Genomic DNA, 57,178 nt, shown 5'->3' with positions numbered 1-57,178 from the left:
TGGCCGGGTCGGCCAAAGCGGGGTTAAGCAAGATCGGTTTTGTCAGCGATCCGACCAAAATGCCTTAGGTCGGTCATGCCATTGATGTCCGGCATTTCCATGTTTCAATACGGAGGCGGATTTTGGTCTTGCCCGATGCCGTCTATTAGCGGATAGCGAAATGTTGGGCAACGAAAAGCTATTGTCCGACCACTGCTGACCTACAAACTGCAATTCGTGCCGGTTATCCGTTACGGGGGCGTCCGTCCAGCCTCAGCGAGAAATCTAAATACGGCAGATGGCCAGCGTTGTTTGCAGTTCCCACTGTTTTTCAGGATTGCAGCCGTTCAATGCCAATATCAAAGAGATACACACAAGCCTCAGGCTTCGTGTTGCTAATAATCGCTTATGCATTTGAGACAGCCTGATAAGGCGTTAGATGCCGGGATAGCTAGGACTTAACGCGGCCGCTATCGAAATCCTCAATGGCTTGCCGAATCTCTTCCAGGGTATTCATCACAAACGGCCCGTAACCGGCTATCGGTTCGTCAATCGGCTCCCCGTTCATGACCAGCATCGTGGTATCTTTAAGTGCCGTCAGGGCAATTGTTTTGCCTTCCCGCTCAAAAAAAGCCAGCTCGGCATTGTTCATTGTTGCGGAATTATTGATTTTGACACTGCCTTTCAACGTAAACAGCATCGTTGTGTAATTTTCGGGGAAATCGAGTTCAACAGTTTGGCCGTCCGTCAGGCGCAGATCCCATAAATTAATCGGAGTGTAGGTAGTTGCCGGACCTTTCGTGCCTCGATAATCGCCGGCAATGATGCGCATGATGCTGCCTTGCTGATCCAGCTTCACTACCGGGATTTGGCTATCGGTTATGGGTTGATAGTGCGGCTCGATCATTTTATATTTTGCCGGTAAGTTGACCCAAAGCTGGATCGCTTCAAAGCTCCCTCCTCGTTGGGTAAAAGCGTCAGAGTGCATCTCTTCATGTAAAAGACCTTTGGCCGCAGTCATCCATTGCACATCGCCGGGGCCGATCCGTCCGCCATTCCCTGCGGTATCACGGTGTTCGACTTCACCTCGATAAAGAATGGTAACGGTTTCAAATCCCCGATGCGGATGGAAGCCAACGCCTTTTGGTTTCGATGAGGCCGGGAACTCGGTGGGGCCTGCATAATCCAGCATCAGAAACGGGCTCACCTCCGCGTCCGGTGTATTGTAGGAAAACAGCGTGCGGACCGGAAAACCGTCTCCTACCCAGTGAGACTGATCGGTGCGAGTGATTCGATGTAACTGTTTCATCGCTTTATTCCTTAAGACGGGTTTAAACGGTACGCCCCACCCACTAACCGGCTTTAAACTTGGCCGCTTCTTCGGAGCCCTCGGTTGCGTTGCCTGCGCTGTAAGAATGAGCGCCGACTCCGGCCAATTGACCGGCATCGACGATCAGGTATTCGTTGCGGATCGGTCGGCCTTCGAACCAGCATTCCAATACTTCCCTGACACCGGCCGCATAGCGGGCTTGCGCGGACAGGCTGGTGCCGGAAATATGCGGCGTCATGCCGTGATGCGGCATCGTGCGCCACGGGTGGTCTTTCGGCGCCGGTTGCGGGAACCAGACATCGCCTGCATAACCCGATAATTGGCCGCTTTCCAATGCACGGGCGATAGCATCGCGGTCGCAGATTTTGCCGCGGGCGGTGTTGATGATGTAAGCGCCGCGCTTCATTTTGTCCAGCAAGGCATCGTCGAACATATGTTCGGTTTCCGGGTGCAACGGGCAATTGATCGTTACCACATCGCAAACCCGCACCATCGACTCAACATTGGGGTGCCAGATCAGGTTCAATTCCTGCTCGACCTCGGTCGGCAAACGGTGGCGGTCGGTGTAATGCAGTTTAACGTCGAACGGTTTTAAGCGCCGGAGTACCGCCAGGCCGATGCGACCGGCGGCAACGGTGCCGACCTCCATGCATTCCAGGTCGTAGGAACGCGCCACGCAGTCGGCAATATTCCAGCCGCCTTTGATAACCCATTGATAGGACGGAATGTAGTTGCGCACCAGGCTCAGTATCATCATCACCACATGTTCGGCGACGCTGATGCTGTTGCAGTAGGTGATTTCGGCGACGGTAATATTGTTCGCCATTGCCGCCTGTAAGTCGACATGGTCGGAGCCGATGCCTGCGGTCAGCGCCAGTTTTAATTTCGGCGCTTTGGCGATGCGTTCCGCGGTCAGGTAGGCGGGCCAGAACGGTTGGGAGATGACGATTTCGGCATCGGGCAGTTCCTGATCCAGGCGCGAGTTTTCGCCGTCTTTGTCTGAGGTCACCACCAGCGTATGGCCCAAGCCTTCCAGATAACTACGCAAACCCAGTTCGCCGGAAACACTGCCCAGCATTTGGCCGGGAATGAAGTCAATGGATTTGGGCGTCGGGGCGGTCTGGCCGTCGGGATAAGATTTGATTTTCGGGATCGAGTCGCGGGCATAGGATTGTGGATAGCCGTCGATCGGGTCGTCGTACAGTACGCAAACAATTTTTGCCATTTTTCTGCCTCAATGATGTTTTTTATCCTGAAAATCAACATTTGGAATGAAAAGCCATTGCAGCTTAGAAAAAACAACGCCTTTGTGCAATAGGCGGAAATACCTACGGTAACCATTAAATTTAAAAATCGTTAACTCGAATTGATATAGGCGGTGATACGAATATTGTTGATTTTATCCGGATGCTATAAATTTTCAGGTGTGGTCTAGGGCGAATATTGATGCACAACCACAGAGTGAGACATGCAACCTGGTTATACCGGTACTGAACAGTTGGCTTACCAACGTATGCTGCGCACTGACCATACAAGGTAAGCCTGATGTAAAGCTGCACTCAATCGCTTGCCGAAGACCACAAAAACGCGCTCGTCGGGAGATAAGCAAATGATTTCAGATCAAAGCCTTTCATCTGAGGCAATATCTAAAAATAATCGAACGATTACGCTGTTTCTGTGCGGCGATGTGATGACAGGCAGGGGCATCGACCAGGCACTGCCGTATCCCGGTAATCCGCAGATTCATGAGCCTTATATGATCTCAGCCAAGGACTATCTGACGCTTGCCGAAGAAGCCAACGGCCCTATTCCGAAACCGGTCGACTTTGGCTATATCTGGGGCGATGCGCTTGAAGAACTGCGGCTCGCTGCCCCCGATGTCCGTATTATTAATCTTGAGACGGCGGTGGCGACCAGCCCGGAATTCTGGGTAGGGAAGGGCGTTCATTACCGGATGCAGCCGCGGAACATTCCCTGCCTTTTGGCGGCGAAAATCGATTGCTGTGATCTGGCCAATAATCATGTTTTGGATTGGGGCTATACCGGCTTGATGATGACTTTGAGCACCTTGGCCGATGCGAACCTGAAAGCTGCCGGAGCGGGCCGGAATCTTTCCGAAGCCGAAGCGCCGGCGGTTATCGATGTGGCCGGGAAAGGGCGTGTGTTGGTGTTCGCTTTCGGCGACGAAAGCAGCGGCATTCCAGGTTTGTGGGGAGCCCGCAGAGACAGGGCTGGTGTGAATTTGTTGCCCGATTTATCGGATAACACGTTGCGCCGCATCGCCAAGCGGATCTTGGCTCTTAAGCAAAAAGGCGATTGTGTGGTGGCTTCGATTCACTGGGGCGGAAACTGGGGCTACGAAATCTTAAGAGAACAAAGACAATTTGCGCACCGGCTGATAGACCATGCCCGGGTGGATGTGGTGCATGGCCACTCGTCGCATCATCCCAAGGGAATCGAGCTGTATCGGGGCAAGCCGATATTGTACGGCTGCGGCGATTTTTTGAACGACTACGAAGGCATTGCAGGGTATGAGGAGTTTCGCGGTGACTTGGCTTTGATGTATTTCGTGACCCTGGACCTGGCGACAGGAAAGCTGCACAGCTTGATCATGACGCCGATGCAAATCAAACGCTTCCGCTTGAATTATGCTCAGCCTGATGACGTTCATTGGTTGCAGCAAATCCTGGACAGGGAAAGCAGGCCGTTGGGCGTCAAAATCGAACGGGTCGATGAGCGCCGGTTGGCCTTATCGGTTGGATGATGAAGTGATCTTTTTTATGTTGGGTTGGATACCGAACAGATGCAGGTTATTAATTCGGTTAGCTTTTATTCTAAAAAACTGATGTTACGAACCGTCGTGAAAAAGATAGACCTCAGTCAGGAAATATCCGTCGTAGGGCGTGCCGTACGTTAAGCTATGAGCGTGAACGGCAGAAAACTTGGGACGAGTATCTAAGCAACGGAGAAGTGTTGCTCATGCCGCTTAACGTCGATGAACAGATTAGTCCCAAGTTCGTATAAGAGGGCATAAGCTCCAGAACTTCTTTTGTCGTTATGCCGGGGACTGTTCCAACAATCCGTTTTCGTTCGGGAAACCGTAAGCGTTTTATCTGTATGTGTGATACCGGACAGATCAAGTATGCATCTCTGCTTATGATTAATCTTGGCTTTTTAAGCTGCATAGATTGCAACTCTGTAGCTTTTAATTAAAACAGCGCCAACCAAAAAGGTCGCGTTGTCTTAATTAAGTGCATCACTGCTTTTCAATAAAACCCTAACTCTTATCAGAGGAGGTTAGTAATGGCACTTAATATTTTTGAGCATCGGGGGCTCCCGCTCGATAAACAACTTTTAACCTGGCGGGATATGGTTCAAGTCCCGATAAGCAAACTGGATGATGATGCTTTCACTCGTGTGAGGGTTATTTTAATGAACGGAATCGAGCTTGAATCGATTCAGTTTTCCAGAGCCTGTACCCGGATGAATAAACATCTTCAGCTTCCTCTGGCCCAGCTTCGGCGAATCGACCCGCAGCAAGCCACGTTGATCAATGGGATGATCGGCGCCGATCACTCACCGCTTGAAACCACTATCGCTTATGAGCAGGTCGCGATTGAAGTCACCGCGGCTGTGGCACAAACCGAACCCGATCGCTATGTTGCGCAGATTTATCGTTTTGGCTTGCTGGAAGACTTTGATCATATGTATCGCTATTCGGCTTTGTTGGATCGCCTCGAAGGCAAGGATTCGAATAATATCCTGCAAAGTTATACCGACGTTCTTCCCGGTCGGCCAACCATTCATGAACATCGCGCTCCGGAGGATGATTTACGGGAATGCTATAACCGTAATACAGCTCTTACGCTGACAAAAATGCACGCATTAACGATCATGGCTGGAAAACAGCAAACCTGGAATTATTATATGAATATCGGACCGCTGTTTAGCGATCCGCTGGCTCGGCAATTATATGCAGAGATTGCTCATATCGAAGATCAGCATGTGACTCAATACCAATGCATTATGGACCCGGGCGAAACATGGCTTGAAAAATGTCTGCTGCACAAAGCCAACGAAGTTTATAACTACTATGGCTGTGTTCAGCAGGAGAAAAATCCTCGCGTTAAAGCTATCTGGGAGCGTTTCCTTGAATATGAACTGGGTCAATTCCGTTTTGTACGCGATCTTTTTGAATATAACGAAAACCGGGATGCTCAAAGCGTTGTTCCTGCGGTTCTGCCTGAGCCTATTGCTTTCGAGAGTCAAAGGGATTTCGTCCGCGACGTGTTGCGCAATGAAGTCAACTTGCGTTCCAAAGGCACTGCCTTTGTCGATATGTCTGAAGAAAGCACAGCTTCAAAAGTTTATCGGCAACGATTGAATGCCGACGGCGTCCCATCGGAAATCGTTGCGTTTAACTATATCTGGACGCCGGGAGGTGAAATCAATAGTCTCCATCGCCCGATGCCTGTCAGTCACCTTAAACACTGAGGAGTTCGTTATGAAAGACGCTGCTGAGTTTGGTTTAAATAAAACACCGACCCAACTTCATCCTGTAATGACCCAGTCGATGGTTGACGGTTATGAGGAATTTCCGCCCCACGCTGAAGATATCGCAATTGACGCATTTACTATGCGGAAAAAGTATATCCAAAATTCGGAGCAATTGGGGTCGGTTCCTCTTCCAAATACGCTTCGAGGCGCAGTGAGTTTAAGCGTACAAGCCATTCAAGGAAATAGCCCGTCTATTCTGATTGATAAACTCGGACAACGCTTGGCTTATGAGCGCAGTGGTGTCCGGCTTTACGATGCGCTGATCACAAAATGCAAATCCGTTGAGCCTGTTATAGACACCACGGTGCTTGAGCAGTTTCGCAATGATGAAGCCGGGCATTTTGCTTTAGTGCAGGATTGTATTCGTTCTATGGGCGGAGATCCGACTGCACAAACCCCTTGTGCCGATTCTTCGGGAATGATCGCGATGGGCTTGATACAGGTGATCAACGATCCGCGCAGCTCTATCCCGCAGTGTGTGGAAGCTATGTTGATTGCCGAGCTGACGGATTTAGCCGCTTGGGAGTTGCTCATTCGGATTGTCGACGAATCCGGGCTCAGCGATTATATGACAAGGTTCCAGCAAGCAAAACTGACTGAAGACAATCACATGCGTACGATCAAGAAGTGGCTTGAGCGGCTGACTTTAAATAATGCGCTTAATGTTATTTAAGTCTTTTTTGAAGCTGGAAAACATCCGTTTGCTGAAGCTGTTGCAGCTGTTTGTCAGAACATGGCTGAATCGTCCTCTACAGGAAATCGGTGCAGCTATATTTTAGAATTGTGCTTCTAGCAATTCTACTGCACGTGCTATTCCGTTATTGCTTTGCATCGCCAGGCTTGCTTGCCTGGCGCTGTTTTGAATTGTTTTTGAATCCAATACTGCCCGAATGCCCTTAGCCAAGCCGACGGCAGTTATCTTTTTTGCCGGTAAAGGCTTTCCTGCCAAACCCTGCGACTGCAATTGCCGGGCCCAGAATAATTGCTCGTCCATAAACGGCACTACCACGGATGGGCAGCCTGACAGTGTTGCTGCATGGGTAGTGCCTGCGCCGCCGTGATGAACAATCGCCGCACAGTGTTTGAACAGCGGTTGATGGGGATGTTTGCCGATGAAATAGACTGGGTCGCTTTGGCTATCGGCAGGATAGTGCTCTGAACTGGTCTGGATAATGGCACGGCAGCCCGCCAAGGTTACGGCTTCCAAAAACAGCTCCATGCTCCAGTCCGGCACCGCCTGCTGTAAACTGCCGAAAGTCATATATACCGGCGCATCGCCATGATCAAGGAACTCAGACAGCTTGAGCGGCATTGTCCAATGCCGGGTGTCTTCGGTTAAATTCAGGAAACCGCAGACTTGATGATTCGATTGCCAATGTTCAAATCGAGGACAAAACCACGGATCGACGGCTATCAGATTAAGTTGTTGCGAAGTGAGCAGTTCGGTCAACACATGAGCGGGCGGCGTTTGACCGGCTTCCAGCCATAGACGGGTCATCGGTTTTTTCAATGCCCAATTGAACACCGCGTCCAACAGCTTCCAGCTCAATGCATTGATATGACGACCCAAGTCAGGAAAGCTGAAAGGCGGAATCGCAGGATCGGGTATCGCTGCATGACACAGGGTCACGCTGAAAAATGGTTTTTGCTGCTGTAGCGCTGCCAATTTTAGAGGATAGAGAAAATGGTGGCCGATTACATAGTCGTTATCGGTGACTAAGTGTTGGGCAGCCTGATACACGGTTTGTTCGTAAGGAAAGAAGGCTTCATCAAGCAATGCCCATAACCATTGCAAAGGATTCATCCGAAACGAACGCTGGGCGAAACCCTGCATATCGAAATCAATATGTTCCGGCACTTGGCGATAGTTTATTTCCAATTGTTCGCAGATTTCGCGGTAACTGCGGTTGTCGATACTGCTGACCACCAGCGTCACAGAATGACCCGCTTTTTGCAGGCCATCGGCCAATGCCAGCATCGGGCGGATGTCGCCATTAGAACCCCAGGTTTGTATGCCTATTTTCATGCGTTTTATTATGTAAATTATTTTAGCGAAACAAATTGATAGTCATGCGGCGTTTGTAAGAGCTTGTTTTTATGTGTGATAACGGACAGACGCACCATGCCTGTCTGATTATGATGAATTATGCGGTTTCTTAAGCCGCATAGTCTACTTAACGGAAACCGTTAAGGCCTATTTATCTAATCAAACTCAAGAGGACTCGTTATGAAATATCCATTCACATCATCACGCTCAAGAGGAAATTTTATCAAACATTCGATGTCATTAATTTTGCTATTTGGGGTACTCGCATTAAGTCCATGGAAGGACGGGTTGGCACAAACTGGAAGCGAAGAAGGAAGCACCGATACTGCCGGTAATCTGGGGACTCAGCAGGGCGGTACCCGAAACGAAGAAAGAGGTACCGGTTCTTCCGGTATGACAGGCACTGACAGCGGTACCCGAAGCAGAGGCAATACCAGTTCTCCCAGTACCTCTGGTACTGGGAGCGATACCAGAAATCATGGCAACAACGGAGGAAGTTTGGGCAGTAAAGGCAGACATGGTACCGGCCCCGGCGTTACCGGTTCAGGTATCGAGGGTAGCGGCTCAGGTACTAGAGTTCCAGATACTGGAGGTTCGGGCGCCGGTGGTTCGGGTTCAGGCCGTTAATTCCGCGCTCCGGAGTAAGCCTGTATCCGGAGAGTGTGCCCTTAACGCCAGCTGCCTTCGATAGTAATTGAGTTATCTGTGAAGACTATTCCTTTCTATCGCAACCATCATGTTTCAAAGTTAAAAATTGATAAGTAAATAATACCCAGCGGAAAACCGAAAACAGCAGGAAGCTTTTTCTTGTACTGATTCGGTCATTCAAGAATTGATTTAAAAGCTCAAGAGGAGAAACGAATATGAAAATGCCGAAAATCGATAAAGTACTGGTAGGTGAAGCCCTGATAGGTGAGGGTAATGAGTTGGCTCATATTGATCTGGTTATGGGGCCGCGTGGCAGCGCCGCGGAAATCGCATTTTGTATCACGCTGACTAACCAAAAACGGGGCGATAATTCCTTATTGGCTCTGGTTGCTCCCAATCTTATGGCTAAGCCTAATACCGTTATGTTCAATAAAGTTGAAATCAAGAACGAGAAACAGGCAACCCAAATGTTCGGGCCGGCGGAACGCGGCGTGGCCAAAGCTGTGGTCGATAGCGTTAAAGAAGGAGTAATACCCGAGGGAGAAGCAGGTGATGTATTTATCTGTGTGGGTGTTTTTATTCACTGGGAGGCTGAGGACAACAATAAAATCCAGGACTGGAATTATGAAGCCACGAAGCTGGCGATTAAACGCGCTGTCGCAGGGGAACCGACGCCCGCCGAAGTGATTGCCCAGGAAGATGTGGAACATCATCCGCTCGCGGCGCACGACTAAAAAATTAATCAGGGCAAAAAGTAAAGGCTGGCGGTTGTGGACTCTACAAAGTAAAAGGGTTTACGTTTACGCGAAAACCCTTGTTATGTGCTGGAAATAAAATAGCTCCCGTGCCGCAGGGAGCTATATTTTGAGTGGCTTAAGCTTGAAAAGCCGGCGGATTATTTATCCACTTTAATCGCCAGAAACACCGGGCTGCCCTGACGCTGTATCAAAACGGCGACTGATTTACCGGCCGGGAGTTTTTTGAGTATGTTGTCAAAATCAGCCGCATCACGGATAACATCGTTTTGAATGCGTAAAATGACATCGCCGCGCTGAATTCCGGCATCTTTGGCAGTGCCTTTCGCAACATCCTGCACTAACACGCCGTTTTTGGCAATCTGCAAGGTTTCTCTTTGCTGATTGCTTAAGTCAATGACGCTAATGCCCAAGCGATTATGAGGAAGTTTGGGGGCCGCCGCTTTTGCGTCGGCTAATTTATCCACTTCCTCCGGCAAAAGCCCCACTTTAAAGTCAAGGGTTTTGGTATCGCCTTGTCTGATGATTTTTAATGTGGCTTTGTTATTGATGGGCGTCATTCCGACCATGGGCGGCAAATCGCCGGAGCTTTCAATTGGCTGTCCATTAAATTCGGTAATAATGTCGCCGATCTGCAATCCGGCTTTTTCTGCCGGGCTGTCGGGCAGTATTTTGGAAACTAGCGCTCCTTGCGGTTTTTTCATGCCGAATGATTCGGCCAGTTCCCGCGTTACATCCTGTATCTGGACGCCCAACCAGCCATGCGCGGCTTTGCCGGTGGTTTTTATCTGGTCGACGACATTCATCACGACATCCATCGGGATGGAGAAGGAAAGTCCCATAAAACCGCCGGTACGGCTGTAAATCTGGGAGTTTATGCCAACAACCTTGCCTTCCATATTAAACAACGGCCCGCCTGAATTGCCCGGGTTGATCGCTACGTCTGTTTGTATGAACGGTACATAATTTCCGCCCGGCAAGCTGCGGCCTTTGGCGCTGACGATGCCGGCCGTTACCGATTGCTCAAATCCAAAAGGTGAGCCTATCGCGAGTACCCACTCGCCTACCTGGAGTTTGTTAGGATCACCAATGGTCACTGCGGGCAAGTCCTTGGCATCGACTTTTAATAACGCAACATCGGTACGCGCATCGGAGCCAATCACTTTAGCCAACAGCTCCCGGCGGTCGGATAATTTGACTACGATTTCATCAGCGTCTTTTACCACATGACTATTGGTCAGGATGTAACCATCCGGGGAAATAATAAAACCCGAGCCTAAGGATGTGGTATCCCTTGGCACATAACCGCCGCCCTGTTCCTCTAGGAAGCGCTTAAAAAAATCTTCCATTTCGGGCGGCATTCCCTCCGGTAACTGCGGCTGTTCGGGGGTGTTCTCAGCTTCAGGTGGAGCCTTTTGAGTGGTGCTGATGTTGACCACCGCAACGCCGTTGGTTTTTACCATTTCAGTAAAATCGGGTAATTGCGCCAATACGTTTTGATTAAACAAAACGATCAGAAACAAACACCACTTAACTTTTTTGATCATACAAACCTCTATTTAATATCATTAAGGAAAAACTTATGTAAAAAAATAATAATCAAGATAACAGGCGTCGCTTTCAAGAAAAAGTTCAGTCCTGTTTTTAGGGCGGTAACACTTGCTGGTCTTGATAGTAACAGAGACAAAATATATCTGGATAGCGATATAAAAAAAATTGCTATCATACTAAAAAGCTATATTATCCATTAACGACAATTAAGCATAAATTAATGTTATAAACTTTCCCTCATTCGTTTTTCTCATTACCTTTACCTAATGCCTTATTCCCAAAATTACGATGTCCTTATTATTGGCAGTGGCGGTGCCGGCCTAAGTCTGGCGCTTAAGCTGGCTGATCATTCAATGCGCATTGCCGTGCTGTCTAAATTCGCTTTGACGGCGGGCAGCACCTATTATGCGCAAGGCGGCATATCCGCTGTTTTCGGGGTCGATGATTCTATCGAGTCGCATATTGAAGATACGCTGGACGCCGGTGCCGGACTTTGTAATCCCGAGATTGTCAGGCTGACTGTGACGCACGGTAAAAGCTCGATAGACTGGCTGAGGGAACAGGGTGTTGTTTTTACCGAGGAGCAGACCGAATCCGGGGAATTAAAACTGCATTTAAACAAGGAAGGCGGGCATTCCCACCGCCGTATCGTGCATACTGCCGATGCGACAGGTAAGGCGGTATCTTTATCGTTGATTGAACGCGCTCAGGAACATGCCAACATCGAGCTGTTCGAACATCATAATGTGGTGGAGTTAATTACCAGCAAGGACGCTGAAAAACGGATTGTCGGCGCCTATGTGCTGGATTCAAAAATGCAGAAGGTCAAGACCATGTCGGCTCGGGTCGTGGTTCTGGCAACCGGCGGCGCGAGTAAGGCTTATCTTTACAGCACCAATCCGCAAAGCTCAACCGGCGATGGTATCGCCTTGGCTTGGCGCGCAGGCTGCCGCATCAGCAATATGGAGTTCATGCAATTTCACCCGACTTGTCTTTATCATCCGCACGCACATTCTTTCCTGATTAGTGAAGCGGTCAGAGGCGAAGGCGGCAAGTTGATCCTGCCGGACGGTTCGCCTTTCATGCAGCATTTCGATCCGAGAGAGGAATTGGCGCCTCGGGATATTGTCGCCAGGGCCATCGATCATGAAATGAAAAAACGCGGTATAGACTGTGTTTATCTGGATATTAGCCATAAATCGGAGCAGTTCATCCGCGAACATTTTCCGACGATTTACCAGCAATGTCTTGAGTATGATATAGATATTACCAAGCAACCTATTCCTGTCGTTCCGGCCGCGCATTACACCTGCGGCGGCGTGTTAACCGACAGTTATGCGCGCACTGATATCGCCAATCTTTATGCGATAGGCGAGGCAGCCTGTACCGGACTGCACGGTGCCAATCGCATGGCCAGTAATTCGTTATTGGAATGTCTGGTATTCGCAGAACGGGCCAGCGAGGATATTTTGCAGAAACTTCCCGGTATTCTGCCGCTGCCGGAAATCCCTGAGTGGGATGAGTCAAAGGTCAGCGATTCCGATGAAGAGGTCGTGGTTTCTCATAACTGGGAGGAACTGCGCCGTTTTATGTGGGACTATGTCGGTATCGTAAGAACCGATAAACGTTTAAGCCGGGCAATGAGCCGGGTGGAATTACTCAAGAAGGAAATCGCCGAGTATTACAGTAATTTCCGTGTAACCAGTGATCTGCTGGAATTACGCAATCTGGTTATTGCCGCGGAGCTGATCATCCGTTGCGCACAGCAGCGTAAGGAAAGCCGCGGCTTACATTACACGCTCGACTACCCTGAAACCGATAACAGCAAACCTGCGCAAAATACGGTTTTGACGCCGTACCCGGCTGACCGCGGTTGATAGGCTAAGGGCGTAACAATGGTCTGATAGCCATTGCCGCTTGCTCGCAGTCTATAGCTGATTTCTCAACCCGTCGACGCAGAAAAAGCCCGCTGCTTAAACCATCAATATCACGAGAAACATACTCGTTAAGATCGGCGCAGGCTCGTTGCATATGTTGCTCGGCCTGCAGTAAGGTCTCAGGTTTTTTGATTTCATCATTTTCCAGCAACATCATCACTTCGCTGGTTATTTGATTCTGTAACCGGAAAATTTCCTCCACGTGATGCTCAAACTCTTCACGTGACTGGCCGTTTGCTCCATACCCACCCCAAAACGGAACAGCGCAGCCGGATATTAACGTAGCAATAGCAAGCACTGCTAAGCTTCGAAGACTCTTCACATTCATCATTTTATTTGTTAAATCACGTTTACAAGGGGCATTAATTAAACCCCAATATACTATAAACTCATCGGATTTGAGTATGAAAAGAACAATATTTACGCAACATTTTTTGATTTTACAGTAATAGAACGTCTTATTATCTCTCTTGTTTTTTTGTATTACTCTCCCATTCTGGGTGTATACTTCGTTACCCCTTAATCTATAAAAATACAACAAATAAGGTGTCAAACTGATGACTGAAAAGACAGTAAGCAAATACCTGCTTAACCTTGAGAAACACTTCGCCGCTGACAACCCGGTATTACTGAAAGCATCAAGAGTCTTTCAGGAGCTCGATCAGATTGAATTCGATTTGGGGCTCATCGACATGGATGAAACGACAGCCGGTAAAAGCTCATGGTGGCCCGTAATCAGCTTGATTGGCGGTAATTCAACGGCCAAATCCAGGTTCATTAACAATTATCTGGGTTCGGACAATTTGTTTTCGGGTATTCAAACATCCAGTCATAAATTTACTGTTTTGCTGCATAATAACCAGTCCAATCCGGCAACCTTACCCGGCACCGCACTGGACGTAGACCACCGGTTCCCGTTTTATCAAATCAGCCGTAAAATCGAGCAGCAGCAAGAAGGCGAAGGGGACCGCATTAATTCTTATCTGGAATTAAAAACACTCAATAGCGACCACCTAAAAAGCAAACTTTTCATTGATGCGCCGAACATCAGTGCGGCCCCATCCAATCCGGTTATGTCGTTGTTAGCAAAACATACCATTGAGAACTCAGACCTGGTTTTAGTTTTTACCGATATTTTTGATTCAACATCTCCGTTGGTTGATGAAGTCATAGAAAATATTACGCTCCATCAGGACTCCAATAAATTTGTGTATCTGATCGATAGACCGGCAACAATGCTGGGTTCGACTACAAACAGCGAGATTATCTCTTCATGGCAAAGAAAACTTGCCGGATTGGGGTTAAATACCGGTCAGTTTATTGTCCTGTCCAGCCAGGAAGGCAGCGCCACGCCTCAATCCTCGGCTGACTTTGACTTGATAGATCAGCGCATAGCCAATGTCGGTTATGACCGTACTTATCGTGTATTGAATTCGCTGGAAAAAAACGTTCGTGAAATTAATAACGTGGTCATGCCGGAGATTAAAAAAGCCATCGTGCAATGGAAAGATCGATCAGCTTTTTCCAGCCTGATTGTACTTGGATTTATTGCGACCCTTGCCATTTTTGCCGAAATACAAACCGGCATTCTGGAGCTGTTGATAGACCCGATCATCGGGCCGGCCGTAATCCTTACGCTGGTCGTCGTTATGATACCGCTGCATGTACTTTTTAGTAAGCTTCAGGCGAAATTAACAATAAGCCAGCTTAACGCCCGACAAAAAGAACTTCATTTAATGGAAAATTTAGCCGGTACTTTCGAAAAGAGCCTTACTTTCAGTCGAATGATGTTGCCGATTTCAGAACCTGCCGGCTGGAATAAAAAGACAAAAATCCGCTTGGCTCAGATATCCAATAAAGCCAAGGAACTGGTTCAGTTATTGAATGATAATTTCAGTACCTATGACGGGCAATCCGTAACCGGTCATTCAGCCTCACCCGATTTTAAATAATAATCACATGTCCCACAGTAATTGGCCGCTGCGGTTATAGATAGTTTGCGAAAAACTCTAGGTGACTATGGATGTTTTAAGACAATACTTGCCACTGTGCTGGTTAAAGAATAACCCGCTTGAGCTACCGAGATCAGTCGATTTTTTCAAACAAAATCTGCTGTTCTATTTCGTTGTTGAGTATTTCATGCAAGCCAACATGACCGACGACCCGATAGAGTCGTTTACCGAAGTCAGTATAGAGACATTATTAACGCTTATATTTATAGGCATCATGCTATTCGTTAACAGGACGTTATACGCTTATGTACAAGTAACGACAGCGATTATATTTTGTGCCAATATAGTGGCTGTGTTCGTCGTGCCGGTGTTGATTTGGCTAACCATCAGCGAAGAGCCGTTAAGTTATTATGTTCTGAGCCTGCTTTTGTTTTGGGATTATGCCTTGGTCACTTACATTATCAAGCAAGTTCTATCGATCAATCTTTTTGCCAGTCTTGTTTTGTCTTTGTTTTATTTTACAGCGACTTATTTTGGCGCTTTTGCGTTGGGACAATTGGTGTAAGCGGCAGTTTTTTCAAGCCGGTTCAAAAACAGTCTTATAAGATACATACATCAATGTTGAAACCAGCATATACAAAACAGGTGTTAACAAAGGTATTATTCCGGCACCGATAAATACGGCAGCAAATATAAAAGCCAGCAGCTTATACATTGCCGCCTGGTTTTTGACCGATGCCTCATTACCTCGTTGTCTTGCTTGACTCCATGAATAATCTCTAAAAAGCATTAACGGATAACTAAACCAGTTTGCAAAAGTAGTTAGCATCAGCAAGGTAAACAACAGGGTGATGATGGCCGGTAAATACAGCCAAGCGGCTATTTGGTGCATCGATTTATTGTTCAGGTGTTCTGTCGTCAATTCCCAATAAAAAAAGAAGTAGCCGATTTTATAGAGTTCACCCGAATAAATATTAGCGGCCACCCTAAATACAAACCAGCAAATCACCAGGCTGCCGGCCGCTAATACGGCTAACGGCAGGCTTTTAGTTATCGCTTGGTAAAAGTTCAATGAAGTGCCTGTTGAAGATTTAATGTCGATATATTTGGCAATACCTACACCAACAAATAAACCTGTTACAGCAAGAAAAATACCCAGCGCCAGGGACACCCGTTCGATTCCCAAAAGCAGGCCGATAAACAAGGTGTATCCTGTCCAAAGCAACGGCGCGCGACTGATCAGCACTAACGCCTGCTTAAGCCAATTGCTGAACGTCACGGGTGTCACAAAGAAATTCGCGAAATCCCGACAGCTTTGCGCAGTTCCTTCATAAACGGCACGCTGACTGCGCGTGCTTTTTGAGCGCCTTCCTGCAATTGTTCTTCGATATGTTCAGGCGCTTGCATCAATGCTTCATACCGTTCTCTTGCCGGAATGAGGTGTTCATTAATGTGCTCAAACAATACCTGTTTCATTTCGCCCCAAGCGATGCCTTCTGCGTAACGCTTGCGTATTCCAGCCACTTCGGCCTGAGTAGCAAAAGACTGATAAATGCTGAATAAAGTGCAACCTTCGGGATCTTTGGGTTCGCCCGGCTCCAATGAATTGGTTTTAATCTTGTTAATGAGCTTTCTTAATTTCTTCTCGGACTCGAATAATGGGATGGTGTTGTTATAACTTTTACTCATTTTGCGCCCGTCCAGACCGGCCAATGTTGAGGCATGTTCTTCAATAACCGCTTCCGGCAGCACAAAATGTTCGCCGTAAATGTGATTAAAGCGCCCGGCAATATCCCTGGCCATTTCAATGTGCTGAATCTGGTCCTTGCCTACAGGGACTTTATTGGCATTAAACATCAGCATATCGGCCGCCATTAATATCGGATAGCTGAACAAGCCCATGGTGATGCCTTTATCGGCATCGTTTTCGCCGCCTTGCTCATTTTCGGCAACCGCCGCCTTATAGGCATGCGCCCTGTTCATCAGGCCTTTTGCCGCGACGCAGGTCAACATCCAGGACAGTTCCAAAATTTCAGGCACATCCGACTGCCGATAGAAAACGGCATTTGACGTATCCAGTCCTAAAGCCAGCCATGTTGCGGCAACTTCAAGGCTGGATTGCCTGACCCTTTCCGGTTCCTGGCATTTAATCAACGCATGATAATCGGCCAGAAAATAAAAGGGGACAACATTCTCGTCCTTGCTCGCCGCAATGGCCGGTCTGATAGCGCCGACATAATTGCCCAAATGCGGAGTGCCGGTAGTTGTAATTCCGGTTAAAACGATTACTTTACTCATTTGATGATACTCAGAAGTGTGTTTATTTAAGATGTGAAAGTTGGGCGCCATATTACATAAATTCAGGTTAATATCCAGCGGAATAGCTCAATTGACTACCTTGCTGCAAATCACGCCCCATTATTATGCTTTTTATAGTAAACTTTGTAATTAAGGCTGTGCAGCCCGACCAGCGAATACAACGACTGTGAACTTGACCGGAGAAATAGCATGTTGGAATATGATGAAAAACGTAATTATATTCGAATGGAGATAGACTGTGATGTAACTTACAGACTTGCGGGTTCGGATGAATTACGTCATGGACGCTGTTCATCAATTAGCGGTGCGGGTGTTTCATTCATTGCCGACCGGTTTTTTGATCCGGGCAAGGCTATGGAAATAAACGTTATTCCCAAAAACACAGTCACCCCCTCAATGACCGCTTTTATCGAGGTTATCAGAAGTACCGAACTAGACGACGGTCACTACGAAGTTGCCGCCACGATAAAAAGCATAAAAGGGGACTGAAGCGTTCGCTGCTTATTTAAATTACCGGAACTGCTGAAATTTTATTATGTATACGATTACCAAAGAGGTGTATTTTTGTTACGGACACCGGTTAATGAATCACCCCGGCAAATGCCGCAATTTACACGGACATAGCGTTAAGGCCTCGATTTCTATAGAGCAGGATCAGCTTAACGACCAGGGCATGGTTTGCGATTTTTCCGATATTAGAGACAGCGTTGAAGCGTTTATAGACCAGCATCTTGATCATAATTTTTTGTTACATAAAGATGATCCGATCATACCTATGCTCACGGCAAATAATGAGCGTTTTCTTGCTCTTGACGAACACCCTACTGCAGAAGTCCTGAGTAAGATGATTTACCGGCATCTCAAACAAGCCGGCTTTAACGTCGCCCAAGTGGTGTTATGGGAAACCGCCAGCGCCCATGCTTGTTACCGGGAAAACTGACAACGGTCATGAATTTTGTAAATCCGGTCAACAAGTCCATCTGTCTTGAACAAGTCTGTGAATCGAATTATCAAAAATTGCTGAAATTAATTCCGGACTTAATGGCATTTAAAGAAACGGCCATTGGTCTTGCCCCCCATCACACTACATTGCATCTTGAAATCCTTGAGCGTACGCCGTACACCATGACTGTGGAACTTAGCCATTGCTTTAATAAAAATAAGGAAGAGTTCCTGGCGCCTGCCGTAAGGATAAGGATTTACCTGGATGCACAGTTGGCCGAGGTATTAAGCGATCATGCTCGTGCCGGTGTGGCGCAAGTTTTTAAAGACCCCGGATTAAGCCGTGAAATCATGAATTACAAATGGCGATTAAATTATTTTTTACAAAAATGGCTCGATCACTGTTTAAAGAAAGGTTATTTATTCAGCTCTATTGCTGAAGCGGTAGCTTAATCCGTTGTAATTTCTCCGCTGTTTTATTCATCATGAAGGATGCGTTTTATTAACACCCTATCCTTTTGCTAAGTCTTTTCGATGCGGAAAAAATCGTCCACACTCAGCCTGTTTAACTTATTGTTAGGGCTTTTCCGCTTAAGCCGCAAGCATCCTGTTTTGTTGCTGATGATGCTCGGCCTGGGTTTAGGCGACTACGGCTATGAAGTTAAAATTGCTCGTCCGGCACTGCTTTATCAAGGCGTGCCGCAAGCGCGTAATGCGAAGAACATCGATACCTGGTTTCGCGTATTACGCAACCATGGCTTTATTCTGGGTTATTCGGATTTGCGCGGTAATCCGTTATGGGTAGAGTACGCACTGCTTCCTAATGTAGAAAATACGCCGTCGATAAAACGCCCCAACCGCTTTGAAACCGATTGGCGCAGCATCAATCGCGTCAGTCACGAAAGTTACCAAAAAAGCGGATACGATCGCGGGCACATGGCGCCCAATTATGCAATGAGCCATCTTTACGGCAGGGATGGCCAGGCGGACAGTTTCTTAATGACCAATATCACGCCGCAAAAAGCCAACCTTAACCAAAAAATATGGCAGCGGTTGGAGGAGATGGAGATAAAGCATTTCGCCAAGCTATTCGGCAAAGTGTGGGTGATTACCGGGCCGGTTTTTAACGGCACGGTCGAACGCTTAAGCTCGGATTGGATGGTGGAAATACCGGATGCGTTTTACAAAATATACCTGTCGGAAGCTGCGCCAAACAAAGCGCCGGTTGCTCTGGCTTTTTTAATTCCGCAAACGGTGAACGGCAAAGAGCCGTTGGCGCAGTTCGTGACCAGTATCGACAGCATCGAAGCACAAACCGGTCTTGATTTTTTTGCCGAGCTGGATGATCGCGTCGAAGCGCATGTGGAAGCTGATATAGAGCCATTGCCTTGGGGGGTACATCGATGAATAACGGTTTTTGCTACCCTCGCATTAGATAATGTCTTCTGATTAACATTGACTTTTTAAATTGATGTTACGCAGGCGCATGATAAAAAAGCGTCGTCCACGAAAGGCACAAAAAACTCGAAAAGAAACGCTTCCAAGAACGCCCCGCCGGTTCAGAACTTTGCGGTTAGACCTCCCAGGTTTTTAAAACCTGGGAGGTCTGCCGGATTGGTTGGTTTTCCGCCTTTCGTGTCGCCTCGGCAATTGCTCCTGCATTACTCTACTACACGCCATCCATGGCGTTATACTTTTGGTTTTCGTGGTCAGTGCGTAACATCGATTAGTAAGTCAACGACATACCCACAAATACCGAACGCCCCATACCAGGAAGGTTACGATTGTTGGTATAGCCGGGATCCGGGAAAGTAATACTCATTGCATAATAATCGCCTGCATTGACTCCGGCTAATGGATGGTAATACTGCTTGTCCAGGATATTATCCAGGCCCACATCTATGCTTAAGTTTTTCCATTGATAGCCGGTTTTAGCGTTTAAAAGCACATACGAAGGCGTGCGCAATTCATTTCGCAGTTTTTGTACATCGGATTTGGCATCGACAAACTGCATTTCAAATGAATTTTTCCAGCCGTCCAGTTTATGATCCAAACTCAATTTGGCGTTGAAAGGCATCATGTGATATAGGTTGCCGCCATCCATGCGTTCACCTCGTACATAACCCATCGTAGTATGCGTTCCGAATTGCCCGAAGGTCGGATGTTTGAATAAATCGGCTCTAGCGCTCAAGTCCATACCCCAAAGACGGGCGTCATGATTGGCATAATTAAGAAACAAGAATCCGTTAGTTGGCTGAGCTCTAAAGCTTGATGGGGCGGCGGTACCACAGACAGGATTGGAACTGCCGCAGCGGTCGGCATCGATAAAATTCTCAACATAACTAAAGTACGGGGTCGCTTTGATTTCCCAATCGTTATTTTCAGCTTCATGAAATGCCGCGGTAAAGCTGATGTTGTGTGCGGTCTCTGGTTTCAAATTAGGATTGCCGACATAACCGTTGCCGTCGCCTAATGAACCTATCATGCTCATTTGCATTGAACCGGTACTCCATGGATACAACTCATAAATACTCGGTGCCCGATTTTTACGGGCGTAGCCGAATTCATATTGACTGATTTTATTAGGTGTAAATTGCATTAAAGCGGTTACATCGAAGGTATCGTAGTCGCGCGAACGATCTTGGCCATTGAATCGGGTGGCTTCCGCAAACTGGTTTGTCCAGGCATCGCGCACGTTTTGATTGAACCATAAGGCCCTGTCGGCAGCGGACACATTGGGATTGAAATATGGCTTCACTACGCCGGCCCCGGTCATGGTGCGATCGTAGCGCACGCCTAATGTCGATTTTAATTCAGGCGTCCAATCGGCATTCCATTCTGCAAAAGTCCCCAACCGATCTCTGGTGGCATTATTCAAATTAATGAATGCATAAGGCCACATTCCTCCATATTGGTTGACGCTGGTTTGCCCACCATTGACCGGATCCCACCACTCATCCAATTCATTGGCATGGAATTCGTTACCGATTCTGAACGTATCCCGTTTTCCATAAGGAATTTCCGCTTGAACCTTGTAACCCAGGTTGCGCCCTCTGACATCCATCGGCATTAGCGCATGGGAAGTGCCTGGCGGTTGCGGGAAAAGTTTGTCATAGCCGATGTCCATGTGGTGCTTAGTGTTTTCCAGATACAGCGTGCTTTCGAGATTACCCCAGTCGTAAGAGCCTTTGTAATGCACATTACCAAAAATACTGTCATTCAGGGTCATGTCCATGCGTTGGGTAGGAAAGCCTTGGAAAGGAATATGCTGTTGCCCGCCTTTGATTTCTAATAAATGGTTATCCAATTTAAATGACAATGCTAGCGCATGATTTTGGCTTTCATAAGCGGTCGATTCGACAACTCGACCATTGCCGCTACGGTAATTCCTGCTTCCACTGTGCGAACCGGTGTAATCCAGGCGCACATTTTGATTCGCTATGCCCGCGGCAATATTGCCGCCAAAGGCATCGCCATTGCTGCGATAAAACGTCGAGGCCTTGCCGTTAATCAAAATATCTTTGCCGGGTTCGGCGAATACCGGTTCCGGCGATTGCACGGAAATCGTGCCGCCAATGCTGTCGCCACCCATGCTGACGGGAGTCACGCCTTGCATGATGATAATTTTTCCGACATGGGTGCGATCAATGTACGACAACGCCGGATTCATGTGGTTAGCGCAAGCCGAGGTAATGGTCATGCCATTAATATCGATTTTTATCCTCTCATCGTTTAAACCATGAATAATCGGTAATGCCGACACACCGCCACCGGCTTGCAAGCTTAAGCCGGGAGCATCTTCCAGCAATTTAGCGGTATCTTGAATTTGTGCCTGGCGCCCATTAAAGTCTTGATCTGTAATTTCGGTTGTACTTAAGCCAATTGGTGCTTTCTTTTCCCCTATGATTGTCATGGTCGGTAACATCGCGACATGACTCCCGGTATCCGCAATTTTAATTGCAAACGAATTGTCGGCCGTGTATGTATAGATCAGTCCGCTGCCTAACAGCAATTTTTGCAACGCTTCGCGAGGGCTATATTGGCCTTTCAGTACCGTACTGTTTTTTCCGGCGACCTGATTTTCCGAAAAAAACACGGTCACACCTGCTTGATCCGCCAGTTTTTGCAACGCACTGTGCAGTGACTGGGCTGGAATATCGTAAGACTGTGCTGCCTCATCCGCTACCGCGCTGCCTATGCTTGCGCACAATACCGCAGTCAGCAGCGCTCTGTTCATATGCTTCATTCAAAATCCCCTTTGTTTTAAAAATGTTCAATAATTAAAACGAAGAGCTAAGAAAAAGCCGCCATAGCGAAACACAATTTTTTTGATGAGAGGTTAAGAATCACCGAATTTGCCATGATAAATCCCAACGTCCGGTTTTTTAAAGCCGTGCATGAGACAGCCAGCGATTTGCACTGCCTGGGCTTTATCGATAGACGCAAAACGTGTAAGTTCGATGTGTTTATTTGTATCCGGTACCGGATCATGGCAGCAAAAAAAACGGGGATTACCTCCTCACCTTCGTTGAGTCAAGCAGTGCCGAGGGCTGTGTTGAATGCCGGTCTGTTAACGGCTGGTAAATGGGAAAGCGGTGGGCGGCAGTCTTTCGTTAAAGCAACGCTATCTTTTGGATCGAAAAGGTATGGAAGTCGTGCTTTAGCTGAATTTCGCAAGGCCAGCTTTCAGTACTCGCAAAGAGCTAGCGCGTTACCGCTTGGCTAGTACGATTCCCCCATTTCTTGAATGTTGAACGGTCAGGTTTAGGCTGTTGGCGATGGTGGCGAGATTGCCTTCCAGGCGCTCGATGAAAAACGTGCCGCTGACTTTGTTGCCAGCCAGTTTGGGATCGGCCAAATGCAGTTGAACGTTGTGGTAGCGGCCGATTTCCGCCAGTACATCTTGGAGTCGACGGTTGTCGAAAATGAGTTTGCCGCGCCGCCAAGCGGTGATATTGCCAATGCTGAATTTGGGCGGCAAGGCTATAAAATCGCCGTTTTGGTCGTAGGCAACGGTTTGCGAGGCGACCAGTTCGCGGTTCTGTTTAGCCTCGACGCGGACGCTGCCTTCCTGTACGGCAACGACCACTTGCTGTGGTTGGCGGTAAACGTCAAATTCGGTGCCGGTGTCTATAGTGCGCCCGGCGCCGGCGCTAACCACAAAGGGTCGTTCGGCATTGTGAGCCACTCTGAAGAACACTTCGCCTTTCACGACTTCTACCGAGCGCTGCCAGCGATTGATGCGGACGTTGACCTCGGTATCGGTATTCATTTCCAGATTGGAGCCATCGGCCAGCGTGACGGTTTCGCTGCCTCCGCGTGCGACGGAATAACGGGTATTGCTGCCGTACCAGCCGTCGGATGAAAAAGTGGCGACGCCCAGGATCAGCAGGATTGAGGCGGCTGTCGCTAACATTGCCCAGCGCTGGACAGCGGTTTTTTGTTTATCGGGACGATAGCGCAGGGCTTCGCTCCGGCTGGCTGTGTCTGTTTGCGCAATGTGTTCCAGCCAGTTCATACGGCGGGCAATTTCGGTATAGGCTGCCTGATGCGCCGTACTTTGTTGTATCCATCTATCGAAATTTCTCCGGTCTGCCGCCGTGCAATTTTCCGCGCTTAGGCGTATCAGCCATTCAATGGCTTCATCCTTGAGTGTTTCGGCATTAACGGTTGCAGCAGGTGTGATCATGGTGTCGGCGTTTGTCCAGTTATCGAATGAAAGTATTATTGAATATAACGGACGGCAGGGAAAGTTCCGCCGATTATTTTGATCTAATTGAGCCGGCCGATCATTATTCATTAAAACTGCGGTGCTTGAGCAGATGGCGTAGCGCGGCGGCGAGATAACGTTCGGAATTGCGAACCGATATGCCGAGACGCTTGGCCACTTCGGCGTGTGATAGCCCTTCGATGCGGTTGAGGAGGAAGGCATTGCGGGTGACCTCCGGAAGTTCCTGAAGCATGTCGCGAAGCATATCCAGTTCCTGTTGTTGGCTTAGGTGCAGTTCTGGAGAAGGCGCTGGAGCCTTGACAATTTGGGCGTCAATTTCGACGTCCGGCGTTGACTGTTGGTAGCGTGCCTCCAGCACTTGCCGACGGTGGAAGTCGACGGTCAGATTCGATGTGGTTCGGTAAAGAAAGGCACGGTGATTCCCAATGGATTCGAGATTGGGATGCTGCATTAGGCGTAAATACGCCTCTTGGACCAAATCTTCCGCCGCATGACCGGCACGCTGACTAGCGAAGAACAGCAGCTCCTTGCTGTGTCGGCGAAACAATATATCCATTAAGCCATTGATGCTCATGTTGGTAAATTTTAGAAATAGACGTATTGAATATTTCGGTAAATCAAAACGTGGTTGATTTGAGTTTGATGGTGCCCGAAATGCCTCTTATTTTTTGCCATTAAGTCTTGTTGCCGGATTCGGGTTTCAAGGCCTTAATCGCAATTAAGGCTTAAAATTACAGCAAAATATGAGCCATTGTTATTTTTACTTATTAAATAACTGCTTGTAATTAACGCTAAAATTTCTTCAGGTTATTGATATATCAATAAATAAATTAAGGCGAAGAATTTGCTTGCGGCTACCGGCGCCGATGAAATTGGCTGGGAAAAGCGATAGAAGGCTGTAGAGAAATAAGTGAAAGCACGTATTTTTATTTGTAAATAGTGTCATATGCCACAGTTACATTATTCATACGGCTTTATCTCAAGACTACGCCTTCCTCGATGGGAAGCGTGAATTTTCCGGATCATTTACTGTCCGTTGAGCGTGATTATTGGGCGTTGAGCAGCTATCGAACCACAAGGATCCGCTCTTCTTATCAAGATAAGGCGCTGGTACTTTGCGGCATTTGAAATAATCAATAGCATTCAAGGCGAAATGTAGCCTTGTTTTCGCTTATGGACAGTTATCTACGGAATCCATATAAACGCGCAATAGTAAACATTTGTTGATCTGGCTCAATTTATTTACTCCACATTTTGTTTAAATACTCACGCGCTGAATACAAAGCGAATGTTGTCCTTAATCAATTAGATGGAGAATTACTATGAGTGAAGCACAAGAAAAAGATAATTTCTGGATTTATGTAATCGGTCTTGTTTTAGCCGTAGTTGCTACTGTAGTTATTATAAAAGGCAGTGAACACGATAAGTATGAGTCGACGGCAAAAGCAATTGCTGAAGACGCCTCTAATTCAGCCTATAGAAACTAAAAAGACTTCCTTCCTCTTAGTCATTGTTTTTGTTTTACCGCATATAGTCCAACTTAAAGCCTACCTGAGTTGGGCTATATACGGCAGTTTATTGAATCCTCGCAAGCCTGGGTTGTTTAGCTATTAAGTTGCATAGAAGCTAAACAGCCCTTTTTTATCTGTTATTTTCAATTGTTTGGATTTAACTTCTATCAGTTTTCGTGCTTGAAAGAGATGTATGATCCGGCTAACCGTTTCATGTGCGATTCCCAGATAATTTCCTATTTCTTCCCGTGACATGCTCAAGCGAAATTCCAGCTCGGAATAGCCACGAAGACTCAGGCGATCTGAAATATGCAGAATGAAGCAAGCCACGCGCTCTTCAGCCGATCGGCGGCTTAGCATCATCTTTTGTACCTGAGCGTCAAATTGGTTGCAGGATCTTTGCAGCAATACTTGGCTTAAACCGGGGGTATTGATGGCTAATATTTCTATTTTATAGGCGGGTAAATGGCAATAATTCACCGTCTCTAATGCGATGGCAGTACAGTTATGAACTTGTGACGACAAGCCATCAAATCCAAGCAATTCTCCAGGCAGAATAAAATCAACGACCAGTTCATTTCCATTTTGGTCAAAACTCAGTAATTTGGCGCTGCCGGAACGTAAGGCAATTATGCCCCTGAATGGGCTGCCGGCATGGTATATCGCTTCACCCTTTTGACGTATATTGTTCCGGTTGACCAATAATGCGAGTTCACCCACTTCCGACCGGGGCAGTCCTTTTGGAATGCACAAATTATCCAAGTTACAGTTTGCGCAAGTGACTGCTGTTTTGGTTGTCGATAAAGTGGACGTTGCTGAATTGACCATTATTTTGAAAATGAAAAAGCGAGTGTTGAGATAAAAATGAATTAATTAAAAACTTAACTGGGGCAAATGCATCCGCATGCACTTCCTAATGACCCAGTTAGCAAAGGTTTCATTGTCTCATTTAAAGGCGTATAAATTAAGTGGTATTTCTCTTGTTGATACGTGCATCGTTGATATTCTAACTTCCGGCCCAAGACGATTATTTTTTCTTTAGTGCGGCTTCAATCCGCTTACTTAACGTTTTCAAAATCTTGATACGCGCAAAGTTCTTGTCGTTGGCTTCTACCAGCGTCCACGGCGCAATTTCAGTACTGGTGCGATCAACCATATCGCATATCGCGTGTTCATATTCATCCCATTTATTGCGATTGCGCCAGTCTTCTTCGGTAATCTTGAAGCGTTTAAAACCGATTTTTTCGCGTTCATTAAAGCGTTTGAGCTGTTCTTCTTTGCTGATAGCGAGCCAGAATTTGACGACCACAATATTATGACGCACCAACTGCGCTTCAAAGTCGTTGATCTCGCTGTAAGCGCGCATCCAATCCGTTTTTGAGCAGAAACCTTCAACGCGTTCGACCAAAACGCGGCCATACCAGGAACGGTCGAAAATCGTCACTCGTCCGCGTCGCGGAATGTGCCGCCAAAAGCGCCACAAATAAGGCTGGGCACGTTCTTCTTCGGTAGGCGCGGCAACCGGAATAATATTGTACCAGCGGGCATCCAGGGCACTAGTGATGCGGCGAATTGCTCCACCTTTGCCGGCGGCATCGTTGCCTTCGAATATGGCTATTACGGTGATGTCTTTAAACTTGTCTTCGCGGGTCAGTAAAGCAAGCTTGCCCTGATATTTTTCCAGTTCAGCCTTAAATTTTTTCTTGTCGATTTTCTGGCTAAGGTCCAGCGTCTTCAGAATATCGAGTTGGTCAATCGAGGGTAACGGAGGTGGAGGGGCATGAACCTCCGTTGTTCTGGTCTCGCCATCATCCAGACGCTTGCGGATAGCTTCAAGAATGACTTTGCCCACGGTCAGGCTACGGTAATTCGGGTCGTAACCTTCGACGATGGTCCACGGAGCCTCGGCGGTGCTGGTGTGCCGTATCACGCTTTCATGCACGACTCGAAATTTGTCATATTGTTTGAAATGTTTCCAGTCACGCTGGGTCACGCGCCAGCGGGTTTTCGGGTTTTCCTCAAGCAGTTTCAGGCGTTGTTCCTGCTTATCTTTGGATAAATGCATCCAGAATTTGAGAATCAGCGCACCTTCGTCGGTCAGCATTCTTTCCAGGCGTTTGGCGCGTTCCATGCTTTGGTCAAGCTCAGCCGGATTGGTCTTGCCGGTTACACGGTTGAGAATAGGCCAGGTATACCAGGAGCCGAGAAACACGCCTATCTTGCCTTTGGGAGGCAGCTCGCGCCAGAACCGCCACATCATCGGGCGATCAAGTTCCTCATCCGAGGGCTCTCCCATACCATGGGTTTGAATAAAACGCGGATCCATCCATTCATTGAGCACATTGACGGTTTCGCCGCGTCCCGCCCCATCCAGGCCGCCAATCAAAATAATAACCGGAAATGTGGATGATTTTGCCAAATCCATTTGTGCGTCCAGCAGCGCCTCGCGCAGCTTAGGCACTTCTATATCATAGATGGCTTTGTCTATTTTGTGTCCAAGTTCTGCCGATTCAAACATGACGATCTCCCTGAGGGTTTCTGAAAATAGAAATATTAAGATTATAGAGGGTATCTGTCAGATTTGTCGGCGCTAAAAGCTACTCTTTGTGGTTATATTTTCATCTTTATGCCGGTTTATTGTCTCGATGGCAAGGAATCAACAGTTCCAACAAAGGTCAAATCAAAACCGGTTCAGATCCTCGATAATATTTATTCAATCAATTAAACCCTTTATAATGGTCGGATTTTATAGGGACTATAAGGCATGTACCCATTCTATGACTAATTTGAATAACGCGCTTTTAACACGGTTGGATCAACTGAACGCAAACGGTCATCAGCATCTGCTTTGCGGGGGACTTAAAGGAATTGAGAAAGAAAGCCTGCGCATATCCACCAGAAACGGATTCATTGCCCAAACTCCTCATCCCAAAGCATTAGGCTCTGCATTGACGCATCCGTATATCACCACGGATTATTCTGAAGCGCTGATCGAATTGATCACCCCGCCGTTTGCCGATGTAAAAGACTCGCTCGACTATTTGCATGACATTCACCGCTTTGTTTATCAGCATCTGGACAATGAAGTTTTACTGGGTGCAAGTATGCCCTGCGGTATTGATGGCGATGAAAGCATCCCCATTGCCGAATACGGGTCATCCAACATAGGTCGGATGAAGCATGTTTACCGGCACGGATTATGGCATCGTTACGGCAGAACCATGCAGTCTATTGCCGGAATTCATTTTAATTATTCGGTGCCTGAAACACTCTGGCCTGTTTTGCACAAAGAAAAACACAGCCAGCTGAATCTGGAACAGTTTACTGCCGAAGCTTATTTCGGTTTAATCAGGAATTTCCAGCGTATGGGCTGGTTAATTCTGTATTTATTCGGCGCATCGCCGGCCATCTGTAAAACTTTCTTCAGTAGCCGTCCGGCATTGGTGACGCAATTTGAAACGTTTGACAATGGTACGCTTTATCATCCCTATGCGACTTCGCTCCGTATGAGCGATATCGGCTACAAGAGTAAAAACCAGGCTAGCTTGAAAATTGATTACAATTCTATAGCCGGCTACGTCAGTAGTCTGAGTGCGGCCATTAATACGCCTTATCCTGAGTACGAAAAAATCGGTACGCTGGTCGATGGTGAATACCGTCAACTGAACGGTAATATTTTGCAGATTGAAAATGAGTTCTACAGCACTATGCGGCCCAAACAAATTGCCCAGTCCGGAGAAAAACCGACACTGGCGCTTAAACGCCGCGGGGTTCGTTATGTAGAAATGCGCTCACTGGATCTGGACTTGTTTAATCCTATCGGCATTGATGAAGATAAGGCCCGTTTTATTGAAGCGTTGCTGCTGACTTGCCTGTTGCAGGACAGTCCGAAAACCTCGGATCAGGAGCAGCAGGTTAATAACACCAATCAATTGGCTGTTGCCAATTGCGGTAGAAAACCCGGGCTGGAGCTCAATAAAAACAATCAAAAAATGCTTCTAAAGGATTGGGCGGCTGAAATTCTTGAATCCATGCAACCGGTGTGTGCAATTCTTGATCAAGATGATGCTGAAAAACGCTACAGTTCCGCTTTGGAAAAACAGCAGTTACTCGTCGAAAACCCTGATTTAACCGCATCTGCGCGAATATTGGAACAGATGACGCAGCTTCGACAACCGTTTTCACGTCTCGCATTAAATACTTCTATCGAACATGGACAGTATTTTAAGTCCAATAAACTGGATGAGGTCAAGACACAGCAGTTCAATGAAATGGCGGCGCTATCTCATGACAAACAGCTGGAACTCGAAAATAAGAAGCAAATGCCTTTTGACGACTTTTTGAAGCAGTATTTTTTGCAAGCTTGACTTAACACTTTGGAGTCATTCATTAAGTTGATAGTTGCGGACGAGTAAGCTTGTCCCCATATAGATGATTAACTAAGCGTGACACAAGCGCAGTAACAGGGACAACATATTATGACTACATTCGATATAGAACAACTGCAAACAGAACTGGAAAATAAAAATCCACGCATCATATTGAAAAAAGCGCTGGAGCTATTCGACAATATTGCCATTTCATTCAGCGGTGCGGAAGATGTGGTATTGATCGACATGGCTTTAGCTATCAGAAAAGACATACAGGTCTTTTCTTTGGATACCGGACGATTACATCCTGAAACGTATCGGTTTATAGAAAAAGTCAGAAAACATTACCAAATCGATATTGAATTATTGACGCCGGATCGGGATGTACTGGACAGCTTCGTCAAAAAGAAAGGCTTGTTCAGTTTCTATGAAGACGGACATCAGGAATGTTGCGGCATTCGAAAAGTTGAACCGTTAAAGCGCAAACTGGCTCATTTAGACGCCTGGATTACCGGTCAACGCAAGGATCAAAGTCTGGAAACCCGGCAAGATATTCCTGGAGTGCAGATAGACACGGCATTTTCCAGTGCTGAGCATCAACTGGTTAAATTTAATCCCTTGCTTAACTGGAGTTCTGCGCAAGTCTGGGATTATATTGAAGCTTACCAGGTGCCTTATAATGAATTGCATGAAAAAGGCTTTATCAGTATAGGCTGCGAACCCTGCACCCGCGCCGTGCTACCCAATCAACATGAAAGATCAGGTCGTTGGTGGTGGGAATCGGGGGCAAAGAAAGAATGCGGATTACATGCGGGGAATCTGAAAAAGTAAAGGTAGGTGAGGGATAGTATTCCACGATTATCCAAAGCGGAGCCAGTCCAGAGCTGTCATGCGCAAGTTATATCATTTATCGTTTTGTCGAAAATGCGAGCACTACGCCGGAGAAACAAGTATCAAAGAAATTGGTCTAATGCGGGACTGGTTTGTTGATCGTATTGTAAAACCGGATATGAAAATGAAAGGGGTCATGGATAATAAAGCATAACCCGTGACTTTCATTTCAAATGGATTATCTGTCCAGATCCTCATTCAGATATAAATCTTCAATCAGCTTTCTTTCTTCCTGCGTCAGTAAAACCTGAGAATATTTCTTTTTGGAACGGAGTTGTTCGGAAAGTGCTTGTTGCCGACGATCAATTGCACGCCTTTCATTGCTGCGTCTGCTCATATCGCGACGATTCGATTTTGGCCAAGCCAGATAATGTTTTTTTATATTTTCCACCCACTCCGGCGACCCGAATGGATAGGGAACTTTGCGCCTGTCGTCTACGCGCCTTGTCATTGATGACCTGCGCAATTTGCGTCGAAAATCATAGAGGTTCATGTTTCGTGTCCTCACGACGGTTTATTGATTAGTTGTTTAAGGCAATGAGCATAAAATATTATCTTGTCTTTAATGGGGGGCAGTCTATAAGTGTTTATACTTAAAAACGGCCCAGATACGCTGATGATCTTAGATATGAGTTTTGCATCTATGTCCAAGTTCTTAAACTATTTTAATAGTGGAGAATCGGTTCAGAAATAATAGCTCCTCATTGGGAATTCAGGCGGCATATAAAACCGGATTTACCGCCGCCAGCGACTTATCATTAAAGCAGTAAATAATGAAAAGCCATAAGCGGCAAACTGTCGTTATTGCCCGTCGTCGAATTCCGTTGGCGATGAGACCGATATTTGCTCTGCTTCGGTAATTGCTTCTTGTGAAGCAGCATCTTCAGTATTCTCCACCCATATCATTGTTTCCGATTTGTTCATATCGGCAACCCAGTCGCGCCAGATTGAGATCAGCACCGCCATTAGCGTAGGCCCTAAAAATAAGCCTAGTAAACCGAAGTTTTCCAGGCCGCCAAAAATGCCGAGCAACGTCCAGATGAACGGCAGTTTAACGGCGCCGCCGATCAATCTGGGTCTTACATAATTGTCAGCCAACAGAATAACGACTACGCCGAACACAAACAGCGAACTTCCCGCTGCCATGTGGCCTTCGGCAATCAGCACCAGTGCACAGGCACCGAAAATCAGTTTGGCCGCGAATGGAATCATCGCAAAAACCCCGGTTAATGCGCCCAACATGGCCGGATGACTTAATCCAGCAAACGCATAGCCCACGCCAAGCAGCAAACCTTCGCCTAGTCCGACCAGCACCAGACCGTTGACGGTGGCGCGTACTGCGGCTGTAGCGTGAATGGCGTAACGGACGCCGATTTCGCCAAACAGCTTTCGGTTGCTCGCAAGCACATATTGGCTCAGGCGCGAGCCGTGTTGATAAACAAAAAACAGTACCAGCAGTGTCAGCAAAAAACCGAAGAAACGGTGCAAAAGTTGGCTGGCGAAGTCCTTGGTGTAAGTGATAGCGCCTCCCGTGCCCAACCAATGTAATGATTCATTGGCTACGACCGGATCGCCCAAGGCTTTTACCCAGGTATCTTTTGCCCAGTGACCTATCATGGGTATAGTTTCCAGCCAGGCAGGCGGCGGTATGCCAATTTGTTGCGCTTCGGCCAGTATCTGTCCGAGTGATTGCGCCTCATCCAGCAATCGGCTTAAGCCATAACCTAAAGGTACAAGAATAAGCGCGCCGATCAGCAACGTCAGCAGCAAAGCTCCCCAAGTGACTTTACCGTGCAATTTGCTGGAGGCCAGCAGGTGTTGATAAATCGGCCACGTGGTGATGGCAAGCACTACAGCCCAAACCAGCAAAGCCAGAAAGCTGTGTAAAACCCAACTACCCAATAGCAATAAAATAAAACCGCCGATAAGACGTGCTTTGACTTCCATATTATTTGTCATCATTTATAGTTCGGTTGACTGCATGGATGCAGAGGTAGGGCAATGCAGCCGCAATTGCCGAGGCTTAAATAAAGAATTCGCCTATGGCGAAATCCAGGTGTTGCGTAGGCCGGGTTAGTGATAGCGTAACTCACATCCGCGTAAATACGTTGGTTAGGTTACCGCCTAATCAACCTGTGCAGCTATCTGACGACCTTCGCAAAGCGCGGTAATCAAGATATAAAGCAGCATTAATGCACTGGCTAATAGCCCCGGCTGCCAAGCGACAGCCGTCAGCAATTGTCCGTGAGCAAAATACAAGCCGATGCCAAGCCCGATATAACCGATTACGCGTTTGACATCGTAATTCACCGGATAATATTTTTGCCCCAACAGATACGAGACGATAGCCATGCTGCCGTAACAGGCCAGCGTCGCCCAGGCAGAGCCCACATAACCGAGCAGCGGTATCCACCAGACATTAAGTACGATAGTCAGCGCCGCTCCGGCTAAAGATACGAATGCGCCCATCAAGGTACGGTCGGTTAATTTATACCAGATGGACAGGTTAATATAAATACCCAGGCATAGATTAGCCAGCAACAGAATAGGAACGACTTCAAGACCGGCGCGGAACTCGTCGCCGACAAAGTATTTAAAGAAATCGATAAATAAGGTTACCAGCAGAAAGATGAAGACGCAGAAAATGACAAAAAACTTGAGCACCACCGCGTAAACTTGGCGGGCGTCGCTTTTACCTGCGTAAGCGAAGAAAAACGGCTCGGCCGCATAACGGAAAGCCTGAATAAACAACGACATCAAAATCGACAATTTGTAACAGGCGCTATAAATGCCCAGCATTTTCATATTGGTCTGCCAGTCGTAAGGCAGCAAGTATTTTAGCAGGGCACGGTCGAGCATTTCGTTGATAATCCCGGCGAAACCTATGACCATCATCGGTAATGAATAGCGAACCATGCGGCCGAATAATGCCCGGTCAAATCCCCAGGCAAGGCCCGATAACTGTGGCGCAAGCAACACAAACTTAAAGCTGCTGGCCATTAAGTTGGCGATAAAAATATAACCTATGCCGATGGCGGGATTGTAGATCGGTGCTATCCATGACTTGGGGTTTTCTGCGTAGACCTTGGGGCAATAGATGATAAAAAACAAGCTTAGCAGCACGGTTACCAGTATTTCGAATATCTTAATGCCGGCGAAGCTGAAGGCCCGGTTTTCCGCCCGCAGCCGGGCAAACGGAATGGCGGCAATAGCATCCAGGATTAAAATCAGGCTAAAGCACAATACATATTCCGGGTGATCGGCGTAGTTCAGCGCCGCCGAAAGCTGTGTGTTGATCAACAATATCAGCGTAAAAAAGCCCAGATTGACCAGTACCACAAATATCAGCGCTGTGGAATAAGCGAGATCCGGGCCTGTGCGCTCCTTATCGCGAAACCGAAAATAGCCGGTTTCAAACCCGAACAACAGCAATACGGAAAAAAATCCGGCGTAGGCATAAAATTCCGACACCACCCCATATTCCGCCGCAGTGAAGTAATAGGTGTACAGCGGTACCAATAGATAATTGAGGAATCGGCCGAAAATACTGCTGAGGCCGTAGATCGCAGTCTGGGATGCAAGTTTCTTTATAATGCTCATGACATGAAATTATACATGAACCGGGCAAAATGGCGGCGTTTATGGGATGAGGTGCAAGACGCTTAGCGTCTAGGGATAATCGATAATGGATGGCTGAAATAGCCTGTAACAGGTTGCGTTATTTTGACTCAGTCTTTATTCCGGGCATAAAACCACATCTGATAAATACTGAGCAAAATTTGCATTCCCATCGAAATCCCCATTAACGCACCGCTGGCAACAACCACATAGGCGAATGAAGGAATGGATTTGGTAATAAACCATGACAGGACGTCCAGTAGCATCGCAGCAAAAGGGATGACGACTGCAACTCTTTTTACGATGACATTGATATCGCAGAGCAGGAAGATTTTACCGATAAAAAATAGAATAAATGCAATACCGAATAAATGGATATGAGAAACCCTGACTAAATGGGGGTACGATGCACCGCCGGTATGAGCCACTTCGGATACGCCTGCATAATTGGTTAAATCGGGTAGGGAAGGATTGATAGCCGGTGTATGGCACTTAATGCAGTCACGGTCCAATATCGGGGCAACTTTTTGGTCATAGTCAGGTTCATCGGCACCGTCTTGTATCCATTTTAAAATGACTTCCTTATCGTTTTTATATTTAAGATTAGGTTCCATGATGCCGTTAATGGCGGAGCCTAAACGTGTCTGATCGTTTGATCCGTGATAATTAATTGTTACATCGGCAATAGATAGGCCCGCGACACCGTCGCGACCTTGATGGGTGTAATAAAGATTACCCAGAGCGACCAGATAGCCGAGTCCTATTGTTAACAAAAATACGGTATTTAAAATTCTTTCACTGACTGATATGTCGCGAAAGCGGGTATAAGATTCGGACATGAATTTTTTAAAATAGTAGCTGTGAGAAATATGGTATGGGCTGATTGCAGGATAAATAACGTCCGATAATCATATTAATTGTAACGTTGCAATTATTTGATGTAAAAAGTTTAATGAAGAGTAAGAGGAAGCGTTGCCAAATTGACAAGCTCCCTTTCAATTACCATTGTTGCTCGCGAGTGGTTATAATAACCGACCATACGCAATGTTGATCACAGGAGCGGGTTTTTTAACCCCAAGTTTTCCTCGACATATCGCTACGCCGCCAGACTTTCTGCATAATCTAAACGGATGTGAATACAATAAATGGAGATCAATACAGATATTGCATAGCGCTGGCGGCATGTAGAAGAGCACCGACAGTAGGCGCTACAATGCTAACCGAAAAAGAGATGTAATTATTTTGATGTTAATACTGAGGGCGGAATGCTTGAGTCATCCGGTAATGAAAAAGCCGGGAGTTTGTTTTGAGGCTAATGTCCGATAATGAAAATGCATAAACGAGCGCTTTCACGGATACTGCTTCTTTATATTTTGGCTGGGTGTACCGTCATTGGGATAGCGCTTGCCACTCTGGTAAAAAAAGAGGTACAGACCTCTAAATATCAGGCGCGTTACCTGTCGGAAATAAGCAAGCAATTAAGCTCCGAACTCAAGCCGGGGCATAGTTCGGCGATACGTTACCCGGATCACGGCCCTTACGATCAGCGCCTGGGCTACACGCTGTTGTCGGACGAAATTGCACGTCTTGAAAAGTCAGGTTATAACGTTACCACGCAGGCGTCTATTTCGCCGATGATGAGCCGGTTAGTCGATGATTACGGCTTGTTTCCCATCTATCAAGAGAAAACCCGAACCGGCCTTCGCATCGTCGATCAAGCCGATCAAACTATATTCAGCGCTGTTTATCCCACCCACGGTTATCCCGATTTCAATGCGATCCCACCGCTGGTGTTGAACACTTTGCTGTTCATAGAAAACCGGGAGCTGCTCGACGAAAATCACAAAAATATTAACCCGGCTGTGGAATGGGATCGCTTGGGCTTTGCTGCATTGCAAATGATGGCGCGAAAACTGGGGGCGGATATCAATGTGCCGGGCGGCAGCACTTTGGCTACTCAGTTGGAAAAATACCGGCATTCGCCGGACGGTTATACCGAGTCAATGGTCGAGAAGCTTCGCCAAATGGCCAGTGCGTCGATACGTGCTTATTTACTGGGGCCGGATACCCGTGAAATGAGACGACAAATCGCCCTGACGTATCTAAATTCTATGCCGCTCGCCGCAACTGCAAAATTAGGTGAGGTGCATGGTTTGGGGGATGGTCTGTTTGCCTGGTTCGGCGCTGATTTTAATACCGTTAACCAATTGCTCAGTGCTATTACAATGAAAGGTGGAAGTGCCGCAGCCGATAAAGGAACGACGAAATCGAGGGCGACCAACTCAACTGAGCGTGTTACTCCACAACAGGCGGAATCCTATCGGCAGGTGTTGAGCATCCTGTTGTCGCAAAGACGACCTTCCTATCTTTTAGGCACCGGTTATAAAGCGTTGCAAAATCTTACCGACAGTTATCTGCGCGTTTTGGCCGAACAGGGCGTTATTTCAGCATCGCTACGGGATGCGGCTTTGCAGGCGTCTACAGTTCGTTTGCCTAAGTCAGAGCAAATGCCAGCCAAATTTATGTCCGAACAAAAGACCCAGAATGTGTTGCGCACCCGTCTTGCCCGGACATTGGGGGTAAAGTCGAATTATGAGCTGGACCGTCTGGATTTAACCGTTAAAACCACGCTTGATTACAATACCCAACAGGCAGTTACTCACGCATTACGCCAGTTGAGCGAGCCGGATAAAGCCCGCGCAGCCGGTATAGTGGGTTTTAGAATGCTTAATGAGGATATCGATCTTGCTCCTATAGTCTATAGCCTGATGTTGTTTGAGCGCGGTGAAAAAGGCAATCTGTTACGCATCCAGACCGATAATTATGATCAGCCGCTCGATATTAACGAAGGCATACGGCTTGATCTGGGTTCAACCGCCAAACTGCGGACGATGGTGCATTACCTGGAGCTGGTAACCGAGATTTATCAGCAATATAAAGACTTGTCGCCACAAGAACTGAGCCGGGTCGAACTGCACCCGCGTGATTATTTATCGGCATGGGTTATCGGCCAATTGCGTGCGAATCGAAAAATAAATCTGGAGGACTTGCTGAATCAAGCCTTGGATCGGCGCTATTCAGCCAGTCCTTACGAAAGTTTTTATACCGGCGGAGGCGTGCATACGTTTAACAACTTTACCCCGGATGAAAACTCTAAAATCATGTCGGTGCGCGATGCGTTACGCGATTCGGTCAATCTGGTGTTTGTCCGGTTAATGCGTGACTTGGTTTATCATCATCTTTATAAACCGGAAGGCATCGCGCGATGGCTGGAAATCCCGGATGACCCGCGACGCATGGAATATCTGCAACGCTTTGCGGATAAGGAAGGCCTGGTTTATTTAAGACGTTTTTACGACAAGTATCATGGTAAGCCGACCGACGAAATCATGGAGTTGCTTACCCAGAGAGTTTTTGCCAAGCCGTCACGTTTGACCATGCTTTACCAAGCCGTTTACCCGGACGCAGATACCCACGCGCTGAGTAGCTATTTGAATACTCATCTGTCCGTCACAACCTTAGACGCTGAGGATATTGAACAGCTTCATCAGAAGTATTCACCGGCCAACTTTGATTTGCAAGATCAGGGCTATATCACCAAAGTTCATCCGCTGGAATTGTGGTTGGTCAGTTATCTAGTCCAGCATCCCGATGCCACGCGCGCTGAAGTTATCGCAGCCAGTACCGACCAGCGGCAGAATGTCTATCGCTGGCTGTTTAAAAGCAGCAGAAAAAACGCCCAGCAGAGGCGCATTATGACCTTGCTGGAAGATGAGGCTTTTAAACAGATTCATACTGCATGGGATCATTTAGGCTATCCGTTTGGATCGTTAACGCCTTCTTACGCGACATCTATCGGCGCATCGGGCGATCGTCCTGCGGCATTAGCGGAATTGATGGGTATTTTACGTAATGACGGCATGAAATTGCCGACAGTCCGGTTTGACAGTTTGCATTACGCCCAAGCAACTCCTTACGAAACAGTACTGGATAAATCGCCTGAGCAAGGCCAGCAGGTACTTGCTCCCGAAGTGGCAAAAGCGGCACGTGGCGCGCTTATCGGTGTAGTTGAGGCAGGAACGGCAGGGCGTCTTCGAGGCGTTTATAAAAGTGTTGACGGTAAACCGTTGTCGGTGGGCGGCAAAACCGGAACCGGAGATCATCGCCGGGAAATATGGGGAGCAGGGGGGCGCTTGATCGACTCGGTATTTATCAGTCGCGCGGCCACTTTTACGTTTTTTCTCGGAGACCGCTTTTTTGGAGTAATAACTGCGTATGTAGCGGGGGCAGATGCCGAGCGTTATCACTTTACCAGTTCATTACCGGTACAGATAATCAAGTTTCTGGAACCCACACTAGCGCCTTTATTGAATAAAACACCGGATCTCAACGCTTCCGAAGTATTGGCAAAATTAAAAGCTGTTGAGGCGGGCAAGGGAAATGATTCGGCTTCCATATCTCCGCCTTAGAAGGAGAGCTATTTTAACGCTTGAGAGGATATGCCGTTTTCTCTGTAACGGATGATTCAATTCGATATAAAGATAGAAGATACGACTATCAAAAGTAGGTCAAGGTAGACAGTACATGCTCATCACTATTGATTCTGCCTGCGCTCCAACATGGTCCTGAGTGTTTAAATTACTTTCAACATCATCCAAAAGGAAGAAAAAGCTTATTAATCTTACCAACAATAATCTGCTGTGATCCCGGACGCGGCGCCGGTAATACCTTTGACGCCTGTGTGAGTCAACGTTAAGGTGCCGCATTCATCAGTCGACTGGGTTCCGGCAGGCGCCGCGCTTAAGGTATAACTGCTCGCAGTGGCAGCGCTAATGGTTACCGTGTAATAGGCGGAGGTTGCAGCCGGAATGGAATAAATTCTGGGGGTTCCGGTGTCTGCCGGTGTCGCCGTTGTACCCGCAGCGCCCAGATAGCTGTTCGTTTCGGTAAAGAGCCGTTCCATGGCATTAGCCAAGCCCAATACGACTCCCTTTACATCCGCTCGCCGTGACTTCATTACACTGTCTTTATAGCTGGGATAGGCGATGCCGGCCAAAATGCCGACAATTGCCACGGTAATCATTAATTCAATTAGAGTAAAAGCTTTTTGTTTGTTCATGTTTTAATAAATTAAGAAGCGAAAATAATTAAAATCAAGGCAAGAGCGCCGTATTACCTAACGTATTTGTCGCCAGGATTGTCTACCGGTTTGCCCATAGCCTGCTGATGTCGAACTTGTTCCTGAGCCTTGCTCAACCGTCATTTCCAGGTCAGCCTCTGTAGAGCCGCTGGTATACTTGTATTCCAGTTTTCCATTGCTGACTATCCCCGGAGTATCAACCCCGCCCACTGTGGATTCTTTTCCCGATGGTGCTAGATAAACGACTTGACCGTTAATGTTCACGGGAATCAAATCGCTGGCATTGATGATACCATCGCCGTTAATATCCCAAGGTGTACCTGTGGCTGTTGGTTCTAGACGTTTGCCGGTTGTAGCATCTAATTCCATAAGCTTACTGGTTCCGCTTGCTGCTGCACCGCAAACATCGGTACCGGCAGGCGGAATTGGAATGAGTGTTTCAAAAATAATTCGACCATTGCGTAACAATGGCGCGCTCACTACGCGTTCACCTATGCTGGTTGTGACGGATGGTTGAAGTAAATTCATATACCAACCTTTTTTGGTTGTGTAATCAACCGAATTATCAGTTGTTCCTCTAAGATTAAAGCCGCCGCTGGACACCTCAGCAATAATGCTTTGACTCTGCAGATTGCTCTTATTGACTGTAGCGCTATTATCCCAAATACCATAGAAAGCCTGTGTTTGGGCATTGGTAACGTTATTATCGATGTCTTCAAAATATTTTCCGGTACCGAAATAGACCATAAAACCGCTCGGTGAGCCGTTTGTGGTTTGTGACGCGTTTACATTGCCTGCTTGCGGTTTACCGGTGATGGGTTGCCGAGTGGCATCGCAATTGTTCGAATCGGTACAGGCCACAAAAAGAGGTGCAGGCGCCGCGCTTGCTGTTTCATAGGCGACTTTCCAGTTAGCCACGTCGCTTGAGCTTACATCGAATTTCCACATATTGCCCAATAAATCACCGGCGTAGATAGCATCCGCCACTTTGTCACTATTAGTGTCAACTGCAATCGGTGTCGATAAACCATTGGGTGTAGTTGCATTACCGGCCTTGGTATCGATAGCCCTTATTAGATGACCTGTCTTAATATCGATGATATAGAGAACTGCAAAATTATTGATACTGCCATAACCATTGGCGACTATTGCAGCCCAAGAACCGTTCTGCATTCTGGTGATTGACGGTTGGGGTATGCTGTAACCCATGTTATTGCCAAAACCTCGGGTTGTTGTAGTGTCAGTACTTTGGTCGGTTGCAACGGGACTGTTGGTGTCGCTGATTTCCCACAATACATTACTGCTAACAAAGCTGCTGGGATTCGTTATATCGAGCGCAAAAACGGCTTTGCCGCCTGCGCCTGTTGAACTCAGCAGCACGGTATGCCATGTACTGTCATAGTAGACGTCGCCTACACGAGGCGAGCCATCGACCGAATAAACATGGTTATAACCGGGATCGGATAAGCTAAGCAATTGGCTGTAGACTGCGTTAGGAACATAAGCAAGGATTTCCTTGCCGGCATCGGTACCTGTAGCATTGGCATCAAAACCATGAAACATCCCATCATTTGCGCCGACATAAACCATTTTCCGCCGTTCTTTATTGCTGATTAAAAATGCTTTGTAGCTTGATCCTTCGCTACCCGGTAATTTGGTATTGCCGAAGTCTTCGGCTCCGACAAATACAGGATCGGAGTTAACTATGTCGCCTAAAACCCAGGGGTCAGGACTATTGGTAGTGCCGGTTATCTTGTCAAGATAGGTGCGGTTCCTGAAAATCAGGTTTGTCCCTGTCCTGATGGTGTCGGTGTCTTTGCGGCCAGAGTTAAGTTGTTCATGGCTCCAATCGCCGCGTAAATAATTTAGACGCCATACGCCTTGGTCTGTCGAGCTACTGCAATCAGCTATGCCTAATGTTGACTTCTGGGCAGTAGATAAGTTGGCGCAAGTAAAAGTTACGCCAAGTGAACTGGTTGCGTTGTATGTATAGATATTTCGGGAAGCATAAGCTGGTATTTTTTCAGCTGCGTTCCAGATTTTGGCGCCGATGCTGCCAGCATCCAATTTACCATTGTTATTAGTGTCTTCACCGGGGTCCAATATACCGTTACCATTAGTATCTTCACTAGCGCCAAGAGGAAAGGCTGTAAAAGAACCTGTCCAGTTCGCACTGTCAAACTTGGCTTGATAAATGACCGATCCGTTTTCCAGTTTCGATGAATTTGCAGCCACGGAAGAAGACGAACCCACTTTGCTGGATATTTCTGAGATGGTGTCATCTAGTGCTGCTGCCAAGGCTTGAGAATCTCCGGCAAAATAAAACTTTCCTCCTCCCACTGTTGCCGCATCGCTTAATACCGATTGTGCTTGAAGACCAGGATCGGCCAAGCCGATGGAGTAAGTCACCAGGTTGTTTTTGGTATGGGTGTTAGCTTTAAGAGTAGTATCTAAAGAAGGGCGCAAATCCATTTCATATAAAGCTTGAGCAACATCGTCGAGATAGTCGCTACCGCCTGTTTCATAAATACGTCCGGCTTTAGTACCGTTTTTACAGGCTTTGTTGTACCACTGTACAGGACTACCGGTGCCGCAAAGCGTTCCGGTAGAAGTGAGTGGGGTTGAGGTGCCGGCAAGTGTGGTGCTGGTAGGTGCCGAATCACATAAATTTTTTGTCGCGCAATCTCCTGTGTAATCCCGAAGTGAAGGGCTGACTTCCCTGTCGCCATTAGGAAGACCGTCACTGACCAGTATCACGAAGCTTTTTTGGCAGTAGCCTAAAATAGGCGCCGCTAATGTGTTTGAGCATGTACTTGAGCCGCAGGTGGAGTTTTTGATGGAGTGACTGGTTGTGCCGTTGGCTTTGCTAAAAATGGTGTCAACACTTGCAGATGTTGGCGTAGTGGCTTTGGGATGGAGCTTGAGATTGCCTGTTTCACCGGTGGCAAAATATTTGCCTATGTCTGACAACGTTGTAGCAAGAGGAGTCGAGCCACTGGCGGGAATGTTGGCAATGTCGTTTTGGAGTGTCGCGGATTGAGTCGAATCAAGATCTTTAATTTCAGAGAGTAAGGTACCGCCATCGGAGCCGTTATATCGGGCTAATCCCATTCGCACAGTTGCGTTGCCGCCGGAGTCTGGATCCAACGAGGTTACAAGGTCGGTGGCGGCTTGTTTGGCAATAGCGGTACGAGTGCTGGTGGTTGTCAATACAGCTGACAAACTTCCAGATGAAAAGGAACCTTTGCTGAAATACCAGTTAAGTTTCAGTCCTGTGTAGGGGCCACCCGCCAATGTGGAGCCGCCATAATAAGCTACAGTGTAATTTTGAGTATTAGTGAAGCATTTGCTTTTGCTGCCAAAAGTGGATGTTTTAGAACAGTTATTCTTTGTACAGACTTTTACGGTTCCCGTCGAGTTTACAGTCATATTAACCGTAGTTGAGGGTGTGCCTGGAGGGGTTGCTCCGCCGGAAATCGCGTATGAGGACGAGCAGCTATAACTGAAGCCTGAAGGTACGTCATTGGGAGATGAGATAGTGCTGGTGGTGGTTACGCTATCGGTCATTGACCCGGAGCTATCTATCATTAACATGATATTGGGTTTTGCAGCGGAAATTCCGACATATAGGGGTATTTGCGCGGGCGTAACGGCGTGAGCGGAATTGAGTCCGGTACAGATAAGAAGAGGCCAGGCAACAGTGAGGCGCCACACGATTTTTTGATTTTTCATAACTTCATCCCAGACTGATTTTGTCTAGCGTTTATAAATGGACTGAACCATTACTATGGCATTGTCACTGCCGCCTGTACCGCGAGCGGTAATCCGATACCAAAAGATGGCTTGCGATTTGCCGGCGATATTGGACTCCAAGCTGTCGCCGCTATTCGGCGCAGCGCCTGTTATCTCCGTGGATGGTAATTCTTCAATAATATAGCGGGGAGTGCTGTTGATGTGGCTTAAAGTGCCTCCTGTATAGGTGGCCACTGCCGTATCGCTGCTCCAGTCTACTGTTTGCCAATAGCCGCTGGTCTGGGCGCCGGCGCCTACTGTCGTGTACAGGCCGGTACCCCCTGTGCCGTTACCGCTAACGCTGAATGCAGGAGGGTTTATTGCTATTATGGCTTCGCCGGCACGTAATGCGGTTTCGGCAGCCTGAAATGCAAGGTTTTCATCCCGTACATTGCCTGCCATTTTTTCTTCCAATGAAGTGGACTGCATGCTGGTGGCTCCTATCAATGTTAATAGCAGAAGCATAATTAAGCTGATTATCAGAACTGTGCCGGATTGATGTGTGTTCTTGCTGCGAAGGTGATTGTCTATGCTCACCGGTAGTGAGCGGAACCGAACTATTGGTTTTGTGTTCATTAGAGCCTCTGTTTCAGGACAATCGGTTCCGTATGGCAATCGTCGTATTAAAAACCCGCCTGATTTTGCGGTCCGTTGGAGTGGTTGTCGCGCTGTTATAGGTATACGGTAACGGCTGAGCGGCGAGGTTATCGTCAAGAGTGACTGCCAATAGGCTGAGGCGAATACTGATGACCTTGGACATATCAGCCACATTATTTGCCGATACATAATAATTGGGGGATCCATCGGGCGTTGAGTCAGTGTCTACGCCGTATAATATCTGCATCTTTTCAATGCCTTCCACCAATTCTTCGGCATCGTTTAAATCAACTCGACGATAAAGTGAAGGTTGATTATTTGGGTTTGTCCTTATGTAATAACGAATCGTATTGATTGGGTAAACTTGGCCGTTAACATAGGTTTTAAGTAGATCGGCAGTCGAATTGCCCGGCGGGCAACTACCACCAGTCGTATGCGAAAGAACATTTCCCGATATAGCGCTGACTTGAAATACGGCGACATCAGAGCAGTCGGAGACCACCGCCATCGAACAGCTATTTGCATTTGATGAGTTTAAAAAACCTGCGTTTGCCAAATTGGCGGTAGTGGCGGTTGCGTCCAGCGTAAGGTCTGAGGAATTTAAAGCTTGAGTCGTCACAGTAAAGCTTTGATCAGCCGCCCTGCGAATGGTAATCACATCGGAGCCGCCGAGCGGTAATGTGATTTGTGCTGTAGTTATGTCGGGTGACCATGCCGAACTGGATGTTGATTCAAAACCGTCAATTGCCCTGTTGAAAGCATAAAGATGGTCCGTTGGTGTAAGTAGGGTATTAGTCGGTATCGCTTGGCTGCTGCATCCTATGAAACCTGCCATACGAATATTGTTGGAAAGAAATTCCATTGCAAACCGCCCGTTTTCCTGCAACCTGGATAAGTTTTCCTGCATTCTGTTGGTTTGTTTGCTGCCTGTAAAAATTTGCAATACTCCACCCAACAAAAATGCGCCGATCAGCAAGGCGATCATGATTTCTATCAGTGTCATGCCGGATTGATAGGGTTTATTTTTCATAACTTAAAACTTGTTTGGAAGTTCGGATTATTGTTGTCATTACCATCCTTATCGTCATCCCAACTGACAGTAATGGTAAAAACACCAGCTGCAATGGTTACAGCTCCCGTGCCGCCGGGTAGGCTTTTAGTAAGGGCAGCGTTCCAGTCAAAGAGATCGTTTGCCGCCATGTCGGATGAAGTACAGCCGGTGGTTGTCAGGCAATCAGCTTTTGCAGAGGCTGCGCCGGTCGTATATGTGGTCGTTGCGAGTTTATTGGCGCGCATTCTGTCCGCCAAGTCATAGGCCAGTTGCGTGGCTTGGCTGCGGTAATAGGCGCTCTGGTTATTTCTAAGACTGGTTGCCTGCAAGCCCGCCAAACCAAGTAAGCCGACTGCGAGCACCAGCATAGCTATTAAAACTTCAATTAGGGTAAATCCGGAGTTTGTTTTCATGTTCCAGTGCATTAAGGAATACAGGATGTAATATTGGATGCAGCAGACGCCGTAGTATTAGGAATTCCATCATTATTGTTATCTAAACCCATTCGCACCCGTCCGATTGAATTAACAAGGATAAGCCTGGATGTATTGGCTTCTGGAATACCATTACCATCGCTGTTATCGCAAACGACAAAACTGCCGAGAGTGTTACTTTGTCCGGATGATGTAAATCGAATAAAGTTTGAAAAATTGTTGCCACGTAAGGTATAGGAGGACTTTAATGGGCTATAGGTCCTGAGAAGAACATCTCCGGCTTCGAAATTGCCGTTGCTGTTGGCATCTGTAAATACATCCCACCCGTCCTCCCAATTTGCTCCAGAGCCTCGGTTGGTAAATGAATTGCTGTCAACTTTACGTACGGTTACCGATGTGCCTCGCTTTACCGCCTCGCTACGCGCTAAACTTAATGCTGTTACCAATTCATTGGCGTAGGTTGTCAACCGGTTGCTGGAGATGGTGGAAGTAAAGCTGGGAATGGCAATCCCTATCAGTATACCCGCGATGACGATAGTGATCATCAACTCAGGCAGGGTAAATCCTGCGTTGTGTTTTTGCCGGCTGTGCATGATTTTGCGATATTCCATTGGCTGTTTGTTTCTGCTTGGAAACATTAAGGTAATGCGTTGTTGTCAGAATTGATTCGTATATTTAAGTATAGCTAGGCATCGGATAACTCGCCACTCCCGACATCATCAATGCGTTGATCACCAAAGACGATATTTTTCTGATTGATTCATCGTATCTACTAGTTTGGTTTCAGCTAGAGACAGTTTGATTGTACTATCCGTTTTTTATGGGTCTGTTAATTGCCTCACACATTACGGCAAATTGAATTCAATGAGAATTATCTATCGATAAGATAATTAAGAGATTGTACGAGATGAGGACAACAAATATAGGTGTTTTAAGCAATGGCGGGAGCAGCGAAGCAATCTACCGCTGACAATTGCCACAGAACACCGTTGAACGATTAGTTATTCTGATTTCTGTTAACGGCTGATTACAATTGACACACGGCAACTTGGCACGACCATAAACCCTAAGTTGTTGCTGAAAATAACCGGGTTTTCCTGCTTCATTGACAAAATCTCTCAGTGTTGTGCCGCCTTGTTGAATGGCTTGCTGTAAAACCACACGAATACACTCAGCCAGTTTCTGATACCTCGCTAAAGAAATTTTACCCGCATGGCGGGTAGGCTGTATGCCAGCCATGAACAAGGCTTCATTGGCATAAATATTCCCCACTCCTACAACGATATGACTATCCATAATGAACGACTTTACCGCTGTTTTTCGGTTTCTGGATAGAGAATAAAGCAGTTCGCCATTAAAATCGGATAATAACGGTTCGGGGCCTAAATCCTTGAGCAATTGATGTTCGGCAGCAGGTTCCGTTGTCCATAACACTGCACCAAATCGGCGTGGATCGTTAAAGCGCAGCACCGTTCCATCATTAAATACAAAATCTATATGGTCGTGCTTGCCGGCTGCTTGGTCAGTGGACATAATCCGTAAGCTACCGGACATACCTAAATGTAAGAGCAGTGTGCCGGGAGTGGTGGAAAACAGCAGATACTTTGCTCTTCTGGAAACTGATTGAATGCTGAGTCCTGGTAAGATTTGATTGAGCGCTTCTTCAGGAACAGGCCAGCGCAGTTTTGGCTGGCGGATGATGACCTGTTTAATAATTTGTCCTTCGATATGCGGCGCAATGCCTCGGCAGGTAGTTTCAACTTCGGGTAGTTCAGGCATAAAGTAGGTTTTTATTACTGTCAGGGCTGCGTTCTGTAAAGTTTAACATGGATGTGGATTTGAGTTTCAGGGTGTTCCAATTTATGTTGATGGATAGACTATTTGTGTTTCGGCATCAATCCGTACCAACTATTCAGGATATGTTGATTGAGCTCACACTTTTACAAAATAGATTAAATTAATTGCATAACTAATTAGTTTTAAAGAGAAGTATTTTAAAGTTTAGGCTTTTTAATCAGTAAAAATGGATTATAATCAACCTGTACTTAAATCGTAGGCTCGTTATAAAGGTTTTCTCGCTTTGTTTTTGAGAAGCCGCTATTTTGTTTATTGCTAGCCTAAGGTAGCGTTAAGTTTATTTGTCACAATATTCATTTACTAAAAGAAGAATACGATATGAGCAGTGTTTTGGTGATAGGCAATCATGTGAAAGTTCAGGGAATGTCCAATGATTTTAAGATACTCTCTTATAACTTTATTTTAGATGGCAGTGTTGAAATGATTTTGGAATCAACGGAAGGCAATAGATTTTTCTTAAAGCGTAGAAAATCGGAAATCTCCGATATTGAGCATGAGTATAATTTTGACGCTGGCTCTAATGATGAGAATTACAGCCATTAGTGCGTTTTTACATTTTTGAATACTCGCTGCTGAGGGGCGTACGGTAGTGGACTGGTTTATCTGGTAAGACGCAAAAAGTAGTAACAGGTTACGCCTTACTGGGTTTAATACGAGCAGAAGTCCGGTTATTTTAGACTTGCCAAATCAATAACAAAGCGGTATTTCACATCACTTTTTAATACGCGCTCGTAGGCTTCATTAATTTGCTGGATCGGGATGATTTCGATGTCTGAAGTGATACTGTTTTCGGCGCAAAAATGGAGCATTTCCTGGGTTTCCTTCAGTCCACCAATTAAAGAACCAGCAATACTGCGACGCTTGGTAATCAAATTCCCGACAGCCGGTGACGGATGTGGGTGATCAGGCAAACCCACTAAACATAAAGTACCATCGCGCTTTAGTAATGCCGTGTAATTGTCCAGATTATGCGGTGCAGCCACGGTGTTAAGAATAAAGTCAAAACTGGCAAGGTGCTTTTGCATTTCATCCTGATTTTTGGAGATTACCACTTCATCAGCGCCGAGCCGTTTAGCATCTTCTGTTTTGCCTGGTGAAGTGGTGAAAAGTACAACGTGTGCGCCAAATGCATGGGCAAATTTTATCCCCATGTGACCAAGCCCACCTAAACCAACGATGCCGACTTTGTCTCCCTTGCCGACCTTCCAGTGCCTTAATGGAGAATAAGTGGTAATTCCCGCACATAACAATGGAGCTACAGCTGCCGGATCAAGTTTATCCGAAACATGGAGCACAAAATCCTGATTAACGACGATCTGCCTGGAATAGCCGCCGTAATTACTGCCGCCAGTATATTTATCGGGGCTGTTATAAGTAAATACGGCGTTATTACAGAATTGTTCCAGATTATCGTGGCAATCCGGACATGTCCTGCAGGAATCAACCAGACAACCCACGCCAACAGTATCTCCGGGTTTAAAGCCGATTACCTCATTGCCCACTTTTGTCACTTTGCCAACAATTTCATGGCCGGGCACCATGGGAAACACCGAATTACTCCATTCGTTGCGCACTTGATGAATATCAGAGTGGCAAACCCCGCAGAATAGAATTTCAATCTGGACATCGGTTGGCATGGGATCACGCCGTTCAAAACTGAATGGTACCAGTGGAGAGTTGTAATTATGTGCGGCATAACCAATAGTTTTTTGCATAATAGCCTCCGAATGTAAACAGTGATCAATAGTTACTATTTTTAATATGGATTAATCTTGATTTAAACTAAATTAATCTAGAAAACAATATGATAATGACTTTTTTAGCCGCCTATGATGATTGACAATCAATATTGAATAACAGCGATACGGCTTAATACATAATAATTAAGAAGACCAAAAATCCACTTTATTCAGAGCAAAATCTAAGCCGAGCATTTGTCTGGATTTGGCTGGCTGTCGCGGTAATAACCCGTTGGGATACGAAGAGATTATTCAAAGAAAATAAGCTCTAATTGTTTGTTTTTTTTAGAATATATCTTTCAACGCTTGCGGGAAACTAAAGCAGTTGATGAATTATATATTTAACTTCTTTTAAGAATCTATTAATAAAAAGCTTTTAAAATTGAATTCCTCGCTTAGAACTGTCGAGAATAAATGCACTAATAAAAGTTCAATTCAAAACAATTTCATACATCATATTACAGGATTAATATTATGAAGCGTAATCACATTTTCAACAAAGCGTTAAATCTGACTCATCAAGAAGTAAATAGGAAAGTAGCTATTCATGAAGCTGGACACGCAACGGCCATTTATCTCGGTAATAAACAAAAAAATCTACCGCCTATTTTTTTTCAGATTTTTATAACTCCGGGGTATAGCGACTTTCAGTCATCGCGGTTCTTAAGTAAACCTAACAATAAATATATTGCAAATATAGACGGCGGCCGCTTAATTCATACGCTACCATTCTCAATTGAAGAAGTAACAAGCGGTTTTTCTCCATCACAGATAAGTGCTTATCAGCGGGCTTTTGAAGCTGATATGATTAATATATTGGCAGGTCCACTGGCTGAAGCAAAATATCTCGCTTTGCAAGAGGGAAAGCAGATTAGTCCTAGCCACATACATTTAAACGACCTGCATTACTTCGGCGGTGCTTCCGATTTGGAGAGCATCAACGAATATCTTGAATGTTTTCCTATAAACTTGGAGCTTAGGCAACAAAAAATCACAGAATTATTTTTGAAAGCATTCAGCTTTATCAATGAAGAATCAAATTGGCGCGCAATTACTACCTTGGCGGACTATATTGTGAATAAAGATAAAAGCGTCATAGAATGCAATGAAATTATCGACGTTCTGGAAACCGTTAATATAGTTTCTGTTTGTGTAAAAAATAATACATGAATATTGTCATTATACCGTTTGTGCTGATTAATTAACGTCAATTATGAATCGTGCCTTATTCTACATACAGGGCAGACATGTTGACCATTCGACGTGCAAAGCCAGCCATTTTCAACGGCATCGGCAATTTCTCCTTCAATCCATGCACGACCTTCAGTAATACGTCGACCAGTAGGTTCACTTTCCCGATTCACACGTCGGAAATCTACTGCCTTTAATGCTCGTGGGTTGCAAATATCGCAAAAAATAATTTTTCGTATGCTCATAATGATGTTTAGAATGACTAGAGAATCGAATTAACAGCCATTAACGAAAAATCCGTTTTTTGGTGAATTGAGCAGTTCATTCTTTTGTTTTAAATAATATTAAGTAAAGCATGAGTAATTATAAAACTTCTTTCAGAATAACAGTATTCGAGTTCAATATACAATCCGTATGAATACTTATATTTAATAAAGTATATTATTTTATTAAATATTAAGTGGCGATTATAAAAAATAATCTAGTATTTAAAACGCCGTTGTCCTCAAATAATATTCTCCGGTATCTTAATCTAACTCAGGCTGGATACAATATAAAAGGTTTTGTTTCGCAATACTCTGGATTTTATACAGATAATAGAGAAGTCGAGCTCATGACTATTGATTTAGAATATTTGTTGAGGAAGAGAGACGATTATTAAAGATGATATTAACATAGGCGGATTCAACTCCGAAGTGCAATTCAAGTCATCATGCGGCCTCTTGCTTTGGTTCAGCAATAAATACCTCATGCGGTGTTTTAAAATTGAGCGTTTTTCGAGGACGATGGCTGAGCTTATGCATGACAGCCTCAATCTCGTCATCGGCTATATTCTCAAAGCTGCTCCCTTTGGTAAAGTATTGTCTTATCAAACCATTGGTATTTGTAATGGTCAAGTAAAACCGGACACTTTCTTAAGCAGTCTTCTTATAGAATTCCCGCTCAAATTCCAGCGGGGATCGGTCGCTGCGAGACAGGAGTCGAGTAGTCCCCAGAAGCGATAGTGCATGTGTTTTCACGAAGCGCTTTTTGCGTAGTGAAAATGCAGGCTTTCCGACATCGCGTCGAGTCATTGGAGAACATGTGAGCTACCCTTATTTGGGTGGCGATCGAGTGACTAGGACGGCCGGGCCGCCGCAGCATGAGCGGTCGCGTGGTTTTTGCCGTCTATTTAATCCTGAATTTTTCGTAGTTAAGTTGCCCGTGTTTTAAGCTTCGAAAAAAACGTTCTGTCGTGAGTTATCCCAACAGTTACCTTTACGGCTCATACTTTGTTGCATATTCATTATCCCCCAGTGTGCTCGGTATTCCTAGCTTGCGTATTGACTGCCCCGATCAGAATGATGGAGTAGACCATGCTCGGGTTTTCGCCTCCAAAATGCCATCTGCAAGGCATTGACACACGTGAAGTCCGCAGGTGATCCTCAATCGGCCAGCCCACCACCTGCCTTGAAAATAAATCGATAACAATAGCGACATAGAGCCAGCCTTCAAGCATCCAGACGTAAGTAATATCGGTGGTCCAGACTGTATTGGGCGCAGCCACATCAAATTGCTTATTCAAGTGGTTCGGAGAAATCGCCTCATGATGATCGCTGTCGGTGGTGATTTTGAATCGTTTTGGATAACGCGGTTTCAAGCCCAATTTCCTTATCAATTGCCTCGTTTTATAGCGCTCGACCTGAATATCTTCCTTTATGAAGGCTTCGGATAAACGGCGAGAACCATAAACTTGCTTATTCTCGTCAAATAGCTGAACCGCCTTAGCTTCCAGCTGTTTTTTGCTGACCTTTTTTGTCCGTTTCTTCAGGCGCTTTGGCCCACGCATAAAAGGCACTGGTGCTAACCAGCATGACTTTACACAACACGGTAACGGGGGAAAGTCTTCTGTTGCTCTCGAATAAATCCGTATTTTATTGGAGCTCTTTCGCAAAGAAGACTGCGGCCTTTTTTAGATATCACGTTCCATTCGCAATTGTTCAACTTCTTTGCGTAAGTGCAATAACTCGTCTTGATCGGTCAAATTCAAGATTTTTTTCTTGGTTGCAAATGCGGTTGTTGGACCTTGTTCCTCTCGCACCCCGCGCCTAGGAGCACTCAGCGTATACCCAAATTATCGGCTGTCTGCTTGTGCGTATAATCTTTTTCGTTAACTAATTTGGCCGCATCTTGTTTAAATTCAAGTGTGTATTAGGGGCGTTTATGTTTAATTTGATTATTCATGTTCACCTCTGATGAGATTATAAATCTGTCTTTAGAAGTCTCCGGTTTAATTAGACCATTTCAGTCCCCCGCTGATTGCCAACAGGCAGCCTACAAACTTTTATTTGAGATGCTCTCAATTGCTAGAGTCGAGTTAATCCATTTAATATTGACAAGCGTTACGATAAAGCTCACATTGTCACGCAACTAATTAAATATGCTTAATATCTAATTAGTTGCAGGCCTAATAAAAATAACTAAAATGAGGTTTATATTACATGAAATTATTAAAAAGCGCTGTCGTAGCGACTACATTGGCACTTTCTTTAGGATCTTTTTCGGCTACTGCTGACGTCTGTTTGGGCATGGCATGCATGTATAATCGAATGACTCCAATTGAAGGAATTGATGCTACTGTAGGTCAAGTTAATCAAGCCTTGAAAGCTATCAGTGACAATGCCGGTGACGATGTCATTATAACCAATATCAAAGAAGCATTAACGGTAAGTAAAGAAATCAATGCTAATGATAAAGTTGACCGTAACCGTAATCGGGCTAATGACTATTTGAAAAAAGCTCGAGCAGCTGTAAAAGACGGTGATTTGATTAAAGCAACAGAACACCTAAAAGAAGCTGAGAATCGCTTTTTAGATCTTAAAGGCATGATCGACTTAAGCCTAGACGATAGAGTATCGCAACAGACCCCCATGATAAACCGTATTTTGGACACACCCGATAGATAATGCAGTCTTGTAAGTCGGGCATGCTGCTTATGCCCGATGTTCACCTTATTTAATCAACGCCATATCTTATGTGGCGTCTGAGATATCCTCTTCTTCGTTCAACGCAACGACGAGCAAACCTTCCTGCCGGATCATGGCTTTAAAACCTTTCATTACAGGCCGGGAGATGGCCGTTTCTGCCAGCAGACGTTTTTCGTAGATGATGTTTTTCATGGCATCATCAAGCTGCGCACGGGCTTGCTCAATCAACAGGTGGAGAGTTGTGTCCAGCAGATGGCCGGGTTGTGTTTTCACCTCGTCATAAAGCAGTTCCATGACCCGTTTTTCCTCTGTCCGCATTTTGCATTTGCCGTCGAGGATTTTCAACATCACGGTAGTCGCGCAATCAACATGGATCGGGGCTAAGGGATGGGCCAACGCCCAATGGGTTACGTCATCTTTGGTCATACGTCCTCCTTATCGGCGGTTCTTTGCACATGGTTTTGTAGTTTATCTTCAATTGTCGGGCTACGAAAAGATGTTGGCCGACTTACTGAGGTGTCACCGATAGAATCAAAATACGCTCGATATTTAAGCCGATGATCAATTTTTCGTGCATTTGCCAAGTTTATTATTCTTTGTTTTTGCTGTTCCGATGCCTCTTTCCACTGAAGAATTTCATCAATGCTGCGAAAGCAACCAAGGCAGACATCTTCCTCATTTAAGCAGCAGTTTCTTACACAGGGCGAGACAATATTTACCAACGAAGAATCCCTTTGTAGCAAGCGATTATATAGATTCTTTATATCATCCATGATTGCCTCACTCTAGGCAATAGGTTCTAAAATTTCCTAACGGTATAGCTCCTCTATAGTCAGTCTTGTCGGGCGTGTTGTTTATGCCCGAACATGCACCTGCTTCAATCCAAGGTTCCCTGTTCTTGCAGTAATAACTTGGAGCCTTGCTTTACTTCCAGTCTACCGTCATCCCCAATGAAGTATGTCGTTTTGCCATTGTGAAACTCATAACCTTCATGATGACAAGGCGTTTTTCCGGGGCCATCGCCTTGATCATCGGGGCAGTAACGCATTAGCTCACGCCCTTTCAAATGAATGGAATTTTTGTTCTTGCGATTGACACCGACATAGGTGACATCGTCGCACCCGACCACAGCCTCTTCGCAGTTTATCGTCAGAGTGATTGCATAATTTTGTGTTGTAAGTGTGAGCGTAGTGGCGGCATCTGATTGTGTTGCAAACAACAGTAGTGTAATAACGCTTAGGGAGGATAAAAGTTGTGTTCGATTTACAGATGTTGTCATTACATATCCTTGGTTGATGTGTTTCTAAGTTTTGTAGGTCAGGCATGCTGTTTATGCCCGACGTTTGTTTTCAAAGCGCCCTTGTTATTGTCGTCCAAATTTGGCTCTACCAGACGATTGATGTGTCAACACTTTTTCAGACACCACGTTAAGCGGTTTTTAGCTGCATTTTGTAGTCCACTGGCGACAAATAGTTATTGGCAGAATGAAGTCGTTCACAGTTGTAAAGCTCCTCAATATATTCGAATATATCTTGCTTAGCCTCAACCTTGGTTTGATAGCGCTGATGATGAACCCGTTCTGTTTTCAAGGCATGAAAGAGCTTTCTGAGACGGCATTGACATTCAGCAATTGCCTTTGCGGCTCATACGTACTTCATTTTTACACAATCTGGACCAAAGGAGGGTTAGTTTAATTCAAGAATTTTTTGCGTTAAATTGTGAATATTGGATGTTGTCTATATCCGTTTATAATGCATAAAAATTTCAGCATCTTTTCCAAGCCGTTTGACACCACTATGCCCGCGTGAGCTTATCCTATGATCCTGAAACAAAGATATATTCAAATGAAGTTTGATTGCCATCTGGTGGGGGCCTACACATGATTACTCTGCGCTCGATTTTTTTCAGTATACTGTTTTTTTCGCTGTTGCCACCCTGTGCCATAGCTATGCCAAACACGCATATTTATGTGATTGTGTCCCTGGTCGACAACATATCACAAGGCATCGAGCCTGTTCCTGCAAAAATTGGCAATGGCGACGATCCATACAACAATCTCTATTGGGGCGCGGCTTATGGGGTGAAAACCTTTTTGAGCAAGGCAAATGGCTGGAGAAAGTTGGGCTGCGAAAAAGATATTAGCGACACCATATTAGAACGCTGCCAGTTTGCCTGGGAGGATAAGCTTACCGTTACCGCCGATGCTTATCGCGGCAGCCGGATTGATCAGGCGATGCTTGACTTTATGCAACAGGCAGCTACTCCGCCTAATACAACCAAACGTGAAATGGTGGTGTTCATCGGCCATGATGGCTTAATGGACATACAAAACCAGCCAATCATAGAACGCTTTCCGAAACATGCCCGGCACGAAAAACAAGCCGTTGTCCTGGCCTGCATGAGTGAGGAATATTTCTCCGAGCACTTGCTTGCCGCAGGTTCAAAGCCGGTGGTAACCACGTATAGCTTCATGGCGCCTGAAGCCTATGTATTGGATGCGGTTGCACGTGGTTTTGCAAACCAGGCGAGCGAGGTGGAATTACGCAGTTCGGCCGGCACCGCTTACGCCAAATACCAACGTATCTCAGCAAAAGCGGGAAAGGCAGTTTTTGGCGCAAGGAATTTAAACTAGGCCTATAGGATGGATGTGTCGACGATAAGATGGGCGTGCTTGGTCCATCTTATCGTCGGGGGAGTTTTAGTTCTGAACCACTCAGATTGAAGACTAAGCATGGAGGAATGGGAATTAAAGTAGAAACATTGCTACGGATGATACTGTTAATCACCAGCAAAACTTATCAGGTAACTGTAGAAATATTTTCCAGGCATCGAGATTACCGCCCGCTAAATCAATACCCTACATATATTGAGCCGCTGGTAGCGTCCGTGTCCAGAGCTGGAAAGTGAATAGCATTGATTTACCCTGTTAGGCTTCAAATCTTTTAAAATGTATTTTACAGAATGTTTTGATACCAACCTTGTTGATGAGAGCCTTACGTTGAACAATATCCTGAACATCCGTTTTTTGGTCTCTTTGCTGCTTCTGTGGATTTGTGCGGCCGATGCTTACAGTGATGAAAGTCACCTAATATCGTGCGGATCCTCCGCAAGATTGAGCGACTTAAACTTGCAGCAACCGCCAAGGCGAGTGCTGCTTGTACCTTTGCTAAGCAGGGTACCGCACACGACTGAGAGTCCAAGGTGGTCTGAGCAACCTGCCCGCATTCTGGAAGCTTTTTACCGGAATCGGTTTAATGCAGCCGTTACTCAATTGCGGGATGTCTGGAGCTGGACGGATTATTTCCAGCAGGTCGAGCAATTGGTGCGGAAAGCGCCTCCTTTCGACCGGGTTATGTTTATCAGTCATGGTGGTTTCGACGGTCCTGTACTCGAAAACGCCGTGTTCTGGCAGGACCTTCAGGTAACTGGGAACAAAGGTAAATTCCTTCAATTTTCCGAGGCGCAACCGGGAATTAAGAATGTAGTGTCCCTCACCTATGATACCGAAAAAAACCGAGTATTCAGCGACTATATGACCACGCGCTGGCCGGAGTTGGCCCCAATGAAATCGACCGACATCTGGCATCTGCTTAAGGGGCTGGAAAAGCAGATACAGCCGCTGGATTATGTTTGTTTTCAAAATTACTGTTCGCCGGAGAAACTGGCTACAAGCCCCGAACAGCAACGCGGATACCGGCTCGAACTCTGTGAACTCATTTGCCGAGATCCCCTGTTCGAACAAAAGACATCGGTTGAAATATCCCCTGAACGGTTCTTTCATTTCACAAAATCCCTGAGTTCGTTGGTAACAACAGATGGCCTGATTTTCTTCGGCGCCTGCAATCCAGGCAGTGCGGCTCCGCAGAAAGTAGTGGAGCCGGATGAAACTGAGTTGCTAATCAACTCAACCCTTGGTGGTGGGCCGCACAAGAGTTACGTGCATTTGGTTAGCGCGGTAACCGATCGGTTCATCGCCGGTCCGATAGGAGAAAGCAGCGCCGAGGACATTGTAAATCGAGTTATCATGTTCGAAGCCAGTCGACCTCAACACAATTTATGCATCGTTGCTCCTACGGCAAAGTGATCATGTAGAAAATCCTAGATTTAGAAGGGTGATAAGTATCAGTGCCTTAAGTTGAAAATCATAACTGTGTTTTGTATAAACGGAATAATTAGGGATAAATTGTAATAGTTCAGACTTAAATGTGAATTAAGAGTTAACGCGTAAATAATTCCAAAAAAACATGGCGGCGGCCAACTTGCCGAAGACATG

At 46.2% G+C, this 57,178-nt stretch carries 50 protein-coding genes and 1 pseudogene; 22 read left to right on the top strand and 29 right to left on the bottom strand.

Going from position 1 to position 57,178, the window contains the following annotated elements; genetic code table 11:
* Nucleotides 1-430: 430 nt before the first annotated feature.
* Both V7051_RS17275 and V7051_RS17270 read right to left on the bottom strand, forming a co-directional pair.
* On the bottom strand, nt 431-1,288 hold the full coding sequence (locus V7051_RS17275; protein ID WP_333876912.1) for a pirin family protein: 858 nt from the start codon (nt 1,286-1,288) through the stop codon (nt 431-433).
* Nucleotides 1,289-1,331: 43 nt separating this feature from the next.
* Nucleotides 1,332-2,534 carry an NAD-dependent formate dehydrogenase gene (locus V7051_RS17270; protein WP_333876914.1) on the bottom strand — a complete coding sequence of 401 codons (1,203 nt, stop codon included), beginning with the start codon at nt 2,532-2,534 and terminating at the stop codon, nt 1,332-1,334.
* Between the two features lie 384 nt (nt 2,535-2,918).
* Here V7051_RS17270 and V7051_RS17265 point away from each other — a divergent pair, with 384 nt between their 5' ends.
* The 3 genes from V7051_RS17265 (at nt 2,919) to V7051_RS17255 (ending at nt 6,539) form a co-directional block, all read left to right on the top strand.
* Nucleotides 2,919-4,073 carry a CapA family protein gene (locus tag V7051_RS17265; protein ID WP_333876916.1) on the top strand — a complete coding sequence of 385 codons (1,155 nt, stop codon included), beginning with the start codon at nt 2,919-2,921 and terminating at the stop codon, nt 4,071-4,073.
* Between the two features lie 539 nt (nt 4,074-4,612).
* Nucleotides 4,613-5,803 (top strand): hypothetical protein, encoded by a 1,191-nt coding sequence (locus V7051_RS17260; protein ID WP_333876918.1) that lies wholly within the window; start codon nt 4,613-4,615, stop codon nt 5,801-5,803.
* A gap of 10 nt (nt 5,804-5,813) precedes the next feature.
* Nucleotides 5,814-6,539, top strand: coding sequence for a ferritin-like domain-containing protein (locus tag V7051_RS17255; RefSeq protein WP_333876919.1), 726 nt, complete (start codon nt 5,814-5,816; stop codon nt 6,537-6,539).
* 102 nt (nt 6,540-6,641) lie between these two features.
* On the opposite strand, the gene V7051_RS17250 is transcribed toward V7051_RS17255, so the two are convergent.
* A complete protein-coding gene (locus tag V7051_RS17250) occupies nt 6,642-7,892 on the bottom strand; it encodes a glycosyltransferase (protein WP_333876922.1) in 1,251 nt (416 codons plus the stop codon).
* A 309-nt stretch (nt 7,893-8,201) separates the two neighbouring features.
* Here V7051_RS17250 and V7051_RS17245 point away from each other — a divergent pair, with 309 nt between their 5' ends.
* Both V7051_RS17245 and fae read left to right on the top strand, forming a co-directional pair.
* Complete coding sequence (locus tag V7051_RS17245; RefSeq protein WP_333876923.1) at nt 8,202-8,540, top strand: hypothetical protein; 339 nt, start codon at nt 8,202-8,204, stop codon at nt 8,538-8,540.
* Between the two features lie 242 nt (nt 8,541-8,782).
* Nucleotides 8,783-9,295 (top strand): formaldehyde-activating enzyme, encoded by a 513-nt coding sequence (gene fae, locus V7051_RS17240; protein WP_333876998.1) that lies wholly within the window; start codon nt 8,783-8,785, stop codon nt 9,293-9,295.
* Between the two features lie 161 nt (nt 9,296-9,456).
* Here fae and V7051_RS17235 read toward each other — a convergent pair whose 3' ends face one another.
* Nucleotides 9,457-10,863 carry a DegQ family serine endoprotease gene (locus V7051_RS17235; protein WP_333876925.1) on the bottom strand — a complete coding sequence of 469 codons (1,407 nt, stop codon included), beginning with the start codon at nt 10,861-10,863 and terminating at the stop codon, nt 9,457-9,459.
* Nucleotides 10,864-11,133: 270 nt separating this feature from the next.
* Here V7051_RS17235 and nadB point away from each other — a divergent pair, with 270 nt between their 5' ends.
* A complete protein-coding gene (gene nadB, locus V7051_RS17230) occupies nt 11,134-12,744 on the top strand; it encodes an L-aspartate oxidase (RefSeq protein ID WP_333876927.1) in 1,611 nt (536 codons plus the stop codon).
* 4 nt (nt 12,745-12,748) lie between these two features.
* On the opposite strand, the gene V7051_RS17225 is transcribed toward nadB, so the two are convergent.
* Entirely contained in the window at nt 12,749-13,135 is a 387-nt protein-coding gene (locus V7051_RS17225) for a hypothetical protein (protein WP_333876929.1), read from the bottom strand.
* A 226-nt stretch (nt 13,136-13,361) separates the two neighbouring features.
* On the opposite strand from V7051_RS17225, the gene V7051_RS17220 reads away from it, so the two are divergent.
* Nucleotides 13,362-14,756 carry a hypothetical protein gene (locus V7051_RS17220; RefSeq protein WP_333876931.1) on the top strand — a complete coding sequence of 465 codons (1,395 nt, stop codon included), beginning with the start codon at nt 13,362-13,364 and terminating at the stop codon, nt 14,754-14,756.
* 67 nt (nt 14,757-14,823) lie between these two features.
* Nucleotides 14,824-15,321, top strand: coding sequence for a hypothetical protein (locus V7051_RS17215; RefSeq protein ID WP_333876933.1), 498 nt, complete (start codon nt 14,824-14,826; stop codon nt 15,319-15,321).
* A 12-nt stretch (nt 15,322-15,333) separates the two neighbouring features.
* On the opposite strand, the gene V7051_RS17210 is transcribed toward V7051_RS17215, so the two are convergent.
* Complete coding sequence (locus V7051_RS17210; protein ID WP_334181164.1) at nt 15,334-16,002, bottom strand: hypothetical protein; 669 nt, start codon at nt 16,000-16,002, stop codon at nt 15,334-15,336.
* A 38-nt stretch (nt 16,003-16,040) separates the two neighbouring features.
* Entirely contained in the window at nt 16,041-17,054 is a 1,014-nt protein-coding gene (locus V7051_RS17205) for a tryptophan--tRNA ligase (protein WP_333876936.1), read from the bottom strand.
* Between the two features lie 210 nt (nt 17,055-17,264).
* Here V7051_RS17205 and V7051_RS17200 point away from each other — a divergent pair, with 210 nt between their 5' ends.
* From V7051_RS17200 to V7051_RS17185, 4 genes are all read left to right on the top strand, one after another.
* Complete coding sequence (locus tag V7051_RS17200) at nt 17,265-17,564, top strand: PilZ domain-containing protein (protein WP_333876938.1); 300 nt, start codon at nt 17,265-17,267, stop codon at nt 17,562-17,564.
* 46 nt (nt 17,565-17,610) lie between these two features.
* Entirely contained in the window at nt 17,611-18,015 is a 405-nt protein-coding gene (locus V7051_RS17195) for a 6-pyruvoyl trahydropterin synthase family protein (protein WP_333876940.1), read from the top strand.
* An 8-nt stretch (nt 18,016-18,023) separates the two neighbouring features.
* Complete coding sequence (locus tag V7051_RS17190) at nt 18,024-18,470, top strand: DUF1249 domain-containing protein (RefSeq protein WP_333876942.1); 447 nt, start codon at nt 18,024-18,026, stop codon at nt 18,468-18,470.
* A gap of 81 nt (nt 18,471-18,551) precedes the next feature.
* Nucleotides 18,552-19,424: a DNA/RNA non-specific endonuclease gene (locus V7051_RS17185; protein WP_333876944.1), complete on the top strand. Its 873-nt coding sequence runs from the start codon at nt 18,552-18,554 to the stop codon at nt 19,422-19,424.
* A 319-nt stretch (nt 19,425-19,743) separates the two neighbouring features.
* On the opposite strand, the gene V7051_RS17180 is transcribed toward V7051_RS17185, so the two are convergent.
* The gene (locus V7051_RS17180) at nt 19,744-22,263 is read right to left on the bottom strand and encodes a TonB-dependent receptor (protein ID WP_333876946.1); all 2,520 of its coding nucleotides are present in this window, start codon (nt 22,261-22,263) and stop codon (nt 19,744-19,746) included.
* A 114-nt stretch (nt 22,264-22,377) separates the two neighbouring features.
* Here V7051_RS17180 and V7051_RS17175 point away from each other — a divergent pair, with 114 nt between their 5' ends.
* Nucleotides 22,378-22,743, top strand: coding sequence for a hypothetical protein (locus tag V7051_RS17175; protein ID WP_334181163.1), 366 nt, complete (start codon nt 22,378-22,380; stop codon nt 22,741-22,743).
* Here the strand turns inward: V7051_RS17175 and V7051_RS17170 are convergent.
* Nucleotides 22,729-23,706 (bottom strand): FecR family protein, encoded by a 978-nt coding sequence (locus tag V7051_RS17170; RefSeq protein WP_333876947.1) that lies wholly within the window; start codon nt 23,704-23,706, stop codon nt 22,729-22,731. The genes V7051_RS17175 and V7051_RS17170 overlap by 15 nt on opposite strands.
* 103 nt (nt 23,707-23,809) lie before the next feature.
* The gene (locus tag V7051_RS17165) at nt 23,810-24,322 is read right to left on the bottom strand and encodes an RNA polymerase sigma factor (protein WP_333876949.1); all 513 of its coding nucleotides are present in this window, start codon (nt 24,320-24,322) and stop codon (nt 23,810-23,812) included.
* 748 nt (nt 24,323-25,070) lie between these two features.
* Here V7051_RS17165 and V7051_RS17160 point away from each other — a divergent pair.
* Nucleotides 25,071-25,235 (top strand): hypothetical protein, encoded by a 165-nt coding sequence (locus V7051_RS17160; protein WP_333876950.1) that lies wholly within the window; start codon nt 25,071-25,073, stop codon nt 25,233-25,235.
* Nucleotides 25,236-25,358: 123 nt separating this feature from the next.
* On the opposite strand, the gene V7051_RS17155 is transcribed toward V7051_RS17160, so the two are convergent.
* Nucleotides 25,359-26,012 (bottom strand): helix-turn-helix domain-containing protein, encoded by a 654-nt coding sequence (locus V7051_RS17155; protein WP_334181162.1) that lies wholly within the window; start codon nt 26,010-26,012, stop codon nt 25,359-25,361.
* A 274-nt stretch (nt 26,013-26,286) separates the two neighbouring features.
* Nucleotides 26,287-27,777 carry a polyphosphate:AMP phosphotransferase gene (gene pap, locus V7051_RS17150; RefSeq protein WP_333876955.1) on the bottom strand — a complete coding sequence of 497 codons (1,491 nt, stop codon included), beginning with the start codon at nt 27,775-27,777 and terminating at the stop codon, nt 26,287-26,289.
* A 259-nt stretch (nt 27,778-28,036) separates the two neighbouring features.
* Between pap and gshA the strand changes: the two genes are divergently transcribed.
* Both gshA and V7051_RS17140 read left to right on the top strand, forming a co-directional pair.
* Nucleotides 28,037-29,626, top strand: a complete 1,590-nt coding sequence (gene gshA, locus V7051_RS17145; protein WP_333876957.1) for a glutamate--cysteine ligase — start codon at nt 28,037-28,039, stop codon at nt 29,624-29,626.
* 111 nt (nt 29,627-29,737) lie between these two features.
* Nucleotides 29,738-30,460 carry a phosphoadenylyl-sulfate reductase gene (locus tag V7051_RS17140; RefSeq protein ID WP_333876959.1) on the top strand — a complete coding sequence of 241 codons (723 nt, stop codon included), beginning with the start codon at nt 29,738-29,740 and terminating at the stop codon, nt 30,458-30,460.
* Between the two features lie 238 nt (nt 30,461-30,698).
* On the opposite strand, the gene V7051_RS17135 is transcribed toward V7051_RS17140, so the two are convergent.
* The 4 genes from V7051_RS17135 to V7051_RS17120 all read right to left on the bottom strand — a co-directional run bounded on the left by V7051_RS17135 (nt 30,699) and on the right by V7051_RS17120 (nt 34,977).
* Nucleotides 30,699-30,971, bottom strand: a complete 273-nt coding sequence (locus tag V7051_RS17135) for a hypothetical protein (protein ID WP_333876961.1) — start codon at nt 30,969-30,971, stop codon at nt 30,699-30,701.
* 350 nt (nt 30,972-31,321) lie between these two features.
* On the bottom strand, nt 31,322-32,482 hold the full coding sequence (locus tag V7051_RS17130) for an AI-2E family transporter (protein ID WP_333876962.1): 1,161 nt from the start codon (nt 32,480-32,482) through the stop codon (nt 31,322-31,324).
* 162 nt (nt 32,483-32,644) lie between these two features.
* Nucleotides 32,645-34,120, bottom strand: coding sequence for a lipopolysaccharide biosynthesis protein (locus V7051_RS17125; RefSeq protein ID WP_333876964.1), 1,476 nt, complete (start codon nt 34,118-34,120; stop codon nt 32,645-32,647).
* Between the two features lie 128 nt (nt 34,121-34,248).
* Nucleotides 34,249-34,977 (bottom strand): hypothetical protein, encoded by a 729-nt coding sequence (locus V7051_RS17120; protein WP_333876966.1) that lies wholly within the window; start codon nt 34,975-34,977, stop codon nt 34,249-34,251.
* A gap of 486 nt (nt 34,978-35,463) precedes the next feature.
* On the opposite strand from V7051_RS17120, the gene V7051_RS17115 reads away from it, so the two are divergent.
* Nucleotides 35,464-38,607, top strand: a complete 3,144-nt coding sequence (locus tag V7051_RS17115) for a transglycosylase domain-containing protein (RefSeq protein ID WP_333876967.1) — start codon at nt 35,464-35,466, stop codon at nt 38,605-38,607.
* 212 nt (nt 38,608-38,819) lie between these two features.
* Here the strand turns inward: V7051_RS17115 and V7051_RS17110 are convergent, their stop codons facing one another.
* The 7 genes from V7051_RS17110 to mutM all read right to left on the bottom strand — a co-directional run bounded on the left by V7051_RS17110 (nt 38,820) and on the right by mutM (nt 46,931).
* Complete coding sequence (locus V7051_RS17110; protein ID WP_333876969.1) at nt 38,820-39,257, bottom strand: type IV pilin protein; 438 nt, start codon at nt 39,255-39,257, stop codon at nt 38,820-38,822.
* 57 nt (nt 39,258-39,314) lie between these two features.
* Nucleotides 39,315-43,010, bottom strand: coding sequence for a PilC/PilY family type IV pilus protein (locus tag V7051_RS17105; protein ID WP_333876971.1), 3,696 nt, complete (start codon nt 43,008-43,010; stop codon nt 39,315-39,317).
* Nucleotides 43,011-43,034: 24 nt separating this feature from the next.
* Nucleotides 43,035-43,535 (bottom strand): pilus assembly PilX family protein, encoded by a 501-nt coding sequence (locus V7051_RS17100; RefSeq protein WP_442919666.1) that lies wholly within the window; start codon nt 43,533-43,535, stop codon nt 43,035-43,037.
* A gap of 124 nt (nt 43,536-43,659) precedes the next feature.
* Nucleotides 43,660-44,697 carry a PilW family protein gene (locus tag V7051_RS17095; protein ID WP_333876974.1) on the bottom strand — a complete coding sequence of 346 codons (1,038 nt, stop codon included), beginning with the start codon at nt 44,695-44,697 and terminating at the stop codon, nt 43,660-43,662.
* Nucleotides 44,694-45,131: a type IV pilus modification protein PilV gene (pilV, locus tag V7051_RS17090; protein ID WP_333876975.1), complete on the bottom strand. Its 438-nt coding sequence runs from the start codon at nt 45,129-45,131 to the stop codon at nt 44,694-44,696. The genes V7051_RS17095 and pilV overlap by 4 nt, the downstream gene beginning before the upstream one ends.
* Before the next feature lie 11 nt (nt 45,132-45,142).
* The gene (locus V7051_RS17085) at nt 45,143-45,763 is read right to left on the bottom strand and encodes a GspH/FimT family pseudopilin (RefSeq protein WP_333876976.1); all 621 of its coding nucleotides are present in this window, start codon (nt 45,761-45,763) and stop codon (nt 45,143-45,145) included.
* A gap of 349 nt (nt 45,764-46,112) precedes the next feature.
* Nucleotides 46,113-46,931: a bifunctional DNA-formamidopyrimidine glycosylase/DNA-(apurinic or apyrimidinic site) lyase gene (gene mutM / locus V7051_RS17080; protein ID WP_333876978.1), complete on the bottom strand. Its 819-nt coding sequence runs from the start codon at nt 46,929-46,931 to the stop codon at nt 46,113-46,115.
* A gap of 396 nt (nt 46,932-47,327) precedes the next feature.
* Between mutM and V7051_RS17075 the strand changes: the two genes are divergently transcribed.
* The gene (locus V7051_RS17075) at nt 47,328-47,552 is read left to right on the top strand and encodes a hypothetical protein (protein WP_333876979.1); all 225 of its coding nucleotides are present in this window, start codon (nt 47,328-47,330) and stop codon (nt 47,550-47,552) included.
* Between the two features lie 125 nt (nt 47,553-47,677).
* On the opposite strand, the gene V7051_RS17070 is transcribed toward V7051_RS17075, so the two are convergent.
* Nucleotides 47,678-48,724, bottom strand: coding sequence for an NAD(P)-dependent alcohol dehydrogenase (locus tag V7051_RS17070; RefSeq protein WP_333876980.1), 1,047 nt, complete (start codon nt 48,722-48,724; stop codon nt 47,678-47,680).
* Nucleotides 48,725-49,222: 498 nt separating this feature from the next.
* On the opposite strand from V7051_RS17070, the gene V7051_RS17065 reads away from it, so the two are divergent.
* Entirely contained in the window at nt 49,223-49,918 is a 696-nt protein-coding gene (locus V7051_RS17065) for a hypothetical protein (RefSeq protein WP_333876982.1), read from the top strand.
* 1,306 nt (nt 49,919-51,224) lie between these two features.
* Here the strand turns inward: V7051_RS17065 and V7051_RS17055 are convergent.
* Entirely contained in the window at nt 51,225-51,767 is a 543-nt protein-coding gene (locus V7051_RS17055; RefSeq protein WP_333876984.1) for a DDE-type integrase/transposase/recombinase, read from the bottom strand.
* Between the two features lie 652 nt (nt 51,768-52,419).
* Between V7051_RS17055 and V7051_RS17050 the strand changes: the two genes are divergently transcribed.
* The gene (locus V7051_RS17050) at nt 52,420-52,884 is read left to right on the top strand and encodes a hypothetical protein (RefSeq protein ID WP_333876986.1); all 465 of its coding nucleotides are present in this window, start codon (nt 52,420-52,422) and stop codon (nt 52,882-52,884) included.
* A 66-nt stretch (nt 52,885-52,950) separates the two neighbouring features.
* Here V7051_RS17050 and V7051_RS17045 read toward each other — a convergent pair whose 3' ends face one another.
* From V7051_RS17045 to V7051_RS24715, 4 genes and pseudogenes are all read right to left on the bottom strand, one after another.
* Nucleotides 52,951-53,331, bottom strand: coding sequence for a hypothetical protein (locus V7051_RS17045; protein ID WP_333876988.1), 381 nt, complete (start codon nt 53,329-53,331; stop codon nt 52,951-52,953).
* Nucleotides 53,328-53,678 (bottom strand): DUF1289 domain-containing protein, encoded by a 351-nt coding sequence (locus V7051_RS17040; protein ID WP_333876990.1) that lies wholly within the window; start codon nt 53,676-53,678, stop codon nt 53,328-53,330. The genes V7051_RS17045 and V7051_RS17040 overlap by 4 nt, the downstream gene beginning before the upstream one ends.
* A 104-nt stretch (nt 53,679-53,782) precedes the next feature.
* Nucleotides 53,783-54,184 (bottom strand): hypothetical protein, encoded by a 402-nt coding sequence (locus V7051_RS17035; RefSeq protein WP_333876992.1) that lies wholly within the window; start codon nt 54,182-54,184, stop codon nt 53,783-53,785.
* 148 nt (nt 54,185-54,332) lie between these two features.
* Nucleotides 54,333-54,552, bottom strand: a pseudogene (locus V7051_RS24715) (IS3 family transposase); the annotation flags it as partial.
* Between the two features lie 301 nt (nt 54,553-54,853).
* Between V7051_RS24715 and V7051_RS17030 the strand changes: the two are divergent.
* The gene (locus tag V7051_RS17030) at nt 54,854-55,537 is read left to right on the top strand and encodes a hypothetical protein (protein WP_333876994.1); all 684 of its coding nucleotides are present in this window, start codon (nt 54,854-54,856) and stop codon (nt 55,535-55,537) included.
* A gap of 480 nt (nt 55,538-56,017) precedes the next feature.
* A complete protein-coding gene (locus tag V7051_RS17025; RefSeq protein ID WP_333876996.1) occupies nt 56,018-56,989 on the top strand; it encodes a hypothetical protein in 972 nt (323 codons plus the stop codon).
* Nucleotides 56,990-57,178 lie beyond the last annotated feature (189 nt).

The organism is Methylobacter sp. (assembly GCF_036845245.1).
GTDB lineage: Bacteria > Pseudomonadota > Gammaproteobacteria > Methylococcales > Methylomonadaceae > Methylobacter_A.
Note: the sequence above shows the minus strand (reverse complement) of the source record. Positions and strands in the feature narration are given on the sequence as shown.

Excerpts from the sequence above, each read along its gene's own strand:
- V7051_RS17105 (WP_333876971.1), bottom strand. The coding sequence starts at position 43,010 with ATGAAAAATCAAAAAATCGTGTGGCGCCTCACTGTTGCCTGGCCTCTT.
- V7051_RS17265 (WP_333876916.1), top strand. The coding sequence starts at position 2,919 with ATGATTTCAGATCAAAGCCTTTCATCTGAGGCAATATCTAAAAATAAT.
- V7051_RS17040 (WP_333876990.1), bottom strand. The coding sequence starts at position 53,678 with ATGGATGATATAAAGAATCTATATAATCGCTTGCTACAAAGGGATTCT.
- V7051_RS17195 (WP_333876940.1), top strand. The coding sequence starts at position 17,611 with ATGTATACGATTACCAAAGAGGTGTATTTTTGTTACGGACACCGGTTA.
- V7051_RS17165 (WP_333876949.1), bottom strand. The coding sequence starts at position 24,322 with ATGAGCATCAATGGCTTAATGGATATATTGTTTCGCCGACACAGCAAG.
- V7051_RS17095 (WP_333876974.1), bottom strand. The coding sequence starts at position 44,697 with ATGAAAAATAAACCCTATCAATCCGGCATGACACTGATAGAAATCATG.
- V7051_RS17100 (WP_442919666.1), bottom strand. The coding sequence starts at position 43,535 with ATGCTTCTGCTATTAACATTGATAGGAGCCACCAGCATGCAGTCCACT.
- V7051_RS17045 (WP_333876988.1), bottom strand. The coding sequence starts at position 53,331 with ATGACCAAAGATGACGTAACCCATTGGGCGTTGGCCCATCCCTTAGCC.
- V7051_RS17170 (WP_333876947.1), bottom strand. The coding sequence starts at position 23,706 with ATGATCACACCTGCTGCAACCGTTAATGCCGAAACACTCAAGGATGAA.
- V7051_RS17260 (WP_333876918.1), top strand. The coding sequence starts at position 4,613 with ATGGCACTTAATATTTTTGAGCATCGGGGGCTCCCGCTCGATAAACAA.
- V7051_RS17135 (WP_333876961.1), bottom strand. The coding sequence starts at position 30,971 with ATGACAAGGCGCGTAGACGACAGGCGCAAAGTTCCCTATCCATTCGGG.
- mutM (WP_333876978.1), bottom strand. The coding sequence starts at position 46,931 with ATGCCTGAACTACCCGAAGTTGAAACTACCTGCCGAGGCATTGCGCCG.
- V7051_RS17030 (WP_333876994.1), top strand. The coding sequence starts at position 54,854 with ATGCCAAACACGCATATTTATGTGATTGTGTCCCTGGTCGACAACATA.
- V7051_RS17215 (WP_333876933.1), top strand. The coding sequence starts at position 14,824 with ATGGATGTTTTAAGACAATACTTGCCACTGTGCTGGTTAAAGAATAAC.
- V7051_RS17205 (WP_333876936.1), bottom strand. The coding sequence starts at position 17,054 with ATGAGTAAAGTAATCGTTTTAACCGGAATTACAACTACCGGCACTCCG.
- V7051_RS17220 (WP_333876931.1), top strand. The coding sequence starts at position 13,362 with ATGACTGAAAAGACAGTAAGCAAATACCTGCTTAACCTTGAGAAACAC.
- V7051_RS17235 (WP_333876925.1), bottom strand. The coding sequence starts at position 10,863 with ATGATCAAAAAAGTTAAGTGGTGTTTGTTTCTGATCGTTTTGTTTAAT.
- pilV (WP_333876975.1), bottom strand. The coding sequence starts at position 45,131 with ATGAAAACAAACTCCGGATTTACCCTAATTGAAGTTTTAATAGCTATG.
- pap (WP_333876955.1), bottom strand. The coding sequence starts at position 27,777 with ATGTTTGAATCGGCAGAACTTGGACACAAAATAGACAAAGCCATCTAT.
- V7051_RS17085 (WP_333876976.1), bottom strand. The coding sequence starts at position 45,763 with ATGGAATATCGCAAAATCATGCACAGCCGGCAAAAACACAACGCAGGA.
- V7051_RS17110 (WP_333876969.1), bottom strand. The coding sequence starts at position 39,257 with ATGAACAAACAAAAAGCTTTTACTCTAATTGAATTAATGATTACCGTG.
- V7051_RS17140 (WP_333876959.1), top strand. The coding sequence starts at position 29,738 with ATGACTACATTCGATATAGAACAACTGCAAACAGAACTGGAAAATAAA.
- V7051_RS17275 (WP_333876912.1), bottom strand. The coding sequence starts at position 1,288 with ATGAAACAGTTACATCGAATCACTCGCACCGATCAGTCTCACTGGGTA.
- V7051_RS17185 (WP_333876944.1), top strand. The coding sequence starts at position 18,552 with ATGCGGAAAAAATCGTCCACACTCAGCCTGTTTAACTTATTGTTAGGG.
- V7051_RS17250 (WP_333876922.1), bottom strand. The coding sequence starts at position 7,892 with ATGAAAATAGGCATACAAACCTGGGGTTCTAATGGCGACATCCGCCCG.
- V7051_RS17160 (WP_333876950.1), top strand. The coding sequence starts at position 25,071 with ATGAGTGAAGCACAAGAAAAAGATAATTTCTGGATTTATGTAATCGGT.
- V7051_RS17190 (WP_333876942.1), top strand. The coding sequence starts at position 18,024 with ATGAATTTTGTAAATCCGGTCAACAAGTCCATCTGTCTTGAACAAGTC.
- V7051_RS17035 (WP_333876992.1), bottom strand. The coding sequence starts at position 54,184 with ATGACAACATCTGTAAATCGAACACAACTTTTATCCTCCCTAAGCGTT.
- V7051_RS17130 (WP_333876962.1), bottom strand. The coding sequence starts at position 32,482 with ATGATGACAAATAATATGGAAGTCAAAGCACGTCTTATCGGCGGTTTT.
- V7051_RS17225 (WP_333876929.1), bottom strand. The coding sequence starts at position 13,135 with ATGATGAATGTGAAGAGTCTTCGAAGCTTAGCAGTGCTTGCTATTGCT.
- V7051_RS17115 (WP_333876967.1), top strand. The coding sequence starts at position 35,464 with ATGAAAATGCATAAACGAGCGCTTTCACGGATACTGCTTCTTTATATT.
- V7051_RS17075 (WP_333876979.1), top strand. The coding sequence starts at position 47,328 with ATGAGCAGTGTTTTGGTGATAGGCAATCATGTGAAAGTTCAGGGAATG.
- V7051_RS17065 (WP_333876982.1), top strand. The coding sequence starts at position 49,223 with ATGAAGCGTAATCACATTTTCAACAAAGCGTTAAATCTGACTCATCAA.
- nadB (WP_333876927.1), top strand. The coding sequence starts at position 11,134 with ATGCCTTATTCCCAAAATTACGATGTCCTTATTATTGGCAGTGGCGGT.
- V7051_RS17255 (WP_333876919.1), top strand. The coding sequence starts at position 5,814 with ATGAAAGACGCTGCTGAGTTTGGTTTAAATAAAACACCGACCCAACTT.
- V7051_RS17070 (WP_333876980.1), bottom strand. The coding sequence starts at position 48,724 with ATGCAAAAAACTATTGGTTATGCCGCACATAATTACAACTCTCCACTG.
- V7051_RS17125 (WP_333876964.1), bottom strand. The coding sequence starts at position 34,120 with ATGAGCATTATAAAGAAACTTGCATCCCAGACTGCGATCTACGGCCTC.
- fae (WP_333876998.1), top strand. The coding sequence starts at position 8,783 with ATGCCGAAAATCGATAAAGTACTGGTAGGTGAAGCCCTGATAGGTGAG.
- V7051_RS17180 (WP_333876946.1), bottom strand. The coding sequence starts at position 22,263 with ATGAAGCATATGAACAGAGCGCTGCTGACTGCGGTATTGTGCGCAAGC.
- V7051_RS17200 (WP_333876938.1), top strand. The coding sequence starts at position 17,265 with ATGTTGGAATATGATGAAAAACGTAATTATATTCGAATGGAGATAGAC.
- gshA (WP_333876957.1), top strand. The coding sequence starts at position 28,037 with ATGACTAATTTGAATAACGCGCTTTTAACACGGTTGGATCAACTGAAC.
- V7051_RS17270 (WP_333876914.1), bottom strand. The coding sequence starts at position 2,534 with ATGGCAAAAATTGTTTGCGTACTGTACGACGACCCGATCGACGGCTAT.
- V7051_RS17055 (WP_333876984.1), bottom strand. The coding sequence starts at position 51,767 with ATGCGTGGGCCAAAGCGCCTGAAGAAACGGACAAAAAAGGTCAGCAAA.
- V7051_RS17120 (WP_333876966.1), bottom strand. The coding sequence starts at position 34,977 with ATGTCCGAATCTTATACCCGCTTTCGCGACATATCAGTCAGTGAAAGA.
- V7051_RS17050 (WP_333876986.1), top strand. The coding sequence starts at position 52,420 with ATGAAATTATTAAAAAGCGCTGTCGTAGCGACTACATTGGCACTTTCT.
- V7051_RS17175 (WP_334181163.1), top strand. The coding sequence starts at position 22,378 with ATGATAAATCCCAACGTCCGGTTTTTTAAAGCCGTGCATGAGACAGCC.